The 55855-nt window shown below is 60.5% G+C and carries 57 protein-coding genes (1 of these 57 cut by a window edge); 20 read left to right on the forward strand and 37 right to left on the reverse strand.

Annotated features, from left to right (window positions below; genetic code table 11):
• Positions 1 to 31: 31 nt before the first annotated feature.
• From M1L53_RS34935 to M1L53_RS30415, 3 genes are all read right to left on the reverse strand, one after another.
• Entirely contained in the window at positions 32 to 370 is a 339-nt protein-coding gene (locus tag M1L53_RS34935; RefSeq protein ID WP_230691590.1) for a hypothetical protein, read from the reverse strand.
• Between the two features lie 78 nt (positions 371 to 448).
• Positions 449 to 814, reverse strand: coding sequence for a pyridoxamine 5'-phosphate oxidase family protein (locus M1L53_RS30410; RefSeq protein WP_232319051.1), 366 nt, complete (start codon positions 812 to 814; stop codon positions 449 to 451).
• Between the two features lie 112 nt (positions 815 to 926).
• Positions 927 to 1295 carry a hypothetical protein gene (locus tag M1L53_RS30415; protein WP_020906454.1) on the reverse strand — a complete coding sequence of 123 codons (369 nt, stop codon included), beginning with the start codon at positions 1293 to 1295 and terminating at the stop codon, positions 927 to 929.
• Positions 1296 to 1999: 704 nt separating this feature from the next.
• Here M1L53_RS30415 and M1L53_RS30420 point away from each other — a divergent pair.
• Positions 2000 to 2470: a hypothetical protein gene (locus M1L53_RS30420; protein ID WP_003945723.1), complete on the forward strand. Its 471-nt coding sequence runs from the start codon at positions 2000 to 2002 to the stop codon at positions 2468 to 2470.
• Between the two features lie 7 nt (positions 2471 to 2477).
• On the opposite strand, the gene M1L53_RS30425 is transcribed toward M1L53_RS30420, so the two are convergent.
• The 3 genes from M1L53_RS30425 to M1L53_RS30435 all read right to left on the reverse strand — a co-directional run bounded on the left by M1L53_RS30425 (position 2478) and on the right by M1L53_RS30435 (position 5685).
• Positions 2478 to 3401, reverse strand: coding sequence for a DUF2797 domain-containing protein (locus M1L53_RS30425; protein WP_054187969.1), 924 nt, complete (start codon positions 3399 to 3401; stop codon positions 2478 to 2480).
• A 65-nt stretch (positions 3402 to 3466) separates the two neighbouring features.
• Entirely contained in the window at positions 3467 to 4123 is a 657-nt protein-coding gene (locus M1L53_RS30430) for a DUF305 domain-containing protein (RefSeq protein WP_054187968.1), read from the reverse strand.
• The gene (locus M1L53_RS30435) at positions 4120 to 5685 is read right to left on the reverse strand and encodes an LVIVD repeat-containing protein (protein ID WP_003945495.1); all 1566 of its coding nucleotides are present in this window, start codon (positions 5683 to 5685) and stop codon (positions 4120 to 4122) included. Before M1L53_RS30435 ends, M1L53_RS30430 begins: the two co-directional genes overlap by 4 nt.
• 178 nt (positions 5686 to 5863) lie before the next feature.
• On the opposite strand from M1L53_RS30435, the gene M1L53_RS30440 reads away from it, so the two are divergent.
• Both M1L53_RS30440 and M1L53_RS30445 read left to right on the forward strand, forming a co-directional pair.
• On the forward strand, positions 5864 to 6451 hold the full coding sequence (locus M1L53_RS30440; protein ID WP_223304676.1) for a TetR/AcrR family transcriptional regulator: 588 nt from the start codon (positions 5864 to 5866) through the stop codon (positions 6449 to 6451).
• Between the two features lie 45 nt (positions 6452 to 6496).
• Complete coding sequence (locus M1L53_RS30445) at positions 6497 to 7633, forward strand: GIY-YIG nuclease family protein (protein ID WP_054187967.1); 1137 nt, start codon at positions 6497 to 6499, stop codon at positions 7631 to 7633.
• An 80-nt stretch (positions 7634 to 7713) separates the two neighbouring features.
• Here the strand turns inward: M1L53_RS30445 and M1L53_RS30450 are convergent, their stop codons facing one another.
• The 4 genes from M1L53_RS30450 to M1L53_RS30465 form a co-directional block, all read right to left on the reverse strand.
• Positions 7714 to 8931 carry a Dyp-type peroxidase gene (locus M1L53_RS30450; RefSeq protein WP_054187966.1) on the reverse strand — a complete coding sequence of 406 codons (1218 nt, stop codon included), beginning with the start codon at positions 8929 to 8931 and terminating at the stop codon, positions 7714 to 7716.
• Positions 8924 to 9424 carry a copper chaperone PCu(A)C gene (locus tag M1L53_RS30455; RefSeq protein ID WP_003945769.1) on the reverse strand — a complete coding sequence of 167 codons (501 nt, stop codon included), beginning with the start codon at positions 9422 to 9424 and terminating at the stop codon, positions 8924 to 8926. Before M1L53_RS30455 ends, M1L53_RS30450 begins: the two co-directional genes overlap by 8 nt.
• Positions 9425 to 9449: 25 nt before the next feature.
• Positions 9450 to 10880 (reverse strand): PepSY domain-containing protein, encoded by a 1431-nt coding sequence (locus tag M1L53_RS30460; RefSeq protein ID WP_054187965.1) that lies wholly within the window; start codon positions 10878 to 10880, stop codon positions 9450 to 9452.
• Between the two features lie 107 nt (positions 10881 to 10987).
• Positions 10988 to 11518 (reverse strand): hypothetical protein, encoded by a 531-nt coding sequence (locus M1L53_RS30465; protein ID WP_054187964.1) that lies wholly within the window; start codon positions 11516 to 11518, stop codon positions 10988 to 10990.
• Between the two features lie 220 nt (positions 11519 to 11738).
• Here M1L53_RS30465 and M1L53_RS30470 point away from each other — a divergent pair, with 220 nt between their 5' ends.
• Positions 11739 to 12446: a carboxypeptidase-like regulatory domain-containing protein gene (locus M1L53_RS30470; RefSeq protein ID WP_054187963.1), complete on the forward strand. Its 708-nt coding sequence runs from the start codon at positions 11739 to 11741 to the stop codon at positions 12444 to 12446.
• A 309-nt stretch (positions 12447 to 12755) separates the two neighbouring features.
• Positions 12756 to 13922 (forward strand): MinD/ParA family protein, encoded by a 1167-nt coding sequence (locus M1L53_RS30475; RefSeq protein WP_003945525.1) that lies wholly within the window; start codon positions 12756 to 12758, stop codon positions 13920 to 13922.
• 40 nt (positions 13923 to 13962) lie between these two features.
• Here M1L53_RS30475 and M1L53_RS30480 read toward each other — a convergent pair whose 3' ends face one another.
• The 3 genes from M1L53_RS30480 to M1L53_RS30490 all read right to left on the reverse strand — a co-directional run bounded on the left by M1L53_RS30480 (position 13963) and on the right by M1L53_RS30490 (position 16562).
• Positions 13963 to 14997, reverse strand: a complete 1035-nt coding sequence (locus tag M1L53_RS30480; RefSeq protein ID WP_007734628.1) for a hypothetical protein — start codon at positions 14995 to 14997, stop codon at positions 13963 to 13965.
• Positions 14998 to 15198: 201 nt separating this feature from the next.
• Positions 15199 to 16281 carry a M48 family metallopeptidase gene (locus M1L53_RS30485; protein WP_003945574.1) on the reverse strand — a complete coding sequence of 361 codons (1083 nt, stop codon included), beginning with the start codon at positions 16279 to 16281 and terminating at the stop codon, positions 15199 to 15201.
• Between the two features lie 77 nt (positions 16282 to 16358).
• The gene (locus M1L53_RS30490; protein WP_003945456.1) at positions 16359 to 16562 is read right to left on the reverse strand and encodes a hypothetical protein; all 204 of its coding nucleotides are present in this window, start codon (positions 16560 to 16562) and stop codon (positions 16359 to 16361) included.
• 145 nt (positions 16563 to 16707) lie between these two features.
• Between M1L53_RS30490 and M1L53_RS30495 the strand changes: the two genes are divergently transcribed.
• Entirely contained in the window at positions 16708 to 16863 is a 156-nt protein-coding gene (locus tag M1L53_RS30495; protein WP_003945912.1) for a DUF6131 family protein, read from the forward strand.
• Here the strand turns inward: M1L53_RS30495 and M1L53_RS30500 are convergent.
• The 3 genes from M1L53_RS30500 to M1L53_RS30510 all read right to left on the reverse strand — a co-directional run bounded on the left by M1L53_RS30500 (position 16857) and on the right by M1L53_RS30510 (position 21680).
• Positions 16857 to 18035 carry a glutamate--cysteine ligase gene (locus tag M1L53_RS30500; RefSeq protein ID WP_054187961.1) on the reverse strand — a complete coding sequence of 393 codons (1179 nt, stop codon included), beginning with the start codon at positions 18033 to 18035 and terminating at the stop codon, positions 16857 to 16859. The two genes, M1L53_RS30495 and M1L53_RS30500, sit on opposite strands and share 7 nt — an antisense overlap.
• Positions 18036 to 19201: 1166 nt before the next feature.
• A complete protein-coding gene (locus M1L53_RS30505) occupies positions 19202 to 20608 on the reverse strand; it encodes a serine hydrolase (RefSeq protein WP_054187960.1) in 1407 nt (468 codons plus the stop codon).
• A 184-nt stretch (positions 20609 to 20792) separates the two neighbouring features.
• Positions 20793 to 21680, reverse strand: coding sequence for a class I SAM-dependent methyltransferase (locus tag M1L53_RS30510; RefSeq protein ID WP_047269285.1), 888 nt, complete (start codon positions 21678 to 21680; stop codon positions 20793 to 20795).
• A gap of 384 nt (positions 21681 to 22064) precedes the next feature.
• Between M1L53_RS30510 and M1L53_RS30515 the strand changes: the two genes are divergently transcribed.
• Entirely contained in the window at positions 22065 to 22619 is a 555-nt protein-coding gene (locus tag M1L53_RS30515) for an RNA polymerase subunit sigma (protein ID WP_054187959.1), read from the forward strand.
• A 31-nt stretch (positions 22620 to 22650) separates the two neighbouring features.
• On the opposite strand, the gene M1L53_RS30520 is transcribed toward M1L53_RS30515, so the two are convergent.
• On the reverse strand, positions 22651 to 23460 hold the full coding sequence (locus M1L53_RS30520; RefSeq protein ID WP_372452343.1) for a fumarylacetoacetate hydrolase family protein: 810 nt from the start codon (positions 23458 to 23460) through the stop codon (positions 22651 to 22653).
• Between the two features lie 141 nt (positions 23461 to 23601).
• Here M1L53_RS30520 and M1L53_RS30525 point away from each other — a divergent pair, with 141 nt between their 5' ends.
• The 4 genes from M1L53_RS30525 to M1L53_RS30540 all read left to right on the forward strand — a co-directional run bounded on the left by M1L53_RS30525 (position 23602) and on the right by M1L53_RS30540 (position 26724).
• Positions 23602 to 24321, forward strand: coding sequence for a FadR/GntR family transcriptional regulator (locus M1L53_RS30525; RefSeq protein ID WP_083471204.1), 720 nt, complete (start codon positions 23602 to 23604; stop codon positions 24319 to 24321).
• 251 nt (positions 24322 to 24572) lie between these two features.
• Positions 24573 to 25580 carry a DUF3500 domain-containing protein gene (locus M1L53_RS30530; RefSeq protein ID WP_261949425.1) on the forward strand — a complete coding sequence of 336 codons (1008 nt, stop codon included), beginning with the start codon at positions 24573 to 24575 and terminating at the stop codon, positions 25578 to 25580.
• Entirely contained in the window at positions 25577 to 25984 is a 408-nt protein-coding gene (locus M1L53_RS30535; protein WP_042452483.1) for a nuclear transport factor 2 family protein, read from the forward strand. Before M1L53_RS30530 ends, M1L53_RS30535 begins: the two co-directional genes overlap by 4 nt.
• Positions 25985 to 25986: 2 nt before the next feature.
• A complete protein-coding gene (locus M1L53_RS30540) occupies positions 25987 to 26724 on the forward strand; it encodes an IclR family transcriptional regulator (RefSeq protein ID WP_042452480.1) in 738 nt (245 codons plus the stop codon).
• A gap of 113 nt (positions 26725 to 26837) precedes the next feature.
• Here M1L53_RS30540 and M1L53_RS30545 read toward each other — a convergent pair whose 3' ends face one another.
• Entirely contained in the window at positions 26838 to 28073 is a 1236-nt protein-coding gene (locus M1L53_RS30545; protein ID WP_082654944.1) for an MFS transporter, read from the reverse strand.
• Between the two features lie 182 nt (positions 28074 to 28255).
• On the opposite strand from M1L53_RS30545, the gene M1L53_RS30550 reads away from it, so the two are divergent.
• The 4 genes from M1L53_RS30550 to M1L53_RS30565 all read left to right on the forward strand — a co-directional run bounded on the left by M1L53_RS30550 (position 28256) and on the right by M1L53_RS30565 (position 32764).
• Complete coding sequence (locus tag M1L53_RS30550) at positions 28256 to 28945, forward strand: DAPG hydrolase family protein (protein ID WP_054187957.1); 690 nt, start codon at positions 28256 to 28258, stop codon at positions 28943 to 28945.
• A gap of 161 nt (positions 28946 to 29106) precedes the next feature.
• The gene (locus M1L53_RS30555; protein ID WP_042920183.1) at positions 29107 to 30705 is read left to right on the forward strand and encodes a bifunctional 3-(3-hydroxy-phenyl)propionate/3-hydroxycinnamic acid hydroxylase; all 1599 of its coding nucleotides are present in this window, start codon (positions 29107 to 29109) and stop codon (positions 30703 to 30705) included.
• Positions 30706 to 30743: 38 nt separating this feature from the next.
• Positions 30744 to 31991, forward strand: coding sequence for a CaiB/BaiF CoA-transferase family protein (locus M1L53_RS30560; protein WP_007734649.1), 1248 nt, complete (start codon positions 30744 to 30746; stop codon positions 31989 to 31991).
• A 23-nt stretch (positions 31992 to 32014) separates the two neighbouring features.
• Complete coding sequence (locus tag M1L53_RS30565) at positions 32015 to 32764, forward strand: enoyl-CoA hydratase/isomerase family protein (RefSeq protein ID WP_099696961.1); 750 nt, start codon at positions 32015 to 32017, stop codon at positions 32762 to 32764.
• A 13-nt stretch (positions 32765 to 32777) separates the two neighbouring features.
• Here the strand turns inward: M1L53_RS30565 and M1L53_RS30570 are convergent, their stop codons facing one another.
• The 4 genes from M1L53_RS30570 to M1L53_RS30585 form a co-directional block, all read right to left on the reverse strand.
• The gene (locus M1L53_RS30570; protein WP_003945779.1) at positions 32778 to 33548 is read right to left on the reverse strand and encodes a glucose 1-dehydrogenase; all 771 of its coding nucleotides are present in this window, start codon (positions 33546 to 33548) and stop codon (positions 32778 to 32780) included.
• Entirely contained in the window at positions 33545 to 34132 is a 588-nt protein-coding gene (locus M1L53_RS30575; protein WP_007734655.1) for a TetR/AcrR family transcriptional regulator, read from the reverse strand. Before M1L53_RS30575 ends, M1L53_RS30570 begins: the two co-directional genes overlap by 4 nt.
• Before the next feature lie 51 nt (positions 34133 to 34183).
• Positions 34184 to 34711, reverse strand: coding sequence for an SRPBCC family protein (locus tag M1L53_RS30580; RefSeq protein WP_054187956.1), 528 nt, complete (start codon positions 34709 to 34711; stop codon positions 34184 to 34186).
• A gap of 114 nt (positions 34712 to 34825) precedes the next feature.
• Positions 34826 to 36013: a zinc-dependent alcohol dehydrogenase gene (locus tag M1L53_RS30585; RefSeq protein ID WP_042452468.1), complete on the reverse strand. Its 1188-nt coding sequence runs from the start codon at positions 36011 to 36013 to the stop codon at positions 34826 to 34828.
• A 181-nt stretch (positions 36014 to 36194) separates the two neighbouring features.
• On the opposite strand from M1L53_RS30585, the gene M1L53_RS30590 reads away from it, so the two are divergent.
• Positions 36195 to 36341, forward strand: a complete 147-nt coding sequence (locus M1L53_RS30590) for a hypothetical protein (RefSeq protein ID WP_003945804.1) — start codon at positions 36195 to 36197, stop codon at positions 36339 to 36341.
• Positions 36342 to 36480: 139 nt separating this feature from the next.
• On the opposite strand, the gene M1L53_RS30595 is transcribed toward M1L53_RS30590, so the two are convergent.
• Entirely contained in the window at positions 36481 to 37119 is a 639-nt protein-coding gene (locus tag M1L53_RS30595) for a PAS and ANTAR domain-containing protein (RefSeq protein ID WP_037132380.1), read from the reverse strand.
• A gap of 168 nt (positions 37120 to 37287) precedes the next feature.
• Complete coding sequence (locus M1L53_RS30600) at positions 37288 to 38163, reverse strand: haloalkane dehalogenase (protein ID WP_054187954.1); 876 nt, start codon at positions 38161 to 38163, stop codon at positions 37288 to 37290.
• Between the two features lie 62 nt (positions 38164 to 38225).
• Here M1L53_RS30600 and M1L53_RS34940 point away from each other — a divergent pair, with 62 nt between their 5' ends.
• Positions 38226 to 38684, forward strand: coding sequence for a MarR family winged helix-turn-helix transcriptional regulator (locus tag M1L53_RS34940; RefSeq protein WP_198165750.1), 459 nt, complete (start codon positions 38226 to 38228; stop codon positions 38682 to 38684).
• A 125-nt stretch (positions 38685 to 38809) separates the two neighbouring features.
• On the opposite strand, the gene M1L53_RS30605 is transcribed toward M1L53_RS34940, so the two are convergent.
• The 3 genes from M1L53_RS30605 to M1L53_RS30615 form a co-directional block, all read right to left on the reverse strand.
• The gene (locus M1L53_RS30605; RefSeq protein ID WP_047269291.1) at positions 38810 to 39424 is read right to left on the reverse strand and encodes a hypothetical protein; all 615 of its coding nucleotides are present in this window, start codon (positions 39422 to 39424) and stop codon (positions 38810 to 38812) included.
• 49 nt (positions 39425 to 39473) lie between these two features.
• Entirely contained in the window at positions 39474 to 40262 is a 789-nt protein-coding gene (locus M1L53_RS30610; protein WP_054187952.1) for a hypothetical protein, read from the reverse strand.
• A 70-nt stretch (positions 40263 to 40332) separates the two neighbouring features.
• The gene (locus M1L53_RS30615; RefSeq protein WP_003945649.1) at positions 40333 to 41205 is read right to left on the reverse strand and encodes a hypothetical protein; all 873 of its coding nucleotides are present in this window, start codon (positions 41203 to 41205) and stop codon (positions 40333 to 40335) included.
• Positions 41206 to 41574: 369 nt separating this feature from the next.
• Between M1L53_RS30615 and M1L53_RS30620 the strand changes: the two genes are divergently transcribed.
• Positions 41575 to 42951: a wax ester/triacylglycerol synthase family O-acyltransferase gene (locus M1L53_RS30620; RefSeq protein ID WP_003945789.1), complete on the forward strand. Its 1377-nt coding sequence runs from the start codon at positions 41575 to 41577 to the stop codon at positions 42949 to 42951.
• Between the two features lie 15 nt (positions 42952 to 42966).
• Here M1L53_RS30620 and M1L53_RS30625 read toward each other — a convergent pair whose 3' ends face one another.
• The 6 genes from M1L53_RS30625 to M1L53_RS30650 form a co-directional block, all read right to left on the reverse strand.
• Positions 42967 to 44178 (reverse strand): serine hydrolase, encoded by a 1212-nt coding sequence (locus M1L53_RS30625; RefSeq protein WP_054187951.1) that lies wholly within the window; start codon positions 44176 to 44178, stop codon positions 42967 to 42969.
• A 74-nt stretch (positions 44179 to 44252) separates the two neighbouring features.
• Positions 44253 to 45578 (reverse strand): MFS transporter, encoded by a 1326-nt coding sequence (locus M1L53_RS30630; protein WP_007734679.1) that lies wholly within the window; start codon positions 45576 to 45578, stop codon positions 44253 to 44255.
• A 132-nt stretch (positions 45579 to 45710) separates the two neighbouring features.
• Positions 45711 to 46025, reverse strand: coding sequence for a DUF202 domain-containing protein (locus M1L53_RS30635; protein ID WP_007734680.1), 315 nt, complete (start codon positions 46023 to 46025; stop codon positions 45711 to 45713).
• Positions 46022 to 46351 (reverse strand): YidH family protein, encoded by a 330-nt coding sequence (locus M1L53_RS30640; protein ID WP_100245478.1) that lies wholly within the window; start codon positions 46349 to 46351, stop codon positions 46022 to 46024. The genes M1L53_RS30635 and M1L53_RS30640 overlap by 4 nt, the downstream gene beginning before the upstream one ends.
• Before the next feature lie 101 nt (positions 46352 to 46452).
• Positions 46453 to 47637, reverse strand: a complete 1185-nt coding sequence (locus M1L53_RS30645; protein WP_054187950.1) for an acyl-CoA dehydrogenase family protein — start codon at positions 47635 to 47637, stop codon at positions 46453 to 46455.
• A 12-nt stretch (positions 47638 to 47649) separates the two neighbouring features.
• Positions 47650 to 49206: a long-chain fatty acid--CoA ligase gene (locus tag M1L53_RS30650; RefSeq protein WP_054188028.1), complete on the reverse strand. Its 1557-nt coding sequence runs from the start codon at positions 49204 to 49206 to the stop codon at positions 47650 to 47652.
• 115 nt (positions 49207 to 49321) lie between these two features.
• Here M1L53_RS30650 and M1L53_RS30655 point away from each other — a divergent pair, with 115 nt between their 5' ends.
• A complete protein-coding gene (locus M1L53_RS30655) occupies positions 49322 to 49930 on the forward strand; it encodes a TetR/AcrR family transcriptional regulator (protein WP_007734687.1) in 609 nt (202 codons plus the stop codon).
• Here the strand turns inward: M1L53_RS30655 and M1L53_RS30660 are convergent.
• The 3 genes from M1L53_RS30660 to M1L53_RS30670 form a co-directional block, all read right to left on the reverse strand.
• Complete coding sequence (locus M1L53_RS30660; RefSeq protein WP_054187949.1) at positions 49888 to 51090, reverse strand: CaiB/BaiF CoA-transferase family protein; 1203 nt, start codon at positions 51088 to 51090, stop codon at positions 49888 to 49890. The two genes, M1L53_RS30655 and M1L53_RS30660, sit on opposite strands and share 43 nt — an antisense overlap.
• A 138-nt stretch (positions 51091 to 51228) precedes the next feature.
• Positions 51229 to 52089, reverse strand: coding sequence for a hypothetical protein (locus M1L53_RS30665; protein WP_054187948.1), 861 nt, complete (start codon positions 52087 to 52089; stop codon positions 51229 to 51231).
• Between the two features lie 12 nt (positions 52090 to 52101).
• Positions 52102 to 53079, reverse strand: a complete 978-nt coding sequence (locus M1L53_RS30670) for an HAD family phosphatase (protein WP_054188027.1) — start codon at positions 53077 to 53079, stop codon at positions 52102 to 52104.
• A gap of 177 nt (positions 53080 to 53256) precedes the next feature.
• Here M1L53_RS30670 and M1L53_RS30675 point away from each other — a divergent pair, with 177 nt between their 5' ends.
• Positions 53257 to 55617 carry an arylsulfatase gene (locus tag M1L53_RS30675; protein ID WP_261949426.1) on the forward strand — a complete coding sequence of 787 codons (2361 nt, stop codon included), beginning with the start codon at positions 53257 to 53259 and terminating at the stop codon, positions 55615 to 55617.
• A gap of 15 nt (positions 55618 to 55632) precedes the next feature.
• On the opposite strand, the gene M1L53_RS30680 is transcribed toward M1L53_RS30675, so the two are convergent.
• Positions 55633 to 55855 carry the 3' portion of an ABC transporter ATP-binding protein gene (locus tag M1L53_RS30680; RefSeq protein WP_054187946.1) on the reverse strand. It continues 551 nt past the right edge of the window, so 223 of the gene's 774 nt are visible here — the last part of the coding sequence; its start codon lies off the right edge, out of view; it ends in the stop codon at positions 55633 to 55635.

Consider the following 55855-nt stretch of genomic DNA (forward strand, 5'->3'; position numbering starts at 1 on the left):
TGGGGGCCTACCAGCAAGGTTTTGAGATATGTCAAAACTGCGTGCAGATAATGCGTGTATCGCAGCCGTTGTGGCCGAATTCGACGGTGACGTCGTCGGTCCAGGCGGTACCGAACAGCGCGCGGTCGTATCCGGTCTTGGGTGCGCGTCCCTTGACGGGGATCTGTGCCAGCAGTTCAATTGCGGCGGACGAAGGAGCCGAGGCTTCGGTCACGACCGTCGTGGTGACACCGGATCCGATTCCCGAACCGAGAGAAGATGTTTCGGGCGCGTCGGCGTTGGAATTGGCGCAACCTCCCAGCACGATCACGGCAGCAATGCCGATGGTGACGCCGGTGATGCCGCGCCTGTGATGTGCCGTGCGTGCCATGTGTGAGAGTCCATTTCTGCGAGAGATGAACTACAAGTATGTCATTCACGACAATTCGGGCCTAACCGGCACTGTCTGTCAGTCCGGTCGAAGGAACCATCGAGTCACCGGGACCGAGACGAGGACCCGCGGACCTTCACGAGTTTCGTCTGCGGCATCCCAGCCGTCGTACTTCTCGCCGAAAAGTCTCAGGAGGTCGACGAATTCGCCGACGTCGTGATGAATTGTCGCGAGGCCCTGTGCGACCCACGGGTCGCCAGCGGATCCGTCGACTGCCAACGAGACCCGAGGATCGTCCAGCAGGTTCCGAACCTTACGATTCTGCTCAGCGCTCGGTATCCAGAATGTGTTCTGATGCAGTAAGAACCAGACCGGAGTCGTGTGCGGCGAGCCGTCGCTTCGGAGGGTGGTCAACCACACGCAAGGAGCATCCGCGATAGTCACGGTCCCAGTATCGGCGCCGGCGCGAGGTTCACCAATCGAGTGTTCGGAACGAACAATGCCCGGCCCTCGCCGTTGGCGAGGACCGGGCATTGCCGGGAAGGAAGTGGAAGCGTCAGATCTCGATCTTGGGGGTCTGTTCGCCCAGCTTGTGGCGGGCCAGCGCCAGGTTCGCACGCGCACGGTCCAAAACGAGGTACACGAACAGCGTCGACAGTCCGGGCGTCTCGAGGACGCGAATGAGGTGGTACTGGTTGCTCAGGGTGATCAGGATGTCTTCCAGGGTGTCGGTAATCCCCAAGTTACTCATCGTGCGGAGCTTTGCTCGCACAACCTCGGAGTTGCCGGCGCCGGCGTACTCGAGGCTGAATGACGGGTTGCCGCTCATGCCGAGAACCATTCCGCTGTCGGCGTCGACGACGGCTGCACCGCTGGCACCGTCGATGCGCATCAATTCGCCGAGGATCTTGTCGATGTTGCTCATTGCTTCTCCTTGGTAGGGCCGAGTCGCGCGGGGCGACTCCAGGTGATGCTTCGGTGGTGAAGTCATCGGTACATTTCGAGGTGGAATCGTTGGTTGCGGCGTCGGGAGTGGGTCGGGCGGCAACTTTTCAGTTTGGGAGATTTGTGGGCTCGTTCCGTTCGGTGCAGATGGGCGGCCATTCGACGACTCGAATTCGTCGATGCGGTCTGCGGGTAGCCAGCCGTCTCCGGCGGGTGCGTTGAGTGGCCGTCTTGTATCCGTCTCGTAGTCCGGGGCCGGCGGCTGGAGTTGCGGATACACCGGTGCGGTCAGCGGTCGCTTGTACGGAATCGGCTGACCACCCGCGTCGGCGACGTTCGCGAACCAGGCGGCGTACCCGGGGTCGCTGCGATCGAGGTTTTGCCCGCGATCGTCGTCTTCCTCGCGGGAACCTCGTCGACGAAAAAGTCCCACTCGTTCCAGCCCCTTATAGACGAACTATTTCCGATCGGAGCGTTCCGGATGAACGCGGCAGACCGGACAATCCCACCCGTAGTTATTTTGCAGTTAAGTCACCGTAGCATGGGTTCGCGAACGGGGCATACAGTCCAATCCCGCAGTCGGGAGGGCGAGGCGCTCGGATTCGGCCGGATGCTCGGGCAATTGGCGCTGACGGGCGATGCCGGTCCGTTCGGACGCCAGTGGCCCTCTGGCATCCTTGAGGGATGAAGAAAACGATCACCGGGTTCATCGGTGCCTGCTCGCTGGTGGCGCTGGTTGCCTGCGGTTCTGACGGAGACAAGCCGACCGAGGTCGGAACACTCACTTCCTCTGCTTCGGCGACCACCACGGCGACGTCGACGACGTCATCCGAGGCTCCGGCGACGTCGTCGGAAATACCTACCGAGACCCCTTCGGTCGACTCGAGTGCTCCGGCTGAGGTCCCGTCCGACCCGAATGTGAGTTCGGCGCTGCCACGGACCTACGCGCAGGCGTGCTCCGACGTTCTCCGGTACCTCGACGCATACCAGCCGGCCATCGACGAGTCCGGAGAGGAAATGGGCATGACGCGTGAATCATTGGCAAACGACATGCTGACCTCCATCCAGGCTTATCCCGAATGGTCGAGCCTGTCTGCCGACGAGCAGGCCGAGGTCACTCGCGGATTCGCCGCAGCGACCGCGGGAAGTTGCTGACCTACTTTCAGAACAACGATTCCTGAATCGCCACGCCAGGGGACTCGAACTCGCCGACGGTGATGGTTCGACCGACCAGTCCGGACACGTCCGCGACAAAGCGTGGCGATTCAGAGTCGGGGTCGATCCGCAGCGAGGCGATCGAACCGGCAAGGCCCTCCAAATACAAGGAATGTTCGCCGGACTCGAAAGTGTGCGGGTACGCGATCAACGGTGCCGCATCGAAGACCATGTCAGCGCACGCCGGCGCCGTCCATTCTTCGGGAGCCTCCAGGATCTCGATTCCGTCGATGTCCGATCCGATGTCATTCAGCTCGTCTTTGATCGACGATACGAAGTGGTGCAACGACTTTCGTAGTTTCTCTCGATCCAAGGGCCCTGTCAACGCTTCGATTTTCCGAGACGTACGTATTGCCTGGCTCAAGTGGAAGTGCTCCGAAACTCGGGCTTCGAGGGCGCGAATGCTGTAACCGTCCGTCGACCGCGCTACGAACAATGCGCAGACTGCCCCTTGTTCGGCGACTCGCGGATGCTTGCGGAACTCGGACGCCGTCCCCACCTTCATCTGGCCGCCGGCGAATACGTCGACGTAGAGCCATTGTGGTTGTGCGAGGTAGGTACGCACATTCGGATGAATGTGCGCGCCGCTGACGTGTGCCTGATGAACCGTGGTGAACCCCTCACGATTTCGGCATCGGTCGCATTGGCGTCCTGCGGTGACCGTCGCCCCGCGGTCGCACGGCGAGTGTCCTGGACCTTCGGCGGTGAGATCTCGCCAGCCGAGGCAGCGGCGGCCCTTCGTCTCGTCGACGGAGAATCGCAGCACCGAGTCGTGAGTGAAGAAGGTCGTAGCGGAAGTGGTGTCGTCGACGCATCGGATCCGCGGTGCTGTCGGGTTCGACCAATCGATTCCGCGAACGAGCAGGGTCATGATGAAGTGTCGATTCCTTCTGTAGTTCGCAGGTCGACACCTATGGTAGTCACTGCACATGCGGGTCAGTGCAGTGGTTGTGCCCCACGTTGTTCGAGCATCAGCGTCATCAGCCCGGATTCCTGACTCTGGGTGTTGATCATGTCGCGGGCGGACTGTTTCACCGGCCCGCTCTCGAGTAGGGCGTCGGCGGCCTGCGCCATGGCGATCCCGCCACGGTGGTGGCGTTCCATCAGTTGAAGGAAATGGACCTCGGCGTCGAGCCCACGAGCGCTGCTCAGTTTCTCGAGTTCTTCGGTCGTAGCCATACCCGGCATGGAGTCGGTCTCGGTGTCCAGCGTTGCCGGGTGATGACGAGAGTCGCCGGCGCCGCTCGGCGGCGCCTCCATCCACGCCATCGGCGTTCTACTGTTCGGCGGGACACCGGCCAACCTCAGCCAGCCGAGCATGACACCGATTTCCGTTCGTTGAACATCGTCGATCTGCTGGGCCAGTCTCGTCACCGCCGGGTCCACATCGGGACTCAGACGCGCGAGAATGAAGAGGGCCTGTTGATGGTGGGCCGCCATGTCGTGCACGAATCCGATTTCGGTTTCGCTCAGAACAGCTCTCTGCGTGTGGTTCTCGGGTGCGAACAGCGGACGTAGTGCTGCGCCGAGTACGAGCAGCATCAGTGCCGCGGCCACGAGTGCGACGGCTTTGACCGATCGCGGCGCCGTCATGATCCCACGGTCGTCTTCTGGTCAGCGGGTGGTGTGTAGACACCGTTTTCGAGTTGCATGGCAACAAAGCCGTTGTCGGCGCACGTCGCCCACAACGTGGTCCCTCGCCATTCGGGTGGGGAGAAACACCAATCGGTCGAGATGTCGCCGAGAGCGACCATGCCCGACCGCGAACTCAGTGCTTGGCCGGGGTCGAACTGGCCCTGCGCGATCGACTGCGCGATTGCCGGGGTGCTGAGAACGGGTACGCCGATGAGCGACGCGAGAGCGTGTGGCGAGTTGGCGAGTTCGAGATTGCCGCCGGTCCGAGCAGGTGGGTTGAAGTACGCAATTTCGTGGACGTCGAAGGGATCTCGAACATCGAAGACCCGAATCCCGCTCGAGATCCATCCACATGCCAGCGCCGTCGGGTCGACCGGGCGATCTGCCGAACAGTAGTGAGATTCGTACGCGAACAGCGATCCGCCGGCAGCAGACGCCAGCGCAGCGTCTTGATTCTCCGGCAGATTGATTTCGAGCTTCACCGAATTGACGACCGACGGTTCGTCGTCATCGGAGACGTCGATCAATTTGACTCCGCCGGAACCACCTTCGTCGACGGTGAACAGGTACGGCGAACCGTCGTAGGTGACCGGAATGCTGTGTTGGGTGGCCCAACCGTCGGTCCACGAGAGCTGGGACAGTTGGCGCACCCGAGGATTCGGGACGCGGCGCTGAACCTCACTGATGTCGAGGACATGTATTCCGCCGAGATTGTTCGACAAGTACATGCGATTTCCGTCGGGACTGATTCCGAAGCCGTGCGTCGACAACCCGATGAGGTCCTGCCAGACGACGCGTGGGTTGGCGGGATCGGTGAGATCGACGGCGCTCACCACGCCGGGAGCGGTGCCGGAAGACCAGTAGGTGTTCCCGTCCGGTGAAAATCCTCCCTCGTGATTGGTGATGGGCAGCAGCATCCCCAGATCGGTTCCTGGTCCGGGGTTGAGTAGTTTCGGGTGCGCGCAATCGGAGATGTCGTAGACCGACATCAGGCCGACGCCGGTCAAGAGCGGAACGCCCGTGCCCACCAGCAGCTTTCGCGCGGTGTTGACCTTGAGGCTCTCCCACGTTCCGGCCAGCATCGCGGGTTCGGTCAGCGTGGCGGTGAGAGCGGGATTGGCAGGATCCGATACGTCGAGAACTTGGACGCCCTGTGCGGGGCCCAGGAGGTTCCCGGGGAAGAAACTGCCGACGTACGAGCAGTGTTCGAAGTTGGTGGACGTGATCCCGCCGCCGCGACCCGAGTAGCCGCCGATCTGAGACATGTTGCAGCTGTAGCCGTCTCGGCTGCGTCCGCTGTTTCGGTCCTCGGCCGGAACATCACCCTGCAACCCGGTCTCGGGCATCGATCCCGGGCCGCATTCGGCGCGGCTTGCGGCGGTGGAAGCGACACCCGGATTCTCGTGGATCGAGCCCGGGGCAGTGGCGGGCTCAGCCGACGCGACGCACACGGGAAGGACGGTGATCAAGGCGACGAGTGCGATGGCAGATCTGGTTCTGATGGTCGTGAACGATTTCATCGAGTCCAACTCCCGGTGCGGGATTGCCTTTCGTATCTCACGGGCAGACGTATCTCACGGACAGGCAGCACGGAGGGCAGGCGCGTGTTCGAGCGCTCTCGACGATCGGGTCGGGGTGTGAACCGGTGTCGGGCCGCAACCAACCGGACAATGCTGTCCGGTTGGTATCGTAGTGTGCGTGACATCGTCTGGCCGCGTCAATAGCGGATCTCTCAACAGAGGGCCGAGAGATGCGGCGCGCAATCGTGCGGCACTCGTCTCAGCAGCTCGTGAGGTGTTCGCCACTCAGGGTTTTGCTGCTCCGCTCAGCCTGATCGCCCGCACGGCCGGCGTCGGTCAGGGCAGCCTCTACCGGCACTTTCCCACTCGCGAGAGCCTCGCACTCGCGGTGTTCGACGAGAACATCGTCGAGCTGCAAGATATGGCTGCCGATCCGGATTCGACTCTCGACGATCTTTTTCGATTGTTGGTAGACCAGATCACCACCTCCATCGTGTTCGTGGAGGTCATCAAGCCCGTCTCCTTCGGCGACTCACGACTGAATTCGGCAGGCACCCGCCTGACCGATCTCCTCGAAGGACGCCTCGAGGAGGCGCGTCGAGCTGGGAAGATACGCGAGTCCGTGACTGCTGAGGACGTGATTCTGGCGATCGCGATGTTCGCCGCGATCATGGAACGGACTGCCGAGAGCTCGCGAAAAGAAGTCGCGCACTCGGCCTGGAACCTACTTGTGCAGGGACTGGCCGGGCCGGCAGCGGCGGGCTGAGTCGCGTTCGCCTCGCGCCTCGAGGTGATCGCCTAGGCTCGTGGCATGGCTATTGTCTGGACAGTTCCTCGCGCTATCGGCTCCACTTTGCTCGTTGCTCCGTTGATCAAGGAGTTCCTTGTCGAGGGTGACGGCACCCTCGATGCAAAACTGACTGCGGTCGGTACGGTCTCTGCCTCTCTCGAGAAGCAAGTCGGCCGCACGTTCACCTCGATCAGCGCTGCTTCGGCGGCAATCTTTTCCGGTGCTGCCGGTTCCACCAGCGTGCCAGACGCACTACGTCTGGCCGTGATGCGCACTCTGTCCACCGAGGTCGTCGTCAGGAAGCCCGCTCCGCAGCCGTTCTCCGAGAAGGTCGGGAAGAGGCTGGGGCAGTATGTCTTTGCTTTGTGTGACCCGCGTAACGACCAGGTGTTCCATGTCGGGCACGGCACGGGAAATCAAGTATTCGCGCCGGTATTCGAAGCGCTCGGTGAACTCGCGAACCTCGAAGGAGCGGACGCTCCGGCCGAGTCGAATGCTGCTGTGACGGCAGCCAAGATCGCTCGGATCCGCGAGATCTACGACGCAGGTTCGGCGGTGGAGCACTTCGTACTCCTCCGCTCGGTCTCTGCCGCCACGGATTCGGCCGCCACTACCGACGAGGTCGTCCGCGGCATCGTGGAAGCCTTGCGGATCACCGACGCGGGAGAGGGTCTGACCAATCTCGCAGGCGATACCTCGGACAAGGACGCCCGAGCGACCCGCGTCGAGGAACTCGCATTGCGCTACTCGGCTGATCCCGCGCCGGAACTCCCGACGCCGAGCATCGTCCTCCACGTACCGGCCTCCGCCCGTCCGGGAGCAACGCCGGAAGAGATCTACGAACTCGCGCGCGCCGAGTGGTCTGCCGGTGCGGCCGTTCGTGCCGAGATCGGAATCCCCGTTCTGGTGTTTGCCGACAGCATCATTCGTGGTGCCTTCCGTGCTCAGTCATGGGAGGTGTCCACCCGCAATGCCGACGGAAGCCAACTGTGGCGGTTCAACGGAACCGTCGACGACGAGCTTGCTGCCAAGTACGTCGGAACCGAGGTCACCCCACACAACGTCGGACTGAAGAAGTGGCCCGTCAGTGGTTGGGTCACGAGGTTGACTACCGCCCGTCCAGGTGCGGTCATGCCGGGACCTCGTAAGTCCAAGTAACGCAACAACTTCAGGTAGAAGGCATTGTGGGGGCGGGATCCGTTCGGATCCGGCCCCCACAATATCGTTGCCCGGGGTTGTCAGCCGAGCAATCCGCTTCCCAGATAGTCGTTCTCGGTGCATCCCGGCGGAATGAGATACACCGCAGAACCGATCGGCGTCGTCCACTCGTTGAGTGCGTCGAAGTCACTCAATCGCTGTTGGACCGGTAGATATTGCTCGGCGATGTCCCGTTGGAATGCTGCGAAGATCAATCCCGAATTCGAGGTCTGCCCGCTCTCGGGTGCGTCGTCGTAGTTGTATGCCCGACGGAAGAACTGCTCCTTCTCATGCGTCTGGTGGGCTCGCGCGATGTGTGATCCTGGCGGGATCACCGGAATCCCGAACTTGTCCGTGAGTGTGAAATCCGCTTCGTCGAATTCGTTGGTTCCGTTGAGCGGAGCGCCATTGGACAACGTGCGCCCCATCGTGAGTTCGCGCCCCGAACGGTCGAGTTCGTCCCAGGTATCCATTTCCATGCGAATGCGTCGCAGTACCAACGAGGTTCCGCCCGCCAGCCACGACTGACCCGCGCCGTCGTGCCAGATCAGTGAATCGAAATCCACTGTTCCCGGAGCAGGATTGACGGTCCCGTCCACTTGGCCCATGAGATTGCGCATCGTGGTTCCCTCAGGCGTGGTGCCGCGAGCGTTGCGGAATCCCTTTTGCGTCCACCGGATGGTTGTCAGTGATCGGACGTTCTTGGTCAGAACTCGCACAGCATGAGCAATGGTCACCGGATCGTCGCCACAAATCTGCAGCAACAGGTCCGATCCGCCCCATCGATCGTCAAGTCGGTCGATCGCGTAGCTCGGCAATGGCTCGAACCAGTCCGGTTGACGTGCTTGCAATCCCAGCTTGGTGAACAGGCCAGGGCCGTAGCCGACGGTCACTGTCAAGCGTGCCGGATCCACAGCCAGTTCCCGTTCGGTGTCCGCCAACGCCGGGTTTCCCGCGGTGAGCCGTGACGCATCCTCGGACCACATCTTCATGATTCCGACGACGACTGCTCGATCGGTTCCAGGCAAGAGGTCGAACCCGATGAAGGTGCCGTGCGCTTGCGGCGTGGTGTTGATGCCGGCTTGGTGGACTCCGTAGAACGGTTCCACCAGCTTGCCTGCTTGCTGCTCGTGTTCGCTGCGCTCGACCACTGTGGTTGCGCCCCAGGTTATTCCCGCCACGCCGAGCGCGGCGGCGCCTCCTCCGAGAAGGCGCCGCCGACTGACTGCTCGGCTGGGCGGGTTCGTGTTCTCAGCCACCGTGATTCGGGTCGTAGTTCTCCTGATTACCGGAGAAGTCGCGAATCTGGGCTGTGAACGTGGTGCTGGAACCGTCGTCGTAGATCAAGGTGAGGTCGGTTTCTGCGCCCGGGAGCAGCGGCGCGGACAGGTCCATGAACATGAGGTGGTCACCGCCCGGGGTGAGGGAGGCGGATCCGTTGGCAGGGACCAGGAAACCGCCGTCCTTGGGACGCATCGTCATCGTTCCGCCGTCGCCGGTCACGACTTCGTGCAGTTCGAGTCGAGACGACGCGGGGCTGGTGGCCGAGACCACGCGTACGTCCTTGTCACTGGAGTTGACGAGTTCGGCGAACGCCGCGCTCATTCCTTCCGGCGCGGCCTTGACCCATTGATCCTGAACTGTGATGGATTGTGCAGCTTCGGTTTCCTTGTCGGAGTTGGAAGAACAGCCGGTCAGGGCGAGAGCTGCGGACAGTGCAACAGCTGCGAATATCTTTGTGCGAACAGTCATGTGTGTCTCCGTAATTCGTGAAGTGTCAGGTGGTGGCACGGCGTTTGAACGCCGCAATGCACAGGTCGATCAGCAGGAATGCGAGAAGGCTGATGCCGAGTAGCGGTACGAACCAGCCGACCAACGCCGTGATCGCGACGAGAGCAACGAGGCCGACCGGGGAGAGGTTGCGGATTCCGCCGCGGGCAGGAACCCGGCCGACTGCCCAGTCGGAGCCACGAGTGGGGCGTCGGCGCCACCACATGATGTAGCCCCGAATGGCCACGCTGACCAGTGCGAGTGCCAGTGCGGCGAGTGCGATCTGGTTGGCAAGACCGAACAGCAGGCCCATGTGGAGTTGGATTCCCCAGGCCGAAAGTTTGGCTGCGAGTGGCCAATCCGAGAACCACAACTCGTCGGTGACCTTTTGCGTCGCTCCGTCGATTGCGATGGTGTTGTTGCTGTACACCCAGGGCTGACGTGTCTGGGCGACGGTGAACGCCGTCTCGGCGTTCGCGGGTATCGATACTTCGACAGGACCGGTGATCCCGTTGTACCTGGCGATACCGAGGACGGTGTCGACGCGTCCGACGTTGGTGTCCGTCAGCGTGCCGGTGGCGGCAGGGGCCATGTCGTGACCCTCGTGCCCGCCTGTCGCCGGAGGGGGAGCGTCGCCGAGAGTTTTCACAACTGAGGGCGTCGTCCAACTCAACGCGGTTCTCAGATTGCTGACGTTCTCTCCGGCGTAGGTCGACCACGTGAGGCCGGTCGCCGAGAGGAAGACCAATGCAACTGCTATCCAGATGCCGACGACACCGTGCCAGTTCAGGGTCCGGCTTCGTCCGGTGGATGCTCGGTCGATCGTGAGCAGTCGAGCGTTCCGGGCGGTGCGGTATCGACGGAACCAGAGGTAGACACCGCCGAGTGCGACCACCCACATCCACGACGCGGCCAATTCGCTGTAGAGGCGGCCGGGTTCGCCCAGATGAAGGTGGCGATGCAGTTGGGAGATCCAGGTTCGCAGTGGCAGCGAACCACTGCTTCCGTAGACCGCCAACTCGCCGACCGGCTGTGCGAGCACCGGATCGACGAAGACGGCGAGCCTCTCCGATTCGCCCAGTGACGGATCGGTGAACAGGACTCGGGTGGTTTCGCCGGCAGCAGGGGACGGACGTACTGCCGAGACCGTCAAGTCGGGGCGGTACTGCTGAGCGGAACGGATCTGGTCGTTCAGTGACGCGATCTGTCCGGTGGTGTCGGTCTGGAGGTAGTCGCTGTAAACGAACTTCTCGATGGTGGGTGCCATCGCGTAGAGGCCACCGCTCAAAGCGGCGATGAGGATGAACGGTCCGATCAGGACGCCGGCGTAGAAGTGCAGACGCAGGATCAGTGGTCTGGCGCCGCCAACCTGCTTCTTCGGGGGAGAACTGTCGTTGGACGCGCGCGTCTGTGCGCGCTCCAATTCGGGTGCGGACATGCGTGTACTCGATCCCGCTGTGCCCTTTATTAACCGCGGGCGGTTAATAAAGGCGCACAGCAAAGTGGCGCACGTAATCACGTGCGTGAAAGGAAAAGGGAGGTGAGTTACACGAATGCCGGTGGGCCGCGAGTGCCCAGGCCAGAGGTGAGAAGTTGACGCAGAACAACTTTGGCGCGGTATCGAGTACGTGCAGCGAACGGCGACGGTTCAGCTGCCCACGGGCGCAATAGAACGGCGACGATTGTCGCTACCGTCGATGCGGCCACGACGTATCCGCGTTCTGCGCCGCGGATCAGCACTGCGCACACTCCGACGGCAGCGATGTGTGCCGCGAGCATCGGAAGGGACAGGAGCAGGCCGTGTTGATGATCCGAAGCGATGGTCAACGTCGCGTGACCGATGGCCTGACCCGCAGCGAGCATGAGGGCGAGCAAGAGCGCGGGGGAGCGACGGGTGTCGATGGACGTGACCACCGCGCCGACGCTCGCGCAGGCGAGGATCAGCAACACGACAGCGCTTTCGGACGGGGCCATGCCGCCGCCACCGAGCGCGTGGGCTGCGACGGAAACCGCGCCGGAGGTGCCGCCCACGAAAGCACCGCGCAGCTGCGCGACATCTTTCGGTCCCGGCGTCATACGCGCAAGGATACAGGCGCCTACTACCGGGCTTAGTAGGTGATCGGTCGGGATCGTTTCGGTGGCCGACCGACGAACGCATTAGGCGGGGGATTTGTCCGATTCGCCAAACTTTGCCGAGGACCGGGTGAAACAAACGTGACGGTCATTTTCCGGTGCCAGACTTGGCTCTGGTCGCCGGCAACGGGTCGACGGCAGGGCAAACACATAGGAGAGTTTCATGAGGCGTCGATTCTTTGCGATATTCGCCCTGGTGGGTGCGTTCGGTCTCTTCCTGTCTTCGGTGGCCTCGGCGGACCCGGTCACACGCTCCGTGTCGGGCACCCTTGTCAACTCGTGTAGCGATACTGGCGATCCGGTCGGGATATGGATGGTCGTATGGGATGGCTCGACGCAGATATCCTCGGCCACTGTCGGGGTGGGTGGCGCATACACGATCACGAACGTTCCTCCGGGCAATTACACGGTCAGTCCATACTCGCCGGCTGGATGCGGATCCGTACCCGACAGGACGGCGGTAGATCTGACGACGTCCGACGCGACCGGGATCGACTTCGAGTTGGTGAAGGTGTTCAGCATCGTCGGAACTGTCACCGGGTGTCCGGGTGCTGACGGGGTCGGGGCGACTGACGTGACGTTGAATCTCCTCGATGCCGGCACGCAAATCGCGACGACAACGACGGATGATTCCGGTGACTACTTCTTTCAGTACAAGCCGGCCAAGGACGGCTATTCCGTAGAAGTGGTTCCCGGCAGCGGATGCGGTGCCGATCCAGCAGTAATTCCGGTGAATCTGAGCACGAATGACGTCACCGGTGTCGACTTCGCGCTCACTGCCGACGGCTGCGATACGGGCAGTTCGTTCGGAAGTGTGGATCTGTCGACGATTTTCGGAAGTCTCGGTAGTTCGGAATTCTGCAGCAGCTGAACACTTGTCCATGAAGGGAGGGTGATCGCCGAGGCGATCGCCCTCCCTTTTCTCGTTTGTTACCAAGGGATTTGCCCTGACATTGCGGAAGGCTGTTTCTACCGGCAGATGAAGATATCTGTGCCGCATATCGTTACGACGTTCGTATTTGCTGAGATCGGCACAAGCTTGGGGACCAAAGTCATCGAAGTGCGGGTGTAACGGTCTGTTGTGCCACGACGGTATTGAGCAGAGAACGGCAAGCCCGCCAGAGTGATAGCGTCCGAGAGGCTATGTCCGAAATGATTCCGAACTCGACCTAGGAAAACGGTGCGCAGCGATAACAACGGTTCGAATAACGGAGTCCTGGGGAACAACTCCGGAACGACTCAGGGCGACGGCCATTTCGACGCGTCCGACGACGGCTATGCAACGTCGATTCGAACCGTCACCTTCACACCACAATTCGACGAGCCTGCAGCAAAGCCGTTGCCCAGTCAGCGGATGCGCCAGCAACGTCGTGAAGAGCCGACCGATTTCCGGACCTCGACGCCCAGGCCTATGACCTCCGTCGACGACCTGGACATCATCAAGCGGGCGAAGCGTCCACCCGAACGCGGTTTGGGCAGTGTGTTGTTCAAACTCACCGGGGGCCGGATCAACACCGGGCAGTCGGCTGCCGAACTCGAACACCAGGCTCTCGTGCGCCGTGCCAACCGAACGGTGCGCGGCGTGTACAAGATTGCTTTCATCTCACTCAAGGGTGGAGTGGGGAAAACCACGGCGGCCAAAACTGTCGGTTCGACGTTCGCATCGATCCGTGGGGATCGAATCGTAGCCATCGACGCCAATCCCGACCTGGGGACCCTGGCTGATCGCGAACGACGTGAACATCACCTGACCGTTCGTGATCTGTTGGCCGACGGTGACATTCGTACGTACAGCGATGTTCGCTACTACACCTCGCAAGGCGACAGCCGACTCGAAATCCTTGCGAGTGAGGCAGATCCGGAAACTTCGGAGTCGTTCAACGAGCAGGACTACCTCGATACTCTCCGAATTCTCGAGGTGCATTACAACATCGTCATCACCGACTGTGGCACCGGAATCATGCACTCGGCCATGTACGGAATTCTCGACGAAGCAGATGCTTTGGTTGTCGTCAGCCCGACAGCTCAGGATGGTGCCCGTAGTGCTGCAGCAACGCTCAGTTGGCTGACCAAGCACGGATACGCAGATCTGGTGAGCAGGTCGGTCGTGGCGATCAATTCGACGCGGCCGGGTTCGTCTTCGCTCGACCTCGATCAACTCGAGGACGTTTTCGCTCAGCGTGGAGTGCGAGCGGTCAAGACGTTGCCCTACGACGATCACCTGGGCGAAGGCGGTCCGATCGACTTGAAGTTGTTGAACAAGCGCACGGCACGGGCATATCTGGAACTCGTCGCAGCAATTGCCGATGGTTTCCCGGACTCGGTGGGCAAGCACGCTTCTCGATAGAACGTGCTCGCCACCGAATCTGATCAGCAGGCTCTGGCGTTCAAGGGTGCCGAAGTATCGCGCCGTATCCGTCGGCGAGAACGAGGCGTTCGTCGATCTGTACCAACTCGGTGCCGGTCCCGATTGCGATGTAGGGGAGTACGCGATCGGCGGGCCCGATCAACTCTCCACTGGTGACTTCCTTGTCGTCGGGATCGGTGAGCAGCAGCGTCTCGACCTTGCCCTGTTCGAGGGCGTCGAGGACGCGTGCGGTCCCGTCGATGGAGAGGCCGGAGTCCCGGCCCTGCTCTGCGACGTAGCGTTCGGTTTCCACATCCATTCTGCGCAGTCGCTGCGTGTCGATCAGTTCACGAATCGACTTGGACACCTCGGCGGGTGTCGAACCGACTGAACGCGAACCCTTTTCGACGTCCACCACCCGTAGCGTCGACGGCAAAAGCTGTGCAAAAGCTTTGCGGGATTGTACTTCTCCGATGACAACCACCAGCGCGACCTTGTGTTCACGGGCGAGTGCCGCCGCGCGCTCCACAGCCTGAGTCAGGTTCTTCCGGATATTCTCCTCCACGAGGCTTTGGCTGTCGGTGTATCGCTCCTGACCGCCCACGTGTGCCTTGTGGACCGGGAAGCCGTCTCCGTCTACCGTTTCGCCGTACACGTCACGCCCGCGAGCATCGCGCACGCACAGATCCGCGCCAGTGTGGTCGACCTTGGCGATGAGGAACGGTTCGGTGTCGTATCCGTGTGCGATCAGTGGAATCAGGTAGGGCAGTTCGCCCAAGGTCGCGATAGTGGAGCCGGCAGGTTCGAGCAGAATATCGTCGATCAGCACTGCCTCGGAAGTGGCGACGATCGCGCGTCCGGCGCGACCTGAGATGCCGTGATGGTTGTCCTTCACCTCGTCCAGTCGTGCGATCAGCGATTCCGATGCTCCCTGTTTCGTGAGTTGATTGCGCATCGAGCGCCATTCGAGTTCGAAGCGCTCGCGCGCATCTTCCCGGTTACGGACGTCTTCGAAGTACACGGAGGCAAACGGGCCGTCACTCGAACCGACCTTCTTCAGTCGCCCAGCATGCATGTCGGCTCCCTTCTGTAGTGGTCCTATGCCGCGTACCCGACAACCGGTGATTCGACACGACCGCTTTCAGTTCGCACGTTTGTTCGACTGCTGGTACTGTCTGTGAACGTGAGGGTGGTGCAGAGGGAAGCCTGCATCACCTTCACGCCAAGAGCCCGGGACCTGCCGCCGACTGCCTTCGGCGGCAGGTCCCGATTCTGCTTACTCGGCGTCGTCAGTGCCCTTCGACCTGTCGGAACTCTTGCGCCAGTGGGTGAATCGTTCCTTGATGTCCGACGCTACATCGCCGACGCCATTCCCCACGGCGCCCACCGCACCGCCCAATCCGCTACCGATGTCGCGCACCATGCGGATCAAAGGGTCCTCCGACTCGTCGAAGTTCTGCTTGTAGGTCTTGGCTGCATTCTTGAACTCGTCGCTGATCTTCGCTCCGTCGTCATCGCCGCGACGGGGGTAGTTTCCGCGCAGAATCGCGGCGTAGTCTCCGCTGTCCACCCACTTCTTGAGCTCGGCGGCGCGAAGCACCGAGAACGGGTGAGAGAGCAGTTCGATGTTGAGGAGCTTGAGTACACCGTCGCGGAGGTCGCCGCTGGCGTCGTACTCGGCGGCCTGGGCAAGAAACGCGTCGATGTCGATTTCACTGACTCGGGATCCGCCCGCCAATTTCATCTGGACGCGAATCGCGGTGTGTACGTCCTGCCCGCACAACAGTCCGGCACGATCACCGGACAGTTCTGACTTGCGCTGCCATTCCATGAGGGCGGCGATGATCGCGCGCAATGCCCATCCGCCGACGGGCAGCCATCCGATGGTTCCGGCCAGTCGCATCAAATGCATCAGGATGGTCCGATACACAGCATGACCGGACAGCGCGTGGCCAAGTTCGTGGCCGATGATGAACCGCTGTTCCTCGTAGTTCATCACGTCCAATAGGCCGGTAGTGACCACCATGAACGGCTTGTCCATGCCGATGGTGAAGGCGTTGACCATCGGGGTCTGGAGTACGAACAGCTCGGGTGTCTCGTCGGCCTGCAGGATCTCGACGCAGTCACGGCGCAGGTCGTTCAGGTCGCTGAACTGGCGTTCGTCGACTCGCACCGACGTGGCGAGGTACATGAGGCGGTGCTGACGTTCTTGGAGCAGTCCGGACAGCGTCCGCAGAACAGTGTCGAACCCCCGAAGCGTCCGGAGCGTCACCAATGCAGCCCGATCGGCTGGGTGTTCCCACGCACGCGAGCTGATGTCCGGGAACTCGATTCGGGTGCGATCTGGTGCAGTGGTCATGGTGGCCCCTCACTACGATGTGTGTCGACTCACCTCCAGGGTAACGACTAGTCGGTTTAGCGTGGATTTCCGGCAGCTCACTCGGTGGGCTGGGGGAGCGTGCAATCGGTGACTTTGGGGTTGACGCCGAAGTAGTTCAGCGGACCCGCGATGACCGTGAGCGCGATGGTCCCGACGCCGGCGCAGTTGGTCGGCGAACTGCTGTAGTAGCCGCGTTGGCCGGCCGCGACGGCCCCGACTATCAGCCAGATCAGAACGATCAGAGTCACAATTCTCATCATGGCGGGCTCGATTCTTCAAATATTATGGTGCCCAGCGAAATACCCGGTCAGAGTGGGTATGAAACGCTGTGCCGACGGGTATCCACGGTGTATGCGGCTCGAGGCGGGCGTATCCGCCCGAGTGAACGCACTGAAGGAGCTTGTGATGATCATCCTCGGCGTGATCCTGCTGATAATCGGTTTCGTGGTGAACATTCCGATCCTGTGGACGATTGGTGTCGTCTTGCTGGTGATCGGAATCATCCTGTACGCGCTTGGCGCGGCCGGGCACGCCATCGGTGGTCGGCGGCATTACTACTGATCCGTTGTCGGCTCGTCGTGCGTATCCGTGCCAGTCGGCGCGGTCGGTACGGTGCGCTGAACGGCACGCGCAATCAGTTCCCGAAGGCAGACCTGGCGCAGCGTTCGCTGTTGCCAGTCGCTGCCGTTGCCTGTGACTGACTTGAGCTGCAGCGCCGACTCCACGCTCGCGTACTCGCCTCCCTCGTCTAGGGAGTCACGGACATGGATCAGGAGCCGGTGCAACAGTTCGGTGGCTGAAATTCTTTGTGAGGTAATCGGATCGATCGACGCTCCCAGGACGCCTTCCTTCGCGGATACCCAGGTTGCGAGGCGGAGGCTCTCGAGGGAAATGTTCGGAGCCTCGATGCCCCGGTCTATCGCGCGTAACGCAGTTGCCACCAGAGCCCGTCCAAGGGTTGCAAGTAGCGCTGCATCCTCTGCTGTCGGCTGAACGTCGCAGACTCGGATCTCGACGGTCGGTAGGTGGCAGGAAGGTCGGATATCCCAGTAGGCCATCCGCTTATCGAGCATCACGCCGCAATCCACCATCTTCGCAACCGCGGTGTCGAAGTCCCCGGTGGTCTCGAAGTACGGCGGCGGCCCGGCGACTGGCCACCTGGACCATTGGATCGCCCGCCAACTCGCGAAGTCGGTGTCGACTCCTTGGTGGACACGGGAATTGGCGCTCAGTGCCAACAAGGCGGGCAACCAGATGCGCACGTGATTGCAGACCTGCACGGCCTGTACTTGATCAGCGACGCCCACATGTATGTGGCAACCGCAGATGCTTTGTTCGGCAGCGAGGGCGCCGAAGCGTTCGCCCATCCGGCGGTAACGAGGCGAGTCGCTGATCTCGAAACGCGAAGGCCCCGAAAGCGGTGCGCCGACGGCCAACAGCCTGCAGCCGTTCAACTCGGCAGCTTTTGCCGCGAGCCGACGCATGTCGGTCAAGTGGGTTCGGAGTTCGTCGATGCCATGGCACACGGGAGAGTTGGTCTCGACTTGGCAGCGGGACAACTCGAGCTGAAGATCCAATCCCAGTGTCGACGCGGTTTCCGCAACCGCAGCATTGTCGGTGGACGGCAACCAGGAGGTCGGGTCGACGAGGATGAATTCTTCTTCGACGCCGACGGTCGGGGTCGTCGATTCGTGGCGGCCAGCGGTGGATTCGGTCGAGCAGGTGGCGCCCATGCTCGCGTCTACCCGGTCGGTCGAAGGCGGAAACCGACCCGAGGAAGCCCCGTTCTCGTCGGGAGAACGGGGCCTGTGGTCGGCCTTGCCAACATCTCGGAAGCGTCAACGAGTCCTTGCACACCGTATGAATCTGGGGACTGGCGTGCCTGGGAAAACGTACTGTGTCGGACTCGGTAAAACGAGACCCCAAGGCATGTCTCACCCCCTATTTCACCCTCGTGTGGACTTGTCCGCACACCCTTCGCCGAGTCGCGGATCATGACCTGGCGGCCTGCGGTGGTGCAGTCTCGGTTTTATCCGTGGGGCCGCCGTTATCGAGCAGATTCCGAGAATTACGAACCCATCTAAACTAACGTCCAGCATTCGGATGTGACGTTCTGGCGGAGTGTGTGGGTTCGGTGAGTCAACAGATATTTGATCAGTTAATCGCGTGCACAGCATCCGGAGAAGTTGTGGAACTTTCGAACTGGTATTGCGTTTCACCAGCGCAAATCTTCAGTGGTCATGGGTAAAATTCAGAAGATGGGAGAAAGTGCCTGGGATTGTGTTGCTACCGGTTCGTTATCGCAGACGAGTGTCCACTATGTGCGTGGATGACGACTCTTGAAGGCGGGCAAAACTGCGTGTCAGCTGTGTCGGAGATTCCTCTGTCTTTGTGTTCTTGGATTGAGAGTTTCACCAGGAATATCTTTCGTGATCGACGCGCCGGGAAATTTTTCTCAAGATTTACCCACTTGCGAATTGGGGAAATAAGCGGGTTGCGGAAGACCGAAATATTGCGGGTGGGAGCTGTTATTTCCGGTGATTTGCCCATATCTTGCTGAGTGACGTATTTGCAACCGAAGTGTCGCGCGGTCGAGAAATAATGCTTTTCATGCTTTACATTGGAAATTGCAAGATGCACGTTTCATCCTCAGTGTTAAACGAAAGGACGAACGCAATGGGTAGCTTGGAAGATTTCGACATCGCGGCACTTCTTCAGAAGGTCATCGCATTCTTCGACGGATTCTCGTCGGACGAGACCGAGTCCCCCACGGGCTAAGACTTAGCGAAGCCGCTGTGCATCCGGATGACACTGGATGTGCAGCGGCTTCTCTGTATCCGGCGCCTTCATCGGCGAAGGCAATGAATCGGCGTGCGTGGTTTCGGCCCGCCACTGGGCACTAACTGGTTGCATCCGTCTGGATCAAGAGCATCGCGTCGTCGACCGGATCGAAGTACAGAGCCGGGTCGGCAACCAGTGCAGCGTCGTCACCATGAGTTTGCATGGTGACAACCCAGGCACGATCGTCGTGTTCCACGTAATAGGCACCCGCGAGAACCCCGATGGAACTGCCGCCCTTGAATCCGCCGTAAGTGAACCATTTCGCGGACTCGTCACTGAGCGCCGGATCCTCGGCGAGAATGTCTCGAACCGGTGCGCCGCTCTCGGTCTTCGCCTTCTCTTGCAACGTGACCAACGCGGCACGCAGGTCGGCGGGCGAGGCGAACCAATCGATGTCGAAAGGCCATGCGGGGGTGGTGAATGCAGACGCCGGGATGTCCACCAGGCCGTCAGGTAGTGCCGCGAGTATCGCTCGACGCTCGTCCGGAGTTCCGTCGCGCCAAGCGATACGTTGTGCGCCTTGGTCACCCCAGCCGAGTTGGAACAGTGCGCGGGTCGGCTTGAGCGGGATGTTGAGCGAAGGATTTGCCATGCCCATCGGGGCGAATTCGGCTTCTACCTGCTCGCGCCCGACAGCAGCGATCAGCATGTCGGTGGCGGTGTTGTCGCTGATCGAGATCATCTTGCCGGCGGTATCTCGGACCGTGACTTCAGTTCCCGATGGCAGGTCCTGCATGGTCCCGCCGGGCATCGATTTGAGGTCGTCGGTGATGGTGAGCTTCTGATCCCAGGAGAGTGTCCCGTTCTGGACGGCCGTCGCGACCGCGCCGAGAACGTACAGCTTGATCGTTGACCCTGTGGGCTGTGGTAAGGTGTCGCCGACACTGAAGACTTCGGCGTTCTTTCCTTCGGCGACCTCGGTGACGGTCAGATTGGTCGGCGCGGGAAGCGCTTTGACAGCTGCCTCGAGTTCCTGCCAAGACGCGGCCGGCACATGAACGTCCTTGGTCGGTGTGATCGCCATTCCGAGGATCAGCCCGTTGCCGTCGACGACGACGTTGACGTCGAACGCACCGGCGGTGGTGCTGGTGATGGAAACTGTGCCGTCGGAGTCGCCTCCCTTGTACTTCACTGTTGTCCAAGGCTGTCCGGCTCGGATGGAGTCGAAGTCCGGAGGTGTCAGGACGACGGGTGCAGTGGGCCCGAAGTGTTCGGCGATTTCTTCCTGGGTCAACGGCGTGCTCGTGTTGAACGCACTGAGAAGCCAGGTGATCTGCTTGCCGACGGAGCTGTCAGGGATCGTGACCGTAGCGGGTGCCGCGGTGGGGGAGGTCTTTGTGCTGTTTTCAGAGGTTTGTGCGGAATCAGTCCCGGAAGTACATGCGGCGAGGGCGAATACCGCTGCGGAGGCAAGTGCTACCAGCGCGAGCGGGCGGCCTTTCCTGCGTGTGTGTTCGAGTTTCATGGACTTATTTCATCAGCATCTTCTTCGGCGCGCGTCCGTCTGAGGTGTAGACATACTCAGCCTGAGGTACTGAATCGGTTCATCCTCGAGTACCGTCAACTGGGTGTAGTGGTGACACACACCTTGCAGCTGGACAAATGGGAGAAAGGCTGCACTCGAAGAACTTTCGTGATGACTGCGAGAGCTAGTTCTTGGTCGCGGCCAAAAAGGACGGTTGCGTTGACAGCGCTGCGATTTCTTCGGGGAGTTCGGGGATCCGGCGATCGTACAGTTCTGCCAACTCGACCGAGCTGAAGCGTCGGACAGTCCAATTGTGTTCAGCCAACCACTGGCCCGGATCGGATCGCTTGTCGCTGTAGAACAGTTGCGAAATGTCCAGGTCTCCGAACGGGTCCTTGGCGAAGTACTTGGATCTGATGGCCGCAAGCTTGCTCGGGTCGGTTCCGGCCGGAAAGTCGTTCACCGCCAAGCGACTACCGGTGGCCGAGAGTTCGTCGATCCGCTCGAACAGGGCGTCGTGGGCCGGGCCGGGGAGATAGGCGAGCAGGCCTTCCGCCGACCAGGCTGTGGGTTCGTTCGGGTCGAAACCAGCCTCCTCGAGTGCGGCCGGCCAGTCGTTTCGCAGATCAGTAGGCACAGTGCGTCTATCGGTCTTCGGCTGGGCGTCGTGCGCCGCGAGCACTTCGGCTTTGAACTCCAGCACCTTTGGCTGATCCACTTCGAATACCGTCGATCCTGAGCTCCAATCCAGCCGGTACGCACGCGAATCCAACCCTGCTGCAACGATTACCGCCTGCCTTACTCCGGATTCGGTTGACGACGAGAAGAATTCGTCGAAGAACCTGGTTCGCAACCCCATGAAACCGCCGAAGGGGGTGTCCTCGAGGAGTGTGGGATCTTTCAGAAGAGCTGTGAAATGCGGCTCGGCTGCAGCTTCTACGAACCACGATGCGAACTTGTCCTCGATGATCGCGTCCGGACGGGTGCTCTCCAGTGCTCGGAACGTTGCCACTGCCAGCGCGGTAAGTCCGACGCTACTGACGATGTCCCACGTATCTCCATCGCTCCGCATTGTCTGGGTGTCCTTCCGCTCTTGACGACTGAGCCGAACTCTCTCGACCCTACGCCCGTGTGACCCCTCGTCGCCTGGAACGGAACGGTCGGACTTGGAGCAGCAAATACACGCTGACCGGATCGAAAAATTCTGCAGTGCAAGGCGTTCGGTTTGAATCAGCATCCTGCCAGGAATTTGCCAGGTCAATGCCAGTGGGCGGCAAGGATGCAGGACTTCACTGGGGTGTGCCTCAGGGCTGAGAGAGAGCCTCGAGAATCCTTCGGGCAGGGGATTGATCGTGGCATGACCATCCGCCGGAACCACTTCGTGGGACCGTTCGGTTCCAGCTGATCTCTCGGACCGCACAACGAATGTCCCGTCGAGAAAGAGAGATGTGAGCCCATGTTGCAGGAAGGCTCGCTGGATGTATTGGCCGCCGCGGCGCGGAGCGGTAGCCGTGAGTCCATGGCCAGTTTGTATGCGGCGTTTCGTCCGATGGTTGTGCTGCGGTGCCGCGCCGAGCTTGATCAGGCCGTTTCCGATTCCGCCGCGGATGCCGCGTGCGTCGCCGTTCTCACGGCAGTGTGCGACGGATCGGAGACGTATCAGCCTTTTCTACGCGTGCTGTACGCGAGTACAAGCATCGCGATTGCTCGGGCGGCATCCGACGGGTTCAGCGGTGGATCGCTCCCGCCTCCGACAACGCTCCCGGTTGTCGAACGCGATGTCTTGGTGTTGCGGCTGATCGTCGGGCTCGATACAAAGGCGACCGCAACGTCGCTTGCCCGTACGACAGACGAGGTTTCACTCGACCTGCATCGGGCGCTGCAGCGACTGCGAAAGTTGTCTTCTCCGAATGCAATCAGAAAAGTATTGACGGTCACCCGTGAGGTCGGCGAAGGTTGGCGCTCTGGCGTCTGTCGAGAGCGATCTGGGGGATCGCCCATCTCGGACTGATGGCTCTCGTGACATGGTGCCTCGTTCTTGCTCAGCCTTCGAATCGAGTATTCCTGGATACCAATGTATTTCGAAGAGTACCAAGCTTTTCGACTTCGACCTCGACCTGATCGCCTGGTTGTAGTAGCCATTGGGGTGAGCGTGCGTAGCCGACTCCCGACGGTGTGCCCGTAGCGAGGAGATCGCCGGGGTGCAGTGTGAAGGTCTGAGAGATGTGAGAGAGGGTGTCGCCGACTGTATAGACCATTTCGTCGGTGCGGGCGTCCTGAACGATTTCGCCGTTGACGCGGGTTTGTATTCGCAGGCCGTCGCGCAGGTCGCCGACTTCGCTCGCAGGAACCATCGGTCCTAGTGGGCCGGATCGGTCACCGTTCTTTCCGAGTATCCACTGCGAGGTGAGTTTCTGTGCTCGCCTGCAGGTGAGATCGTTGAACGTCGAGTATCCGACGACAGCTGCAAGGGCCTGGTCGGGAGTGGCGTCGGCAAGCTTTTGCCCAACCCAGGCGACCACCTCTCCTTCCCAGTCGAGACCCTGCTCGTTGGCTGGAACGGGGACATCGGTGTCGCCGACAGTGAGGGAGTTGGGCCACCGGGCGAACAGAGTCGGATAGGCGGGTAGAGGATCTGCGCGGTAGCTCCCCTCTGCGACGTGGGCAAGATAGTTCAGTCCGATGCAGACCACCCTCGCGCCCGGCAGGACCGGTGGAACGAACTCGATGTCGGCTACCGGCAGGTGTGGCCCGGTCGGAGTCGTCGCGAGCTTGCCGGCGGGATCCGACCAGAACTCTTCGAGAGTGCACACGACACTCACGTGGGAGCCGTCCTCGGACAGTTGAGCCACCTGAACTCCACGATCGGGTTGCTGAATCCCAACGATTTTCATCAGTTGCCTTTCAGGTTCGAATTAAACCTATAAACCTTCGGAGGTTTATGGTTTCATAGGACTATGCCTCACGACACCCCAGATGGACAAGGCGTACGCATGCCCCGGATTTCTGTTGCGCCGAGTGACCCGATTTCTGTGCTGTCCAAAGCGGTGGAGAGGGGGACCCGAGCCGAGCAGTTGGCGGCGGCGATCGACAGCCGGATTCGGGAGCAGAACCTGGAGCCCGGTGCGCCAATCGGCACGCTGGAATCGCTTCGCGGCGAGACCGGATTTGCATATTCGACTGTCAGCGAAGCGGTTCGACTGCTTCGTGATCGGGGAGTGCTGGAGATCCGCCAGGGGCGAGGTGGCGGCTTATTTGTCGCAGAGAAAAGCCCGGCGGTTCGCTTGCGCCATACGTTGCTGAGTGTCAGCGAGGGGGCCTCGGTCGTCGCGGATGCCATCGAGTTGCGTGATCACCTCGAAATCTTGATCGACACTGCTGCGGCTCGGCATCGAAGCCGGGCCGACATCGCCGACTTGGGGGCACACCTGAAGCGGATGGAATCCGCCCCCGACTGGGACACCTTCCTCCGAGCGAACTGGGCCTTGCACGAGCGAATCGCGACGATCGTTCCCAATGGCCTTGCGCGATCGGTCTATATCGGCACTCTGGGCCCGCTGCACGGCACGGCCACCGAGTTCGACAACGAGCGTGACGCAGCGGGCTACCGCACCGAGAGGTTTCACATCCACGTCGAACTTGTCGACGCAATCTCCGCCGGCGATGTGGCTGCAGTACGTGCGGCCGTCGTACGGCACAACACTCCAGTCTGAAAGGACGATTCATGTCCGGTGAGTTCCGCTCACATCTGTTTCCGCACGACCATCGCCGACTATCGAGTGTTCGAGGTTTGGATCCCTACGCCTATCGCGATGTGTCAAGGCGGCCTGGGACCTTTACCGGTGATCTCGTTGAGGGATGGAAGCCGCTATATCTCAACGAATTTCGAGGAGTCACCGAAAACGGCACGATCACGGACGGGCTTTACCCTTTGACAGCCGTCACGCACGGTGAAGAGGCTCCGGTGGATGAAATGGTGGATGCTGCGAGAGATCTACTTGCGGAGTTGAGTGACGTCGATCGCTCCAGGATCAGTTATCCGATCGATGCTGTCGAGTGGCAGACGTGGGCGAACCCCGAGTTCATGCAGTTAGACACCGGAGTACGACTCGAGTTCCAATCGCAACGTGTTCGACAGTTGGCTTTGCGATTGGTCGAGGCCTCGCTGAGCCCCGAAGGTTTCCGAATCGTCCGAAACATGATGTTGATCAATGGTTTTCTCGGCGAGGTTGTCGGATTGGAGACGATACTCAACGAATTCAGTTACAACGTCGCTCTGTACGGTGAACCGAGTGTCGTCTCGCCGTGGGGATGGCAATTGTACGGTCACCACTGCGCGGTCAACTGTCTGATCATCGGCGGGCGGATGGTTGTGAGTCCGGTCTTTCTCGGCGCGGAACCCAACGAGATAGACGATGGTCCCCACGCCGGCATCGAATCATTCACTGGTCGAATCGAACTCGGTATAGAACTGATGACCGCACTCACTGACGACCAGCGGCGTGAGGCCACTGTATACGGGCTGATGAACGATCCGGCCATGCCTCCCGGGCGAGTACACCCCGGGGATGAGCGGCACCTCGCCGGAGCGTTTCAGGACAACCGAGTGATTCCCTTCGAAGGCATTCCCGTCGATCAGATGGACACGCGTGCCAGACAACTAGTGCTCGCGATCGCCGAACAGTTCGTGGCATTGTTGCCCGCGGGACCTCGGACTGCTCGTCTGCGCGAGATCGAAGAGCACCTGGACCGGACATGGTTCTGCTGGATCGGCGGGCACCGCCCTGGAGACGTCTTCTACTACCGCATCCAATCCCCGGTCTTGATAGCTGAACTGGATCACCACTGCGGTGTCTTCCTCGACTACGACACTCCTCAGCCCTTCCATATTCACACGGTGATGCGCACTCCGCATGGCAACGATTACGGACGTTCCTACGTTCGACAGTGGCAAGAGCAGACGGAATCGTGACCTGCAGTCAGCTCCAGGGAGTCGTCTCGGCCAGACACTGGATTTCGAACCTACTTCACACGTACGTCGACTTTGCGGACCGCAAAGACGTCGACGGTGCTGTGGGGCTCCTGGCTTCTGCCCGGGTTAGCTTCCCCGGGACGGGTTTCGATCATCCGGACGATGCGGAGAAGTTCTTCGCAGAATTGTGGAAATCACCTGTCGCACATCGCCATGACGTCAGCAACCTCGTGGTGCTCGCCGGGTCTGGCCCCCGAGTGTGGAAAGCTCACGCGCACTACACTCGGTGGGTGTTCGAACCCGATCCCTCGGTGCACACCCTCGGTGAATACACGATGGTTGTCGACGAACGAGACTGGAGCATCATCGAACTTGCGGTAACCAGGACCTGGACGAGGAGTTAGTCGTGGCGAACATAGGCAGGGCCACGGTGATTCTGGATTCGATCGCCGAGAGTCGCTGGCCGATGACGCTGACAGACCTCGCAACCCGCACCGGACTTCCACGTTCGACGGTGCACCGAGTTATTCAAGCTCTCGAACGTGAGTTGTACGTGGTCCGAGTTCCGGACAGATCCGGATACATCTTGGGCCCCGGCTTACTCAAGTTCGGGATGAATGCTCACCTACGGCTCCTCTCGGCCAATCGATCTCAGCTGGCGACGTTGGCTCGTACCGTCAACGAGAACGTGGAGTTGGCGATCTTCAGTGGTCGCGAGGTTGTCGTCGTCGATCAGATTGCCTCACCGGAAAGGCTCAGAGGCGTCACCAAGGTCGGCAAGAGCTTTTCGCTGCATGCGAGTTGTATCGGGAAGGCCATGCTTGCTCAGTTGCCGGAGGAGCAGGCAGTTGCGTTGTTGTCACCGGTTCTACCACGATTTACGGATAAGACGATCACCGAACGGGCGGCGCTGCTGGCGGAACTGGCGGAGGTGCGTCGCTCCCACGTCTCCGTCGACATCGAGGAGCACGACGTAGGGATCTGCGCCGTGGCTACTGCAATGATCGGACCGACTGGCGCGCTTCAAGCGATCGCCATCGTCATTCCGTCCGGGCGGTTCAAAGCGAAGAAGGAACTCGCGGTCGAAGGTCTCAAAGTGGTGAACAGTCAGGTGGATCTGGGTTTGTCGCGAGCGCAATTCTGAATGCGACTGCCTGAGAGCTTCTTCTGTGTGCTCCCGTGACTTCTGCAGATCGCGCGAATCAGTTCCCGGCTCCTACTGGGAGGTCGGGAACTGATTCGTGATCAGTGGTATCCCTACCGTCTGATGCGCCTATCTGCAAAACAGAGTGCACAGACCGCGACCAAGCACACTGCCGCGGCACCCGCGAACGTACTGAACAATCCGACGGCTCCACCCGACGCAATGGAGGTACCGCCGATTACCGGGCCTAAGAACGCCCCGACGAATGATGTCCCGTTCGACCAACCAAGGGCAGTTGCTCGTGCAGGCAACGGGTAGACATCGGCTGTGGTCGTGTGCACCAGATTCATCGTGGAATGGCCGCCGATGCCCATCAGTGCCACACAAATCATGGTCCCCGTCAACGATGTCGGCAGATAGACCATTCCGAGAAGTCCGACGAGCGTGCACGCGCTGGTGGCTACCGCTACAACTGAGGCCCCGCGGCGGTCGGCCGCCCACGCACTGGCAAAGGAACCGATTACTGCGGCACCGGTCAGAGTAAAGGTGACCACAAGAGCAGTGTTCAGCGTGTACCCCAAGTCAATAATCGACTGCGCTGCCCACACGTTGAGTCCCTGCCACGCAACCATGTTGGAGATTGCGCATACCGCGACAACCAGTGCGATTGTGGACCCGCGGCCGGTGAACAGTGCGGCAATCTTTTGCCGACCAGACCATAAACGCCCCGCCACCTCCTGGGGAGTGTCGGTCGGGATGTCGATTATCACGACGGCGGCGAGGATCACCAGAGCCGTACATGCACCGATGAAGAACATCGGGCGCCATCCGAGCGCAGGAAGTACTGGAATCGCGAGCAGTGACGCGACGACGCCGCCGAGTGGGATACCTGCCATTGTGATCGTGACGACCAACGACGCCCGTGACGATGCCGCACTGTTGCGAGCGACTGTCATCGCGGTGGTGAGCGCGCCGCCCACGCCGAATCCAGTGACAAATCGACCCACTGCGAGCATGACGATGCTGATCGACGCTCCGGTGATCACGGCTCCGAAAGCGAACAGTGCGATGGCAACAATGAGAACCCACTTTCGACCGGAGCGCTCGGCAGCGAGAGGGGCCAGTACAGATCCGGCGATGGCTCCGATATAGACGAGCCCGCCGACCAGCCCTGCTTGTTGATCGGTTATGCGCAGGTACGAGTCTTCCAACAGCAACGGAATAACAGATCCGTAGACGATCAGGTTGAATCCCTCGATCACGGTGATAACCATGCACAACCCGATGACTGCGGGGTGGGATCGAGTCTCCCCGCGTTCATCGGTTCGCGCGGGTGCATTGAGATGCATGTGTTGTCTCTCCAGACAGTGAGCCCGATTCGGGCGGTCGATGTGATGCGTGCCATCGTCCGATGTCGACTTCTCGGGCGTAACCGTATAGTCCCGGAAACCGGGACAAATGGGGTGACGCGCAGCACATCTGGCTCATACCTTCAGCTCGTTGGAAAAACTCGATCCGAGGAGCTGAATCAATGGACCTGTCAGAAGTCACCGCTCTACTAGATCCGAAGCCTCTGCAATTGGAGATGGGATACGAGCGACTGCCATCTGGAGGGCTGCACGTCGCAGTCCGTACGGATATGCACGGTTGCACCGGCGAGATGCTCGAATGGTGGGTCCGCTGGCGTTGCGACACACAGAAATACATCTGGTGGCATCCCATCGACCACACGTACAGCAGTTGGCAGGGTAATCTCTCGGACGACACTCATATCGGCAGCGAGCACGTCGTCACCGAATACTTCTCGGGGCAGCCGGCCGATGATCTGGTCATCCAATTTCGGGATCCGTCCGAGTTCTTCGACGAAGACGCCTATTCCAGAGCAAGAGAATCCGGCGCTGTGTCCGGAGTGGTTGTCGGACGATTGGGGGTCACCCACAATCCACCTCGTCTCCCGGACGGGCGCGTGCTCGGCGGCAGGCTGCTGCACATCGCTCGCGATACCGAGTGGGGGATGGCCCTGCGAAGTCACTTCTTCATCGGACACGATCTCGAGACACTCGGGCAAACCGCGGAACAGATTGCGGCACAAGCAACTGTGGAGTTCGGTCAAGGACTCCTGCAGCACGCGTACGACGAGTTCACATTTTTGTCTCGTTTCCTGCCGTCGCTCTACGTAGCCGAAAACCGGGACGTATCTCCGCCGCGAGCACCGTGGTGACGGCAGTTGTCTCGGTGCCCGCCAGGGTCGTGCACCCGTTTCCGGCGGCACCGAGAATTTCGGCTCGTCCCGATTTCCGGGACCTGATCCGTGACAAAAGGAATTAACGAACCGATCCTTGTTCTCAACATCAAAGCTATTTCACCAGAACGGAATTCGCTGTGCAGAGTGTCAACGCCGAAGCAACGAGGATAGCTGCTGACGTGATGATCGTCGGTTTCGGGCCGGTGGGGAAGCTTCTCGCCGTCAAACTCGCTCGGAAGGGCCACGATGTCGTCGTCGTGGATCGAAATGAAGTCGGATACCCTCTGCCGCGAGCAGTAACCCATTGCGCCGATTTCGCGCGAATCCTGCAGTCGGTCGGGCTGGCGCCGGACACCATTCCCGAGATAACCGAACCTTATGACGACATGTATGTGTGGCGAAACGGTGACGGGCGGACACTGGTGGAGGTCGACTGGAGTGGTAAAGGTGAATCCGGTTGGTACAACACCTATTTCTTCAGTCAGCCCGCATTGGAAGAGGCCTTGGACGCCATTGTCGCCGGGTTGTCCAATATTCGGGTGATGAGGGGGTGGGAAGCGGTGGCATTGACGCAGAATTCGGCACTGGCAACAGTAGTCGTCCAATCCGTGGACAGCGGTAGGTGTGTCGCCGTCGATGCGCAGTGGATTGTCGGTGCAGACGGGGCGAACAGTCGCGTTCGTCAATGGGCCGAAATCGACTGGCACGACGAGGGGTACTTCTACGATTGGTTGGTTGTGGACGTCAAACCTTCGGGCGGAACCAGTTTTCCGAACGTTGCCGCGCAGAATTGCGACTACCGACGCCCTTCCACGATGGTTCCCGGTGGTCCGGGCCGCCGTCGCTGGGAGTTCATGCGACTGCCGGAAGAGAGTCGAGAATCCCTTCAGCGCGAAGACACGGCATGGGAACTGCTCGAGCCGTATGGGCTGACCCCTGACAATGCAATCCTTGAACGGCATTCCGTGTACACGTTTCAGGCTTGCTGGGCGACGCGATGGCGACAAGGACGCGTGTTGCTCGCCGGCGATTCCGCGCATCTTATGCCGCCGTTCGCCGGACAAGGCCTGGGTGCTGGTGTCCGTGACGTGATGAATTTGTCGTGGAAGCTCGATGCGGTGTTGCGTTCGGCAGCGGACGACCACCTGCTCGATACATATGGAACAGAACGACTAAGGCACGCACAAGCTTTTGTGCAGTTCTCGACCGAACTAGGTCAAGTCATCTGCATGTCCGACCCGCAGCAAGCTGCTGAACGTGATGCCCGCATGGTGGCGAACTGGACTGCGGGAATGAAGCCTCCTGCTCCGCCACGACCAGGGCTCGGCCCAGGGATACATGTCGGGACTGCCGGTGGCAGTCTGGCTTTACAAGGTCAGGTTCGAGTCGGAGATGGCGAAGTTGCCAAGTTCGACGATGCGTTCGATGGGCCAGGGGCTTTGATTTCACGCACATCGGCCGCGCTGCGAGAAGTTCCGGAGGCGACGCGAACAGCTTTGGCGACGTTGGGGATCGACCTCGTAGCGCTCGGAGGTGCCGAATCGGCGGGCGTGACCGTTGTCGACGACGTCGACCTCACCTACACGCGCTGGCTCGACGATCAGGACGCAGATGTCGTTCTGGTCAGACCGGATTTTCACGTCTACGGCGTTGCTGGAACGCACCAGGCAACCGAGCTGGCAGCAGGTTTTCTACACAGGTTGCGTGTGCCGGAACCTGCTCGGACGCTTGCCTGACAGCGCGACCGCCACATCGACTATCGACAGGAAGTTACATGTTCAACTCAGTGACCGACGACATCGATTCGGTCGAATCATCTTCGGAACAATCCGGATCCGATGTTCGAAGAGGGCCCTTGGCAGGCATAGTCGTTGCAGACCTCACGCGCGCACTCGCGGGACCTCACGCTTCAATGATGTTCGGCGACCTGGGGGCGACGGTCATCAAGATCGAGACACCCGGTACCGGCGACGATACGCGCGGCTGGGGGCCACCTTTCATGGAACCTGCAGGTGCACAGCGAGAATCGACATACTTCTTGTCCACGAATCGAAACAAGAAGTCAGTCGTACTCGATCTGAAATCTGAAGAGGGTCTTGCACTACTGGAATCCCTTGTCTCACGCGCCGACGTTCTGATGGAGAATTTTCGGACCGGCGTCCTCGATCGTTTGGGGCTTACCGCCGAACGACTTTCGGAGCTGAATCCGCGACTCGTCGTGCTGTCCATCAGCGGATTCGGTCACGACGGACCGGAAGGCGGACGTGCGGGGTACGACCAAATCGCACAAGGGGAGGCGGGTCTGATGTCGCTGACAGGTTCGGGTCCCAACGACTTCCAAAAGGTCGGAACTCCGATAGCCGACCTACTGGCAGGGATGTACGGCGCATTCGGTGTACTCGCGGCACTGCAGGAGCGAGCGCGAACCGGCGTTGGGCAGACGGTACGAACCTCTTTGCTAGCCGGCATAGTAGGTATCCACGCCTTCCAAGGAACTCGATTTACCGTCGCCGGTGAAACTGGTAAGGCACAAGGGAATCACCATCCGTCGATCTGCCCCTACGGGCTCTTTCCGACAGCTGACGGCGTAGTTCAGATTGCGGTTGGTAGTGAAGGACTTTGGAAGCGGTTCTGCTCGGGCTTCGGGTTGGCCCCAGATGCCCCCGGGATGGAAGACAACTCCGAACGAGTTCGAAACAGTAAGGCGGTCCGCCAGCTTATCGAAAGCATTTTTTCGAAGTATGGCACGGACGAGCTGCTGCTCGAGCTGGACCGTACGGGTATTCCGGCGGGACGTGTTCGTGGAATCGACGAGGTGTACCGCTGGGAACAGACTCGTTCGCAGGGGTTGATGGTCGAAGTCGAACACGAAAGCCTAGGTCGAATAACGCTTCCTGGGCCCCCACTCCGGTTCTTCTCTGTGGACGGCATGGAGGTCACGAAGAACTGTCACTCGGCTCCACCGCTTCTCGGTGCGGACAACGCTGTTATCACCGGTTGGCTCAGCGAAGCACGCCGATGAGAAAGACATCGATGGTTTCTGCTATGAGGCCGAGCCGGCGCGACTCCGGCATGGTCGATGTGACGTTCGACGGCCCAATCGCGACGGTGACGATCGGCACAGGCCGTCGTCGAAACGCTTTGAACGGTGATGCTTGGAAAGATCTCGCGCATCAGATCATTGGCGTCTCGACCCACGCATCGCTCGGTGTTGTCGTCCTTCGCGGCGTCGGCGATACCTTCTGCGCCGGGTCCGATGTCACCGAGTGGGTCGGTGCCTGTGCCGAGGACGTCGAGGAGTCGTTCGCGCAAATGGAGGCAGCCTTCCGCGCTATCGAAATTTGTCCCGTTCCTGTCATCGCACAGATTTCGGGCGTGGCGGCTGGAGCAGGGTGTCAGTTGGCACTCGCGTGCGATATTCGAGTCGTGGCGACTTCCGCCAGAATCGGAATGCCTATTGCGCGTCTCGGGATTCGACCCAGTCCGGCATTCGCGGCGCGCCTCGTCCGTGTTGTGGGACCGGCTGTGGCCGCTGAACTGCACTACACCGGACGGCTGGTGAAGGGACCGGACGCGGTAACAACAGGTTTGGCGAATCGGTGTGTGTACGGCGAGCTCCTCGCGTCGACTGTTCGGGATTTGGTAGAGGAGATTGTTCGCCAGCCGACATCAGCCGTGCGTGCGGCGAAGGAGGCATTGATTGCTGTTACCGGCCCTCCTCCTCACCACACCCTCGGTCCGGCCGTGAATTTGCGCGACCTCCAACTTGGCATCGCGCAAATTCTGCATACGTGAGTCTGCAAGGCTGTTACTGGCCGGCGATGTATTCGATCGACGGGCCGGCAGTCCAACCGCCGTCGACGGCGATCTCGGAACCCGTTGTGTACGAGGCATCGTCGGAAAGCAGGTAGGTGACCGCGCCGACCAACTCCTCCGGGCGACCGACACGGCGATACGGATTGTTGGGGAATGCGCCCTCTTCGAGGCTGATACCCGTCGGTGCAGTCATGGGCGTCAGGACCATGCCGGGGTGAACCGAGTTGACCCGGATCTTGTCGCGACCGAGTTCGACGGCGGCGATCTTGCTCAGCCCACGCACGCCCCACTTGGCTGCGCCGTAACCGCTGGTCAGAGCCATGCCCATCAGGCCGGCGGCCGAGGAGATGTTCACGATGGATCCGCCTCCAGCTGCCTTCATGAACGGCACTACCGTGTGGATGCCGGTGTGCACGGACACCAGGTTGATCTGGATGATGCGCTGGAACGTCTCGAGTGGTTCCTCGGCGACTGTCTGGCCGGACGCCGAGATTCCGGCGTTGTTGACCAAACCGTTGATCGCGCCGAACTCGGATACCGCGTACTCGGCGGCGGACTTCCAAGACGCTGGATCGGTGACGTCGAGGTGAACGTAACGCGCTGCGTCGCCGAGAGATTCGGCCACTGCTCGACCGTCGTCGTCGAGTAGGTCGCCGATGACGACGCGGCCGTTGCCCGCGACGATGCCGCGGGCAAACGCCTCGCCCAGGCCGCGTGCGCCGCCGGTGACGAGAACGATTTTTCCGGAGAGATCCTGAGTCATGATTGTTCCTTACCTGTTGGTGTTGCGAGATATGGCTTCGAGAACGCCCCGAGCGCGCGGGTGATGGCCTCGGGTGCGGGCGTCCGGAGGTCTGCCATCTCACGCAGTGCGGCCACTACCGCAAGTGTTGCCTGGCCCGAAGCCGCCGTGGTGTCGAGCGAGGTTTCCGGACGATCGATCAGGCGTGCGACTTCTGGGCGAATCAGTTCCATCGTCTCGAAAGTTGCTGATTCCCAAACTCTCCGGAGTGCCGCATCACCGAAGATGATGGGCATCAGTGACCGGGTCATCGGCTCGAAGGACTCGCCGACCGATGCGATAAAGGCATTCTTCACAGCCGCTGCGAGCCCGAATTCGCGGGCTTGCGCGCTGAGTGCCGTGGCCAGACTGCGGTTTCCCTCGTCGAGCATCGGCCAGATGCTCTCCTCTTTGGTGGCGAAGCAACGGTAGAACGTTCGCTCGGAGATTTCTGCCCGCTCGGCGAGCTCCGCGATGGTCGTCGAAGTGTCGCCGCGTTCGACGAAAGCGGCAGCACAACTCTGCGAGACGCGGAGAAGTAGTGCAGTGCGGCGGGCTGTTGCCATATCCGCACTGTACCAAAAGTGGCAGAAACTGCCACAAATGGTGTCGGCCGGTCAGCCGACGTTACCTTCGATTCCGGAAACCTCCTGCTCAACTGCGTTCTTGAGGTTCAGGAGCGTCTTGCGGATGTTGCCGCGCTGAAAGTCGGCGAACGTTTTTCCTCCGGTGGCAATTTTGTCGAACATGTCGGCGGCGAAGTCCGGCCAGCCGCGCCGGTCGTCGGTCCACGTTTCGGTAACTCGGGTTCCGTCGGGCACCGGCGAGAATCGGTACTGCCAGGTTGCGATAGAGGCGGGGATCCGGGGAGTACTGAGGCCGATCTTGTGAACACGGAATTCGAAGAGCTTCCCGGCCTCGGCAGCGGTGACTGTGCATCGCGTGGTCCACTGCGCGCGCCCACGCTTGTTGTGCCCGTCGAACTCCATGCCCAGGAAAGCGCTTTCGCGGTCTCCCCGCAAGGTTGCGCCTATGTTTTCGGGACTCCAGGCACCCATACGAGTGGGATCGCTGATGACCTCGTAGAGGGAAAGCGCGTCGGAGCTGACGACGATGCTGTCGGAGACGGTAAGTTCGCGAGCCATTTCGGTTTCAGGTTCTTTCTGTCGAGCGTGTGTGAGGTGTGAGTATGACGATCGGTGGTTTCGCGAACAAGATGCGGACGTGGCGGATGAACCGTCGAACTGATCGGCGTTGAACTACAGGTGCGGTTTCAGTTGGATCTTGACCGCGCCTTCCTGCTTCTTCTGGAAGATCTCGTAGGCGTGTGGCGCCTGATCGAGCGGCAGCTGATGGGTGGAAAAGGTGTCGACACCGAGTGGGTCGTCGTCAGTGAGCAGGGGCATGATGTCCTCTACCCACTTCTTGACGTTCGCCTGGCCCATCCTGAGCTGAATCTGCTTGTCGAACATGGTCATCAGCGGCAGCGGATCAACCATTCCGCCGTAGACACCGATCAAAGAAATGGTTCCGCCGCGCCGAACGATGTCGATGGCCGAATAGACAGCGCCAAGGCGATCGATTCCTGCGTTACGCATCGCAGGCGCGGCAAGAGCATCGGGAAGGAGTCCGACGAACTGCTGCGCGAGCTTTCCGATCGGAGACCCGTGCGCTTCCATACCGACAGCGTCGATCACCGAATCGGTTCCGCGGCCGTTTGTCGCGTCTCTGATGGCATCGCCGATCTTGCTGCCGTAGTCGTCCAGGTTGAGGGTCTCGATACCGCGTTCGGCAAGCCGCGCAAGGCGTTCGGGTACACGGTCCACACCGATTACTCGAAACCCCTTGTGGTGGGCGATACGAGCCGCCATGTCACCGATCGGTCCGAGGCCGAGGATTGTCACGGACCCACCCGGCGGAATGTCGGCGTATTCGACCGACTGCCAAGCGGTGGGGAGCACGTCGGAGAGGTAGACGAATCGCGAATCCGCGGGACCTTCGGGAACTTTGATATGTGTGAAATGTGCTTGCGGTACTCGGAGGTACTCAGCCTGCCCGCCGGGCACCGAGCCGTAGAGCTCGGAGAAGCCGAACAATGCTGCGCCCGTTCCCTGATCGCGGACCTGCGTCGTCTCGCACTGTGTGTAGAGGCTCGAATCGCACATGAAACAGTTGCCACACGAGATCTGGAACGGAATCACGACGCGGTCACCTATCTCGAGATTCGTGACTTCCGAACCGACTTCTTCGACGATTCCCATCGGTTCATGGCCGAGAATGTCGCCGGCATTCATGAACGCACCCAGAGTCTCGTACAGGTGCAGATCGGATCCGCAGATATTAGTCGTGGTGACCTTGATGATCGCGTCGGTGGGTTCGACGATCTTCGGGTCCGGAACCGTATCGACGCTTACTTTCCGTTTGCCTTGCCAAGTCACTGCACGCACTGGGATCGACCTCTCATCGTGGAAATGCTGTTCGCAGTCACCTGCCCGAAAGCACTGAAATGCAAACAAAATCGGCGAGGGTTGCGAGAAGTCCTGAGCGCGTTAGATTGAGATGGAGCTGGGTCCCGGTCTCTTTGCACCGGCTCCAGGACTGGGACGACGAGATGATGAGGACGATCGCATGACCGACAAAGACGACAACGACCAGTCGCCCAAGGGTGGGCACCCAGGACCCGTGGACAAGGGCGGCGACGGGGGAATGGCAACGCGAGAACAGGCGCCTGAACTGGTCGAGGAGACCTCCGACGAGAAGTCTGACGACGAGTAGTTTCCTTTTACTCCGCGTTGGGTAACAACGGGGATAGGCCGCATCGGACCGTCCCGGAATCAATGCGGGCGAGGTTCCTCGAGGTTGAGCAGCCAGCCACGGGAACCGCCTTGAGCAGATCCCTCAACCATGTTTTCATTCAACCCTGTAACAGCACGTGATCGAATCGGGTCCGCAGTAGTGTCGGGACCCGGAAGTCGTCAAGCGTTCGAACTATCAACTGCTCGGCAACATCCCGGAGTTTCACGTTGGTCTCTTGAGAACGCCACACGAGTATGTCGAAGGCGCGATCGGCCGAAATGCCGTAGATCACCATGAGCATGCCTTTGGCTTGCTCGATTACTCCGCGAGAAGCGGTGATTTCGTTGACCAGCACGTCGACAGACGCTTTCACCGTACTGTCGAGGGTTTCGGTGACGTCGATGTAGAAGCCTGAGCTGCCGACCACGGCACCCGACTCGTCCACGACGCTGTCGCCGACGACGATTACCGAGTGAGTATCCCCTGCAGTGTCGATGATGCGGTGGCGGCTGCTGAACGGTCCGCCTGAGGTGCGGATGGCGTGCAGTGTCTGAGCAACGTGTCTTCGGTCGTCGGGATGCTTGTGCGAGAGCATCAATTCTGTCGTCGGAGCTACTTGGTCGGGTTCGTATCCGTGAATCCGTGCAACTTCGTCCGACCACTCCCACCGGTCGCCGTTGCGGTGATAGAGAAAGCCGCCCACCCGGTGTGGAGCCCCCGATCCTGACGTTCGCCCCAACCCGTCCTCGTTCACCACACACGCCCCCTCGTTCTCGACCTCGTCCCAACCGGCGTACTCGCCAGTTAGTTATATCGGACAAATCCGGCGGAGGTGGTGTCGGTCCCATATTTCGGAGCATCGTCTGGATCGCTACCGCATGGGTCGGGGAAACCGGCGCTCAGAGTACTTGGCGACGGTCCCACGTCACTCGCGGTTGAAACAGTGTTGCCGCTCTGTCCATTCGGTGATCGCCGCCGCGATGGCCGCAGGCTGATCCTCGGGGGCGAGATGTCCTGCGGGACCGCACTGTTCCACCTCGAGATTTGCGATATTCGATCGGCTCCACGTGACTTCGTCAGGTCCGATCATGAGAAGTTCTGCGGGGCCGCTGAAGGTGAGAAGAAGTTTGGGTACGTCGGTGCTTTCTGCGAGCCAATCGCTGTACGCCGCCACACGTGCATTCACGTCACCGGGAGTTCCTTCGATGGGGAAGGATCGTGGCCACTCGAGAAGGGGTCGGCGACTCTCTCGTGACGGATAAGGGGAGCGATAGGCCTCGGCATCGCTTTCGGTCATTTCACCGAGAACCGTTCTGTGAAGCGCTATTTCGAGAAAGAAGTTCTCGTCGAGTACCTTCGTCTCTCCTGTGTCGGAGTCCCTCAGAGCTTCCACCCGTGCCCGTGCCTCTCCCGGGAAGTGTTCGTCCCAGGTCATCGGACGAAGGATCGTTTCGAAGAAGGCCACACCTCGGACGCGATCGGGGTGGCGGGCAGCCCAGTCCAGTGCAAGTGCCCCGCCCCAGTCGTGTCCGACGAGTACGACGTCGTCGAGTTCCATCTGGTCGAACCAGGCGTCGAGGTAGCGGGCGGTGTCGAGGAAGCCGTAGTTGATTGGCGGTTTGCCTGACCGCCCCATTCCGATGAGGTCAGGGGCAAGTGCGCGGCCTAGATTTCCTATCTGCGGCAGGATGTTTCGCCACAAGTGCGAGGATGTGGGGTTTCCGTGGATGAGTACGAAGGGTGTTCCTTCACCGCGCGAGCGGTAGGCCATGGTCGAGTCGAGCACGGGAATTGTGGGCATTGCGACTCCTCAAATAGTTTCCATATACTCTAATTGAGATAGTAGCCATGTATTCTATTTGTATGCAAGATCGAGAAACATGGACGACAGGGTCGCTGGTGTGGCACCTTGGCTTGCGCTGGCGGGCGGGGGTTGACCGAGCGATCGCGCACCTGGGGTTGACTCACGCCCAGTATTCAGTGCTCGCGTCTCTGCATGGTCTGGTGAGTGCGGGGGAGAGGCCGAGTCAGCGAGAACTCTCAGCGCACACAGGATTGCAGCGAATCTACATATCCAAGCTCGTGCGAGCGTTGGAGAAGAGCGGGTTTGTTGTCAGTGAACGCGATAGACGCGATGCGCGAGCCGTTCGCCTCGATCTCAGTGACGAGGGCAAACGAGTCATAGAGCTCGCTAAAGACATTGTCCGCCAATTGGATGCAAAGAATACGGAAGTGCTGACGAAAACCGGAGGGCGGGAACTCGCCGAGCTCCACCGCGCCCTTGACGCGTTACTCGACGCCACCGACGCAGGAGATGGATAATGCGCCGGTCCGCTTCGTGGCGCAACCGATGGCGATCGTGTGCGGACCCGGTCCACAGGACGTTCGTTGGGGGAGCGACGGAAGCGTCGATCCCCCAACGAGCCCTATTGTCTAGCTGTCGATCGTCACGGTGTCACGTTGATCGGTGTGGCCGATGCGAACTGCAGTGTGCCCGACATTGTTGCCGTCCCAGTGGCTGCGGCGGGGCAGACGGGTCCGGTGCCGGTGCGTGTGTAGTTCACGGTGCCGGTGTTGCTTGCCACGACGCGCTGGTTGGGAATATCGAATGGCAGCGGTCCGACAGTGCTGGCCCCGACGGTGACTGTGCATGTTGATCCGGGCATCGTGACGACTGCGCCTCCTGCAGGAATGACCAGGGATCCCTGAGCCGATCCGGTGTCTGCCGAGACGTTCAATAGCCAGGAACCGGAGGTCGTGACCACAGCGGGTAGGCCGTTAGCCTTGCACCCGGTCAGGCTGGGGGTGCCGATATTGACGTTGACTCCGCCGGTGCCGGTGTTGGAATTACCCGGCGCGGATGGGATGGTCCCGGAGCCCGTCGTACTGGAGCAGGTAAGTGTGATCGTTCCTGTCTTGATACTGAGATTGCTGCTCGAAGCAGTCACGGCTTGACCCGCTGGAGTGACGACGGTCGAAGCCAGAGCGGTGCCGGCTGCGACCGCAATCGCGGCTGCGGCGGCAGCTGTGACGATGGTGGTGCGGCGAACTGCATGGGTCATCGATATCTCCTTGTTGTCGGTGATACTTCGTGAGTCGCCGGTGCTTGCTCTACTGCGTCCGCAGGCTGTCGGCGCCGATGTTGAACACATCGCTTGTGGTGGTCAACGAGTTGTGACCACTCGAAGACGGAACGTTGGCGCGAAGGTTGACTGCCCAATTCAATGCGCCGAACAGTCCACATCCAGATGCGCCCGGTACCGCGAACGTCTGGTCGGCGTGCGTAACGTTTCTGACGGCGGCGGTATCCGGAAATCCTGGAACTTCCTCCAGGACACCATTTTCGGACACTCCGAGTTTGAACATGATCGGGTTGCTCGCAGAACCCAGATAGCAGTTGCCGCCCAGCAAGGGGTTGGAGATCTTCAATCTTGCCGGAAGTGTGACACCGAGTTGGAATGCGTCGACTGTTGGCAACGCGACCGGTTCGACTGTTGCCTTGATGGTGGTCAAGCCGCCGGGGAACGGTATACCGAGCCCGAAGATTCCTCCTGGTACCTCGATGGGGGTGGAATAGACGCCTTTGGTGCCGTCAGTGGGAGGAATGAAGATCTGGTCGAACCCGAATTCAGCGTCGGGGTTCTCGCGATAGGCGACACCGCCGGCGATATTCAACGAGCCGGAAGGAATCGGTACTTTGAGCCCGTTGATGTTCATTTCGCCGCCTTTGACGACGACATCGACACAGGTGCTTGTCTCCGGATTGGCTATCGGGCATTTTCCCCAGCCCCCGAACGGCGTATTGGGCAGCGGGGCCGCCGTCGCGGTTGACACCGCCCCGAGAGTGAGGACTCCCGCTGCGACGACGGCGAGCGCGGCTCTGAATCGTATTGTGCGCATGGACAAGTGAACTCCGTTTCGAGGTGGCAATCTGTCGTCGATGACGGTTCTGTGGCAGTGGGTTGGATTGCTAGTTGGCACTACGTTCGGCAACGACGGCAGCGGGTTCGGGTGAGCCGGCCGGCTGGGGCCTGAGGCTGTCGGCACCGATGTTGTAGACGTCACTCGTCGTGGCGAGGGAGTTGGACGTGGTGGACGAGGGAAGCCCGGCGCGCCAGTTGACGATTGGATTCAGAACGCCGAACGGGCCACATCCGGAAGCTGTCGGGACCGCGAAGGGCTGTCCGGTGTGGCCGGTGTTTCGAACGACGGCAGTATCCGGGAAACCTGGAACCTCTTCGAGGACACCGTATTCGGTCACATCCAAGTTGAGTTGGACGGGGTTGTTGTCCGAGCCCAGGTAGCATTTGCCGCCGAGGAGAGGGTTCGCGATCTTCAATTTGACGGGTAGCTTCACACCAAGCTGAAATGCGTCCACGGTGGGGAGTGCAGACGTCGACTCTACGGTGGCCGAAGCCTTGTTCAGTCCGAAGAGATTGTTGAATGGCAGGTCGATTCCGAGTGCGCCCCCGGGGATGTCGATGGGTTTGGCGTAGATCCCCCGACTGTTGTCGTTGGGTGGGATGAATACTTGGTCGAATCCGAATTCAGCCTCTGGATTCTCCCGGTATGCAACTCCGCCTGCGATGCGCATCGCCCCGGCGGGAATGTTGACGGAAAGCTTGCCGATCTTCATGTTTCCGCCGGTGACCGTGACGTCCATACAGGTGCTGGTCTCGGGATTGTCGATCGGACATGAATCCCAACCGCCGAAGGGGATCTCCGCTGCCGGGGCGGCTCCTGCAATGCTTGCTGACAAGCTTCCCACCGCAGCGGCGGTGGCGAACACAGTTGCGGTGGCGAGTGCGCCGAAAAGGCCACGCGACGTCGAACGTCGGGACATGTATTTCTCCTTTGGGTACAACCGACCAGTCGGGATTGTGATGATGAGTGACGGTAGTCACGTGTGACTTGGATGTACAGACAATTTGAAACAATTCCGACAAAAGTATTACTGCGATCGCCTCCGCTACTACTTGTGGCTGTGAGGATTGAAATTTGTTGCAGTGCTCTGTGTCTCGTCATTCACCCGCGAATCGCTGTGAGGTGCTTCGACCCGAAAAGGCGTTCGTCGACGGGAATATCGGACTCCTGTCGAAATCGAGGGGGCAATGTTTTGTCGGAGTCGCCAATGAGGGAAGTCAGGGCGAGTAACTTTGTCGAACAGCGGCTGATCGGTACTCCGGGCAGCTGCCCGAGAGAACGGATCGCCATGACACTGATGCTGCCGCTCGACTCGATGTTCCTACTGATGGAGTCACGGGAGCATCCCATGCACGTCGGTGGCCTGTCGCTTTTCGTTCCGCCGGAAGGGGACGACGGCGAATTCGCCAGGTCGCTCTACCGTTCGCTCACCGACGTCGACTCGATTCGGCCACTCTTTCGCCGCAAGCCGGTGCAGTTCTTGTCGAACTTCGCGCCGGTGCGTTGGACGGAGGATGCAGACGTCGATCTCGAGTATCACGTCCGGTTGCTCGCGCTGCCCAAGCCGGGTCGAGTCCGCGAGTTGCTCGAGCTGACCTCCATGCTCCACGGCACGCTGCTCGATCGGCATCGGCCGCTGTGGGAGGCGTACGTGATCGAAGGTCTCGCCGACGGCCGAGTTGCCGTGTACATGAAGACGCACCACGCGCTCATGGATGGTGTGTCTGCTGTTCAGGCGTGGTACCGCAGCCTCTCGTCGGATCCGCACGATCGACATTCGATGCCTCCATGGGCGCAACGACCTTCTTCGGGGCGGGTTCGTGCCGGTCGCGGGCTGGACCTGCAGAGGCGGGTGGGCTCCGTGATCGAGACCGTGCAAGATGTGGTCGGGGTCGGCCCTGCGATAGTGAACGCCGCTGCCTCGGCAGTGAAGGACCACGTCGCACCGTTGCCGTTTGCTGCCCCGAAATCGATCTTCAACGTCCCGATCACCGGAGCGAGGCGTGTCGCCGCGCAGTCGTGGCCGATCGAGCGCCTGCGCAAGGTCAGCTGCGTTGCAGACGTGACGCTCAACGATGCGGTGTTGGCAATGTGCGCGGGTGCGCTACGGCGATACCTGATCGAACTGGACGAGTTGCCGGACAAACCGTTGATCGCGATGGTGCCGGTATCCCTTCGCAAAGGCGAAGAGGGTGAGGCTTCCGGCAATGCCGTGGGTGCGGTGTTGTGTGATCTGGCAACCGAATTGGCAGATCCGGCGGCCCGACTTCAGAGAGTTCACGACTCGATGAGTAGCGCCAAGTCCCTGATGTCGGGCCTGACGCCCCTGCAGATCACGGCGCTCAGTGCATTGAACGTCGCGGGTCTCGGGCTGCCGCTGATCCCTGGTTCATCCCGACTGATCACTGGGCGTCCAGTCTTCAATCTGGTGATTTCCAACGTCCCCGGCCCGACAACGACGCGCTATTGGAATGGCGCGAAACTCGAGAGCTGTTACCCGGCATCGATTCCGTTGGACGGGCAGGCGATGAACATCACCGTCATCGGCTACGCGGACACCATGCAGTTCGGGCTCGTCGGCTGCCGCCGCAATGTTCCGCACTTGCAGCGGCTCCTCGGCCATCTCGAGGAATCCTTGAGTGAGCTCGAAGCCGCCGCAGGCTGAATGCGTGAGGAAACCTCAGCTGACGGGGACCGCTCCGCGAGCGTTCGATACCAAGTGAGTGCCGATCTGAAGGAACGCGGGTACGAAGTTCGGGGTGTCGATTGCAGGCGAAAGGATGTGGGCTCCGAAATGCGCGACCACAAACTCCAGGTCGCGTGAGATCAAGAGCCTCTGGCCATGGATTCCGCTTGCCATGAACGATCCGAACGGATCATTGAGGATCCACCAGTAGTCGTGGTAGCTCATCGTCGCGGGGGAATCGACAGGGGCACGCGGGCTTCTGACCTCCGAAGGATAGCCTGCGGGCACTCCCGCGGTCATCGATCGCGCGATGTGCGGTGGGATCACCTGACGATCCTCGACGGCACCGTCACAACGAATCATCTCACCCACTCTGGCTACGTCTCGAAGGGTCGCACTGAATCCGCCCGCCGCCATTTCCGTTCCAGCGGAGTCGACTATGTAGAACGCATCTTCTTCGGCTCCGATTCTTGACCAGACCAGCTCACTGAGTAGTTCGGCGAGTGAAGTTCCGGTCACGCGGCGCAATATTTCTCCGACAGTCTCGACATTGCCGTTCTCGTAGCGGAATTCGACGCCGGTCGGGCCCGCAGTGCGTGCCGTGGCGAGGTGCTCGAGAATGGTCTCCGGGCCGCGGTAATTCATGGGGCGCAGCTTCGGGGCGACTACGGCCCAGAAACGGCTGGCTTCGATGGTGCGATGGAACGGCCGACCGCCGTACGTTACATCAGTGCCCATGTGAAGAAGGTCCTGAATCCGATTGTCTCCGAAAGCAGTTCCTGCCAACTCGGGAATGAATTTCGACGCCCGATCGTCGCGGTCGAACAATCCTTGTGCTTCGACCAGTGCAGCCATCAAACCGACGTAGGATTTCGCCATCGATGCATTGAGGTGCGGTTCGTGGGGTTTGCAACCGTGCAAGTAACTCTCGTACACCATGCGTCCCCGATGTAGCACGGCGATACTGTCACTGTGCGCACCCGCGAGGAACTCGGACACCGTCTGCTTCGGCTGATCCGGAAGGTTCAACGTGACACCGGACAGATCCGTGTAGTCGGTCGGGAGGGTCCATTTGGGTCCGTCGCCGCGCCACACACGGCGAGTCGCTACCATCTCTCGTATGGTTGTGGCTTGTTGGCGCACGTCGGCCGGGTCGGTGAATCCGCGCGCCCAGGGGATGTCATCCGTTGCGATGTTTTGTGCCATCTGAGGTCTACTTCCGTCTTGATTGCCGAGTTGGAGTGTTGATTGCCGCGTTCGTAGTTGATGAACTGAATTGCCTAGTGCCGAAGCGCATTCTGTTCATGTAGGGGGTTGGCGGATGGCCCGGAGAGTAGGGCCGCACTGTCGCGGGCGTAGGGGCGATACAGTGCGCCTGAAGCGACCCCGTTGACGGTGGTCAGCACTACGGTGACGATGAAGAGCGCGCCTTGTAATCCGATTCTGTCGCCGAGGGTTCCGACCAAGACAGCGTATCCGGCGTAGGCCAGCGCTTCGACTGTCGAGACGGAGACGGCAAAGGCCAGGGCTCGCAGTTCCGGACGAACTATGGCCATGATAATCGGCCGATTTACCACTGGGACCTGACCTTGAAGGACGCCGACGATCCCGAACAAGACCGCGTAGACGCCGATGCTGTTCCAGGAAATCTGCGTAGCGATCAGTGCTGCGGCCGCGAATCCGAGTTGGCTGGCCTGAAGCATGATGATGCGGCCGTTTCGGGGCCGTTTGACGTGTACGGCGTCGTTGACTCGTCCGCCGACGAACGTGCCGAGCAGGTACCCGATTGCGAAGGGCGGTGCGATGATCGAAGCAGTTGCGGTCGTGAATCCGTGCTCCTCGACGAGAAATACGATGCTGAAGCTCATGATGACGTTCTGGCCCGAGAATGCGCGTTGTACGAGTAGGTATCGGAATGTCTTGATAGCGAGTAGCTCTCGTATCCCTTCGCGCCAGAATCTTGCTTTGGAGCCGAGATCGTCGGTGGTCGTCTGTGCGGGCGCATCGCCGGATTCAGGATCGTCGAGGAAAAGCATGATAAGCACACCGATGGCGATGCAGATTGCACCGGTGATGATGTATCCGTAGCGCCATCCATCTTCGAAGCGAGACAAAAGCCCGAATATCGGGGCGGTCGCGCCGGTGATGACGGCGACGCCGCCGTATACCAATCCCGTTGCGCGGCCCCTCCGGGCGTCCTCGTACAGATCTCCGAGGATGGACAATGCAATCGAGCCGGCGCCGGCGAAACCTGCGGCGCCGATCGCATAGAGGACGAGAAACTGAGTGAAACTGCCGGACAATCCGGCCAGGATTACCCAGGCACCCCAGAACCCTGAACAGATGGCAAGTACCGACTTGCGAGAATATCGTCGGGCAAGGAACGCCCAGGGGATTGCCGTGAAGACCCCGACGGCCTTGGCCACTGCAACGATCGTGCCGAGCGCCGCCGATGACAATCCCATGGCCTCACGCATGAGAGGGAAGAGCACGGACGTCACGCTGCTTTCGGCGTTGTCCATTGCCGTGGAGCCGGTCAGGAGTGCGAGGTTCTTACCTCGCCGACTGCGTGGAAACTGAGTAGGTGCCGCAAGTTCTGTGGTCATTGTTCCCTCTCGAAAAATGCCGATGATTGCTTGGGCGCGGTGGGCAGCGCTCGGCGGTCGACTGTGCACTGAGTCACAGTGAGCATTAATGGAGACAATATACATAAATAGACAGACTGTCTATCTCTTTGTTCAAAGTTGGATGACAGTGCAGGTGCCGAGTCCCGCAACCGTGACGCCTACGGCCAAAGTCGCCATGACAATGAACGGTATTTCTCGAGAATCCTTGTCGTCCAGACTGAGTCGACGATGACGGATTGTCGTGCCCACGATGACTCCGGCAGTCGTAATGATGAGCGTGGCGAACACTGCGATTCGTAGAACGGACGGATGCAAAGCGATTTCGCGACCGGTGATCACTGACACAGTCACAGAGGAGAGGGCAGTTCGTCGCCAGGCGAGCACGGTTCGCTCGGGTTGCAGTCCGGGCGGCTCGTTTTTCGTCACAACACGGTCATCCCTACGCCGAGACCCGCAACGACACACACCCCGCCGACGAGAAGCGCGATCATCGGTGACGTGGGTAAGGGAAGATCACGCCTCATCGCGGTTTGGACGGCCTTCCAGTGTCTGAGCGCGCCGAGCGCTACAGCCGACGCCACGACGGTGCACACGACTCCGAGCATTTTGTACATATTGTCGTCGTTTTCGGATACGTAGAACTGACCGACTGCGACGCCGCCTGCCAACAACCCCAACGCAGTTCGTATCCAAGCCAGAAATGTTCGTTCGTTCGCAAGACTGAATCTGTAGTCCGGTTCGTGATCGATCACGGTGATTGCCTCTGAAAAGTCGAGTGCCCGCCAGGCCGTCACGTCGAGCGTATGACGACCTGGCGGGCGCGAAATTGGATACGACTGTCTTTGAATGATCTTCAGGTGGTGAGTAATTGACGCGCGATTCCGTTCTTCTGAATCTCGGAGGAGCCGGTGAGGATTCGGAACATCCTCAACCGCTGGAACAGTGATTCGACCTCCGAACCACGGATGACCCCGGCTTTTCCGTGAATCTGAACTGCGTGGTCGGCGATGGTGAAGGCCTTCTCGGCAACGAACAGCTTGCACATGAATGCTTCGGTACGCGGACTCCCACCGGCATCGAGTGTGGCGAGTGCGTCGTAGGTCATCGAGCGCGCAGCGTAGTAGTCGGTCGCCATGTCGGCGAGTTTGTGTTGGATGGACTGCAACATCGCAAGAGAAGCGCCCTGCACCTGGCGAGTCTTGCTGTACTCCAACGACAATTCCAGTGCTCGGCGGGCTCCGCCGAGGACGGTGGGGCAGTGCAACAACCGGTTGACTGTGACTCGACCGAGTCCGATTCTCAAGCCTTCGCCCACATTTCCGAGAAGCTGTTCCGGCCCCACGTAGCAGCCGTCGAGGATGATGTCCGCTTCGATGTGCTGACCGGACATCGGGACGTCACCGTCCGCCACTGTGCAGCCAGGAGAATCCAAGTCGACCAGGAAGGCCGAGTACGAATCCGGTCCGTCGCCGTCGGATGCCATCTTTGCGATCAGTACCGAAAAGTCGGCGAAGGGGCCCGCGGACGAGAACACCTTGTGGCCGTTGAGGCGCCATCCGGCACCGTCCGGGGTAGCTGTGGTGAGCATGCCGCGAACATCGGAACCTGCGTCGTTCTCGGTGAGAGAAAAGCAGCACGCCTTCTCTCCTCGCAGCACCGGAATCAAGTACTTTTCCAACTGATGCTCGGTGGCGTATTGAAAGATCGATCCCGCGCGGAGTGGGCCACCCATGTCTCCGAGCACGGACGTCGCGAGGACCCGCGGCGATGCACCGACCTCTTCTTTGAGTGCGGCGAGTTCGGTAAAGGTGAGGTTCTGGCCGCCGAGTTCAGTGGGGAGGTGTATTCCGTAGAAGCCGAGTTCGCGGCTGCGTCTCCACACTGGCTCAAGCGTCTCACGGATGTAGTGGGATTCTTGAGTGAGACCCAATTCGGCTTCGTACTCGGCTAGTTCGCCGTCGAGATAGTCGCGTAGACGCTCGACGAGCGATTGAAGTCTTGGATTGTCTTCGTAGGTAGGGGTGAGAGCGAATGACATGTCTATTTCCTGTCAGTTGACGTGACGGTCAGCGGTGGTCCAGTAGGTCGCGCGAATCGCGCGGCGATCGATCTTGCCGTTTCGGTTGACAGGCAACGAATCTGCGAAGTCGACCGAACGTGGCTTCTTCATGCTTGCCAGACGCGTCGAGCAGTGCGCGATCAATTCCATTGCGGTGGTGTCAGTTCCATCTCTGGTCACGACAACAGCCTTGACTGCTTCGCCCCACTTCGGATCGGGAACTCCCACTACGCAGACTTCGGAAACGGCGGGATGTTCGTACAAAGCGGCCTCCACCTCGCTGCAGTAGATGTTGAATCCGCCCGAGATGATCATGTCCTTCTTGCGGTCGACGATGAACAGGTAGCCGTCTTCGCGGAAATAGCCGACATCACCCGTGTGGACCCAGCCGTTCCTGAACGTCTCAGCCGACAGCTCGGGTTCGTGGAAGTATTCGCGGACACAGTCCGGACCACTGGCTACGATCTCGCCGATCGTGCCGGCCGGGACCTGTACGCCGTTGTCGTCGACCACGCGAACATCGGTGTCGTATGCCGGCCGGCCGCACGAGAGAAGAAGCTCAGGGTCGGATTCGATACCGCGCACCACGTCTTCAGCGGTCAAGACAGTGACGACGCTGGTCGTTTCGCCGAGCCCGTATCCCTGAATGACGATGGGACCGAACACCTTTACCGCGTCGCGCAACCGTTGTGGAGAAACCGGCGCTGCGCCTACGCCGATGCAGCGCAGCGAGCTCAGGTCGACGTCGGTAACCGACGGATGGTCCATCAGCAAGTTGAGCATCGTCGGGACCACCATGGTGGTGGTGATCCGCTCACGTTCGATGGTCTGCAGGAACGTCCTCGTGTCCCATGCCGGCAGGATCACCACTGCGGCGCCCCTGGCGAACATTCCGAGCATCACCATGCCGGAAGCGTGTGTGATCGGGCCGGGGGCGAGGTAGCGATCACCAACAGTCGGCGCGCCTTCGGGGCTCATCAGTCGCTTGCGCATGTTCGCCAAGCGGTTGCCGTGACTCTGGACCGCAGCCTTGAGCTTGCCGGTGGACCCGGATGTGTAGTTGAGGACAGCCGGGGCGTCAATGTCGACGTCCACCTCGACGTTGTCTTCGCTGCCCCTTGCCGTCAGTTCGTGATAACTGTCCGCGTCGGGAGTCGAAGTGCTGTAGTCGATCACCCTGCAGTTCAGCCCTGCGTCGGCGACGACCTTCAGCGCCATGCCGGCGTGTGCGGCGTCGACGAAGAGGACACGCACATCGGCGTCGGCGAGGATATGCCCGAGTTCGTCGGCGCCCAGTCGTGCGTTGATCGGCACCCTGACGAATCCTCCCTTGTACAAGGCCATTTCGGTCACTACGAGTTCCCCGCAGTTTCCGGCAAAGGTTCCGATCATGTGTCCGGGCCGTGTCCCGATCACTGCGAGAGCCGACGCGAGACGGTTTGCGGCCGTATCGAGCTCGCTGTAGGTCCACCGGCCTTCGCCGCAGACAAGGGCTTCGAGATCGGGGTAGTAGCTGGCGCTTCGGGCGAGATAAGTACCGAGGTTCATGGACATCTCCAGAGAAAATCGACATCACGAATGTTAATGGACAGTCTGTCTATATTCGATCGTCCTGTCAACGTTGAACTATGCTTCGTACAACAGTGCGAAGGAAGGGAACCCAATGCCTCCAGAAGACAGACGTGTCCGGCGTACCCGACGATTGCTGCGGGATGCCTTGGTCTCGCTCGTTCTGGAACGGGGATATGCCGGGATCACCGTCGAAGACATCACGGACCGTGCAGATTTGGGTCGGGCGACGTTCTACAGTCACTACACCGACAAAGACGATTTGCTCGGTCAAGTCGTGTCCGATCTGGCCGATGACCTGCAAGAGCGGCTCGGTCCACTCATTCCCGCCTCTTCGATCGGATTCACCGGCAAGCCTGTGCTCGAGATGTTCAGGCATGCCGCTGAGGAACGTGACGTCTACCGTGTGATCCTGCGTGGTGAGGGGGATGGCAAGGCGCTGCGAAAGTTCGTCGAAGACCGCAGCGTCGCCGCTGTGCGGATATTTTCCGCGCGGGCAGAAGCGCTCGGGGTTACTCCGCGAATCGACATCGAAGTACTCTCGCGGGCATGGGTGGGGGAACAGATCGCGGTCATGCAGTGGTGGCTCGAGTCCGACCCGCCACCGCTGACGCCGGAAGAAGTCACCGAGATGCTGCTCGAACTTTCGTTGCGGGGACGCTACTGGTCTTCGGGTTTCGACGGCGAATTGAAATCCGAATAGCCGCTGTCACGTCTCGCCGTTGCCGCGGCGGCTTCGTCGAGAACCGACTCGGTGTGCTCGCCCACGTACGGAGTCGGAAGTCGAAAACTGTTCAGTCCCAAGCTGAATTGCGCCGGGAATCTCATCTGGGGCCAGCTTTCTCCGTTTTCGGTCGCGACCTCGCTGAACAGGTTTCGAGCGATGACATGGGGATCGCTCATCAGTTGTCCGGCGTCGGTGAACACCGGCGCCCACGGCGCATTGATCGCAGTCAACGATTTTTCCCACCACTCGTATGTGTGCGTACCGAAGGTGGTGACCAGGAGTTCCCGCAACTCTGCCTTGTGCTGTGTTCGGGTCCATCGATCGTCGTAGCGCAGTGTGTTCAGTGCCGGAAACTCAGCGCTGAATGCTGTTCGGAACTCGATCCAGAACTTGTCTTCGAAAGTGGCAAGTGAAAGCAAGCAACCGTCGGACGTCTCGAAAATGTCGTTGTCTCCCTGGACGGTCGGTGAATCGGTAGGGTTCTCGATATCGCGGATCATGAGCGCGAAAGGCGCGCACCAGGCGGTTGCAGCCTCGGCGAGGGAAATGTCTATGTGTTGTCCGCGTCCGTGCTTGTCCACGCTGGCGAGAGCAACCGAGATGGACAGTGCTGCGTACATCGAACCCACCAGATCACCGGCCCGGATACCAGGGCGGGTGACGACTCCGTCGGTGCACCCGGGAACTGCGAAAAAGCCGGAAAGGCCGAGGAAGTTCAATTCGTGCCCCGGCTTGTCGGCATAGGGTCCGGACTGCCCGTAACCGGTGATCGAACATAATACGATGCGTGGGTTGGCTTTTCGAAGTACGTCGTAGCCGAGTCCCATGCCTGCCAGTACCTGTGGCCGGAACCCCTCGACCACTGCATCTGCAGTCTCGACTAGTCGAAGGAACGTCTCGCGATCGGATTCGAGACGGAGATCGAGCGCGATCGATCGCTTGTTCCTGTTCAACGAAGCCATCCGTTCACCAGCTGCCCGCGTGGGATCAGGTCGCTTCGGGTTCTCGACCTTGACCACGTCGGCGCCCAGATCTGCGAGCAGCGTCGTCGCAAACGGGCCGGGCAGAAGGCGAGAGAGGTCGAGAACGCGCTTGCCGTGTAAGAAACTCCATTCCGACGTGTTGTCGCTGTCCATGTTCACACTCCGAAGACTGTCGAGGCAGAAGCCGATAACGCCAAACCCTCATCGGCACGGCATTGTTCGTAACTGCTGGATCCCAGGATGATCAACCTGATCGATAATTGGCAGACTATCGATTAATGAACAGGATGTCTACGAATTGATTGCGGCGAGGTTTTGTTCTGCTTTGTCGACGCGACGCTCAGCAACACGGAGTTCCTTCTCGGATTCTCGAACCGCAGCGTCACTGGTCTTCTCGGCGTTCCGTGCGAACTGCCGTTGCTGCTCAGCGTGCTCGAGTTCGGTGCGCAGTTCTTCAACGCGCCGTTCGACGTCGGAGAGCGTCGTTCTGGCTTCCTGGAGTTCGGCGGTCTCGGACTTCACCCGGCGGCGGATCTCGTCGGCCTGCGCCGTGGCTTCCTTCAATTCTGCTTTTGCTCTGGCTTGTTCGGCCTTCAGTTCCGGAGTTTTCGACTTCGGAGTCGTCGGCTCTTCAATCGCGGCGTGCTGCGGTGATTTCTCATTCACCACGGCGAGCCCGGCGGGTCCGAAACCGCTGTAACTCGCAGCGGTCACGACCCGTCCGAGTCGAACCTGCGCGGCAGTCTCCTCATCGGCCAGGGCGGCATTGAGAGTCTGCGCGACATCGCGCAACGAATCCTCGCCGACGCTTTTTCCCCGTGAAGCGGCGATCTCACCGGATTTGTGGGCGAGACTCCGCACCACCTGCTGCCTCTGTGTCGTCAGCCGTCGCAAGTCCGGGCCCGAGAGATGGCGTTGAGCGTCGCGTAGCGATTCGCCAAGCGCGAGAAGTGCATCCAGATCCTCTGGTGCATCGCGCGAGATGAGATTGACCAACCACCCCACGGTGGTCGGCTTCCGAAGTTTTCCGATCTCTGCGGCCAGTGTGCGGTCGTTGTCGTCCCGGGCAGCCTTCACATGCTTTGTACGCGCCTCTACGAACTCGCCGGGGTCGAGGCCGTAGAGTTCGTCGGCGACATCATCGAGGGTCACGTATCAATACTGTCATTCGGCGAATCGTTCGAAGACTGTCTTCCAGTCGTTCTTGATGCTCACCACCGTCCACCCGTTTGCGCGCGAGATGTCGAGTGCGTGCTCGGCCCCGTCCACGTAGTCGAACTCGCGTTCCGGATCGTCATGGAGCACCAGAAGGCGAAGTGCCAGAACGTTCGGGTGTTCGGCGAACTTCAACATAGGTAGGTCACCGTTGCTGTTTCCGGCCGCGATGACAGGTCGTCGGCCGATTCGGTTCCAGATCTGTACGGGCTTGGCCGGCCCGTCGTCGACGACATCGGTTTGGGGCTGACGGAGAATTGTGCCGCTGTGCCCGTCGTCCTTCCACGTCAAGGCCACGCCGCTGCCGATGACGCGATCTCGGGGGATGCCGTAGACCTCCTGGCTGATCGGACGCATGAAGTCACGTCCGCCTCCAGAGACTATGTAGTTCGAGAATCCCTTGGCTGCAAGGTAATCGAGCAACTCCACCATGGGTGCATAGCTGCAGTGCAGATACTCGCGACCGAGAGTGGGGTGCGAAGCAGTGCGCAGGTAGGTATCGGCGTGGGTTTCGAATTCGTCGACCGTGACTTCGGCGAATGCCGCCAGGACACCGGCCGCGAGCACCTTCAGTGCGCTGTCGTCGCCGCGATAGTGCTTCGAGATCACTTCGTTCAACCAGGCGTAGTCCTTTTCGAACGCAGCCTGCCACGGTTGACGGTTGCGAAGAGACGGATCCTGGTTGGTCATCTCGACGAGGCGGCGCAGGATGAAGTCGAGTTGGATCGGCATCGGCTTCTCACACCACAGGGTTCCGTCGTTGTCGAAGACTGCGATCCGGTCTTCCGGTGCGATTTCGTCCGGACTTCCCTCAGTCGTCGCGCGTTCGACGAATCGCCTGATGGCTTGTTTCGACGTGCCGTCCTGCCAGCTCGGAAGCGGGTCAGGGTTATCGGAGGTGGAGGCTTCAACGAATTGACTGCTCATGTGGTCCCTGGCTTCCAGTGAGGCGATGACAGACCCGGCACTTTCATACTCGGACTTCCTGCCGAAGATGGCATCGCCCATTTCGGGCGACAGCGGTTCGGTGACCACAATCGGGGTATGCGATTCACCATGCGGCCGTAGAGGCTGGAAATCAGATGACCTACAAGGAGCCAGATCATGGCCAACGCATTCAAAGGCGTCGTCAACCTCGATATTCGCGATTCGATTCCCGACTGCAGCCCGTACGAGCAGCCGAAGGCCGCCGCCGGCACACCGAATATTCTTTACATCGTTCTCGACGACGTCGGATACGGCGCCTTGGGTTGTTACGGGGGACCGATCGAGACGCCCAACATCGACCGCATCGCGGGCAACGGATTGCGGTACGGGCAGTGGCACACCACAGCGCTGTGCTCCCCGACGCGATCGTGTCTGCTCACCGGGCGAAACCACACGACCAACGGCATGGCCTGCATCAGCGAGTGCGCGGTCGGTTTTCCCGGCGGAAACGGTCACATCCCTCCCGAATGTGCCACGCTCGCCGAGGTTCTGGTCGAGCAGGGATTCAGCACCGCGATGGTCGGCAAGTGGCACCTGTGCGCAGAAGACGAGATGAATCTTGCTTCCACGAAACGGAATTGGCCGGTCGGCCGCGGATTCGAGCGGTTCTACGGCTTTCTCGGCGCCGAGACCAATCAGTGGTATCCCGATCTCGTCCACGACAACCACCCCGTCGAACAGCCGTCGACGCCCGAAGAGGGGTATCACTTCAGCGTCGATATCACCGACAGAGCGCTCGAATACATCGGCGACGTGAAGTCGATAGCTCCGGACCGGCCTGTATTTCTCTACTACGCACCCGGGTGCGCACACGCTCCGCATCACGCGCCCCGCGAATGGGCCGATCGCTACGCAGGCAGGTTCGACGCAGGGTACGAAGCCATGCGGGACGAGATTCTGGCCAGACAGAAGGAAATGGGACTTGTCCCGAAAGACACGACCCTGCCCTCACTCAACCCGATAGGCACTCCTGAGACCCGCACCGGGCCCGACGGCGAACCGTTCCCGCCGCTGGATTTCACCCGCCCCTGGGACACCCTCTCCGCTGACGAGCAGCGACTGTTCTCACGGATGGCGGAGGTGTACGCGGGCTTCCTCTCGCACTGTGACGATCAGATCGGACGCCTGCTCGGATACCTCGAAGAAATCGAGCAGCTCGACAACACGATCATCGTGGTGGTCTCCGACAACGGTGCCAGCGGTGAGGGCGGACCCGACGGATCTGTCAACGAGAACAAGATTGCGAACGGCGTACCCGACGACCTAGCCGAGAACCTGGCGAAGCTGGACGAGTTGGGCAGCACCGAGACGTACAACCACTATCCCAACGGGTGGGCGATGGCGTTCAACACGCCCTTCAAGATGTGGAAGCGTTACTCGTTCAACGGTGGAACCTGCGACCCATGCATCATCTCGTGGCCGGAGGGCATCGATGCCCGTGGCGAGATTCGAGATCAGTACCATCACGCCATCGACGTCGTCCCGACTCTGCTCGACTGCGTCGGCGTCGACTTGCCTGACACGGTGAAGGGGTACACCCAGCACCCGATTCAAGGCGTGAGCATGCGGTACAGCTTCGATGCCGGCAACATCCCCACCGCCAAGCACACCCAGTTCTATTCGATGCTCGGAGGACGAGGAATTTGGCATGACGGCTGGAAGGCCGTCACCACGCACCCGACTCTGAGCGGGTGGGGCCATTTCTCGGAAGACACCTGGGAGCTCTACCACACAGAGTTGGACCGAGCCGAGCTCCGGAACCTTGCGGATGAAGAACCCGGCAGGCTGGCAGAGCTGGTGGGGTTGTGGTTCCACGAGGCCGGTGCCAATCAAGCTCTGCCACTGGACGATCGGTCCGGTGTCGAACTTCTCACCACGCCTCGCCCTCAGTTGGCCCCGCCGCGAAACCGGTATGTCTACCGCCCGGGCGGAGCCGAGGTGCCGGAGGCCGTCGCCGTCAACCTTCGTAATCGTTCATTCTCGATCGGGGCAGTTGTCGATTTGGCCGAGCCAGGTGCGACCGGTGTGCTTTTCTCGCATGGCGGCAGGTTCGGTGGTCATTCGCTGTACGTCAAGGACAACCGCCTGCATTACGTGTACAACTTCCTCGGCAGTGAACAGCAGAAGATCGATGCCACCGAAGACCTTCCGATCGGCGAAAATATAATCTTGGCAGCAACTTTCGAGAAGGAAGGCGAGGATCCGCCGGGCACTGCGCACGGGGTGCTCGGCCTCTACTACGGCGATCGGAAAGTCGGTGAGGGCAGAATCCGCACTCAGCCAGGCAAGTTCAGCATCGGTGGCGGCGAAGGGCTCAACGCAGGCCGTGACAGCGGGGAGCCCGTAACCGACGACTACCCGGGCACGTCGCCATGGGCGTTCACGGGTAGAACGCTCAACCGGGTGGCCATCGACGTCAGTGGTGAACCTTACGTCGACCTCGAACGCGAAGCAGTGGCGATGCTCTCGCGTGAATGACAGTTCCGAGTGCGTCTAATCTGTGCCGGGCGGAAGGTATCTCACGGTAGGTACTCCGCCGGGACCGTCCAAGCGGACCTCGGCGTCGACCTGGTAGACCTCGGCTATCAGGTCGGCGGTGAGGACCTCGGTCGGGCTTCCGTGGGCAACGATGGATCCACGGTTCAGCATCACTATCGAATCGCAGAACATGGCGGCCAGATTCAGATCGTGCAATGCCATGATCGTGGTGGTGGGG

Source organism: Rhodococcus sp. T9N, assembly GCF_024436645.1.
GTDB lineage: Bacteria > Actinomycetota > Actinomycetes > Mycobacteriales > Mycobacteriaceae > Rhodococcus_F > Rhodococcus_F qingshengii.

Excerpts from the sequence above, each read along its gene's own strand:
- M1L53_RS30645 (WP_054187950.1), bottom strand. The coding sequence starts at position 47,637 with ATGTCATTCGCTCTCACCCCTACCTACGAAGACAATCCAAGACTTCAA.
- M1L53_RS30650 (WP_054188028.1), bottom strand. The coding sequence starts at position 49,206 with ATGAACCTCGGTACTTATCTCGCCCGAAGCGCCAGCTACTACCCCGAT.
- M1L53_RS30620 (WP_003945789.1), top strand. The coding sequence starts at position 41,575 with ATGACACTGATGCTGCCGCTCGACTCGATGTTCCTACTGATGGAGTCA.
- M1L53_RS30545 (WP_082654944.1), bottom strand. The coding sequence starts at position 28,073 with ATGCATCTCAATGCACCCGCGCGAACCGATGAACGCGGGGAGACTCGA.
- M1L53_RS30565 (WP_099696961.1), top strand. The coding sequence starts at position 32,015 with ATGAGGCCGAGCCGGCGCGACTCCGGCATGGTCGATGTGACGTTCGAC.
- M1L53_RS30590 (WP_003945804.1), top strand. The coding sequence starts at position 36,195 with ATGACCGACAAAGACGACAACGACCAGTCGCCCAAGGGTGGGCACCCA.
- M1L53_RS30415 (WP_020906454.1), bottom strand. The coding sequence starts at position 1,295 with ATGAGCAACATCGACAAGATCCTCGGCGAATTGATGCGCATCGACGGT.
- M1L53_RS30505 (WP_054187960.1), bottom strand. The coding sequence starts at position 20,608 with ATGAAACTCGAACACACACGCAGGAAAGGCCGCCCGCTCGCGCTGGTA.
- M1L53_RS30515 (WP_054187959.1), top strand. The coding sequence starts at position 22,065 with ATGTTGCAGGAAGGCTCGCTGGATGTATTGGCCGCCGCGGCGCGGAGC.
- M1L53_RS30560 (WP_007734649.1), top strand. The coding sequence starts at position 30,744 with ATGTTCAACTCAGTGACCGACGACATCGATTCGGTCGAATCATCTTCG.
- M1L53_RS30570 (WP_003945779.1), bottom strand. The coding sequence starts at position 33,548 with ATGACTCAGGATCTCTCCGGAAAAATCGTTCTCGTCACCGGCGGCGCA.
- M1L53_RS30425 (WP_054187969.1), bottom strand. The coding sequence starts at position 3,401 with ATGACCCTGCTCGTTCGCGGAATCGATTGGTCGAACCCGACAGCACCG.
- M1L53_RS30510 (WP_047269285.1), bottom strand. The coding sequence starts at position 21,680 with ATGCGGAGCGATGGAGATACGTGGGACATCGTCAGTAGCGTCGGACTT.
- M1L53_RS30480 (WP_007734628.1), bottom strand. The coding sequence starts at position 14,997 with ATGCATGCTGGGCGACTGAAGAAGGTCGGTTCGAGTGACGGCCCGTTT.
- M1L53_RS30625 (WP_054187951.1), bottom strand. The coding sequence starts at position 44,178 with ATGGCACAAAACATCGCAACGGATGACATCCCCTGGGCGCGCGGATTC.
- M1L53_RS30495 (WP_003945912.1), top strand. The coding sequence starts at position 16,708 with ATGATCATCCTCGGCGTGATCCTGCTGATAATCGGTTTCGTGGTGAAC.
- M1L53_RS30500 (WP_054187961.1), bottom strand. The coding sequence starts at position 18,035 with ATGGGCGCCACCTGCTCGACCGAATCCACCGCTGGCCGCCACGAATCG.
- M1L53_RS30550 (WP_054187957.1), top strand. The coding sequence starts at position 28,256 with ATGGACCTGTCAGAAGTCACCGCTCTACTAGATCCGAAGCCTCTGCAA.
- M1L53_RS34935 (WP_230691590.1), bottom strand. The coding sequence starts at position 370 with ATGGCACGCACGGCACATCACAGGCGCGGCATCACCGGCGTCACCATC.
- M1L53_RS30485 (WP_003945574.1), bottom strand. The coding sequence starts at position 16,281 with ATGACCACTGCACCAGATCGCACCCGAATCGAGTTCCCGGACATCAGC.
- M1L53_RS30615 (WP_003945649.1), bottom strand. The coding sequence starts at position 41,205 with ATGTCCCGACGTTCGACGTCGCGTGGCCTTTTCGGCGCACTCGCCACC.
- M1L53_RS30670 (WP_054188027.1), bottom strand. The coding sequence starts at position 53,079 with ATGAGCAGTCAATTCGTTGAAGCCTCCACCTCCGATAACCCTGACCCG.
- M1L53_RS30655 (WP_007734687.1), top strand. The coding sequence starts at position 49,322 with ATGCCTCCAGAAGACAGACGTGTCCGGCGTACCCGACGATTGCTGCGG.
- M1L53_RS30465 (WP_054187964.1), bottom strand. The coding sequence starts at position 11,518 with ATGACGCCGGGACCGAAAGATGTCGCGCAGCTGCGCGGTGCTTTCGTG.
- M1L53_RS30435 (WP_003945495.1), bottom strand. The coding sequence starts at position 5,685 with ATGAAATCGTTCACGACCATCAGAACCAGATCTGCCATCGCACTCGTC.
- M1L53_RS34940 (WP_198165750.1), top strand. The coding sequence starts at position 38,226 with ATGCAAGATCGAGAAACATGGACGACAGGGTCGCTGGTGTGGCACCTT.
- M1L53_RS30460 (WP_054187965.1), bottom strand. The coding sequence starts at position 10,880 with ATGTCCGCACCCGAATTGGAGCGCGCACAGACGCGCGCGTCCAACGAC.
- M1L53_RS30525 (WP_083471204.1), top strand. The coding sequence starts at position 23,602 with ATGCCCCGGATTTCTGTTGCGCCGAGTGACCCGATTTCTGTGCTGTCC.
- M1L53_RS30660 (WP_054187949.1), bottom strand. The coding sequence starts at position 51,090 with ATGGACAGCGACAACACGTCGGAATGGAGTTTCTTACACGGCAAGCGC.
- M1L53_RS30630 (WP_007734679.1), bottom strand. The coding sequence starts at position 45,578 with ATGACCACAGAACTTGCGGCACCTACTCAGTTTCCACGCAGTCGGCGA.
- M1L53_RS30430 (WP_054187968.1), bottom strand. The coding sequence starts at position 4,123 with ATGACGGCGCCGCGATCGGTCAAAGCCGTCGCACTCGTGGCCGCGGCA.
- M1L53_RS30420 (WP_003945723.1), top strand. The coding sequence starts at position 2,000 with ATGAAGAAAACGATCACCGGGTTCATCGGTGCCTGCTCGCTGGTGGCG.
- M1L53_RS30675 (WP_261949426.1), top strand. The coding sequence starts at position 53,257 with ATGGCCAACGCATTCAAAGGCGTCGTCAACCTCGATATTCGCGATTCG.
- M1L53_RS30445 (WP_054187967.1), top strand. The coding sequence starts at position 6,497 with ATGGCTATTGTCTGGACAGTTCCTCGCGCTATCGGCTCCACTTTGCTC.
- M1L53_RS30575 (WP_007734655.1), bottom strand. The coding sequence starts at position 34,132 with ATGGCAACAGCCCGCCGCACTGCACTACTTCTCCGCGTCTCGCAGAGT.
- M1L53_RS30470 (WP_054187963.1), top strand. The coding sequence starts at position 11,739 with ATGAGGCGTCGATTCTTTGCGATATTCGCCCTGGTGGGTGCGTTCGGT.
- M1L53_RS30605 (WP_047269291.1), bottom strand. The coding sequence starts at position 39,424 with ATGACCCATGCAGTTCGCCGCACCACCATCGTCACAGCTGCCGCCGCA.
- M1L53_RS30610 (WP_054187952.1), bottom strand. The coding sequence starts at position 40,262 with ATGCGCACAATACGATTCAGAGCCGCGCTCGCCGTCGTCGCAGCGGGA.
- M1L53_RS30490 (WP_003945456.1), bottom strand. The coding sequence starts at position 16,562 with ATGATGAGAATTGTGACTCTGATCGTTCTGATCTGGCTGATAGTCGGG.
- M1L53_RS30580 (WP_054187956.1), bottom strand. The coding sequence starts at position 34,711 with ATGGCTCGCGAACTTACCGTCTCCGACAGCATCGTCGTCAGCTCCGAC.
- M1L53_RS30600 (WP_054187954.1), bottom strand. The coding sequence starts at position 38,163 with ATGCCCACAATTCCCGTGCTCGACTCGACCATGGCCTACCGCTCGCGC.
- M1L53_RS30455 (WP_003945769.1), bottom strand. The coding sequence starts at position 9,424 with ATGACTGTTCGCACAAAGATATTCGCAGCTGTTGCACTGTCCGCAGCT.